The organism is Asticcacaulis benevestitus DSM 16100 = ATCC BAA-896 (genome assembly GCF_000376105.1).
Classification (GTDB): domain Bacteria; phylum Pseudomonadota; class Alphaproteobacteria; order Caulobacterales; family Caulobacteraceae; genus Asticcacaulis; species Asticcacaulis benevestitus.
The window spans coordinates 1-56,609 of sequence record NZ_AQWM01000019.1 but is presented as its reverse complement, the minus strand read 5'-3'; the positions used below and the strand labels follow the sequence as shown (position 1 = coordinate 56,609).

The window sequence follows — 56,609 nt, the reverse complement described above, 5'->3', positions numbered from 1 at the left end:
ATGGTGCGTCAGATGGCCGGTAGTGTAGAGGCGATTTCTTTGGGCGACAAGTCTGTAGCGATCGAGGACGTCGTTGCCTCTATGGGCGGAGCCTTATCGGAGTTCGTTGAAAAAATTGTCTTCATGTCGTCGCGCAGTGTCAGCATGGTTTACACCCTGAATGACGTCTTGGTCGAAATTTCCAAAGTTGAGCAAAGCATTAAGTCGATTGACAACATTAATGCGCAAACAAATTACTTGGCCATCAACGCTAAAATTGAAGCGGCCCATGCTGGCGAGGCTGGTGCGGGTTTCGGAGTTGTGGCCGACGAGGTGCGCGAACTGGCAAAGAACGTCAATACCCTTTCCCATGATCTCAAAACGCGCATTGGTTCGATTTCCCAAGGCCTGCACAAGGGCTATGCACTGGTGAGAGAAATCGCAGAAGTTGATACGTCCGGTCAGAACCTAAGCGTACACAACTCCATAAACCAGATGATGCGCGCGCTTGTTGATCAAAGCGTAAGTATCAGAACTATGCTTGAGGCCAATGCAGAGGCCACGCAAACCATTAGTCGGGATATATCCGATGCCGTCGTTCGGATGCAGTTTCAGGACCGGGCAACACAAAGACTGGATAGCTCGATCAAAGGCCTTGGGACAATCGTGGAGGCATTGCGAGAGGTGGATAGGACGACACACGACGCCCTCGACCTATGCCATGGCCAGACCTTCGCCACCAAACTACGCGATTCAGTTCTAACCCAGTGCACACTTGGCAGCGTCCAGCATAAGCTCAGAGTGTCCTTGGATCGCGGTGGATCCGATCAAGTTCTGGATTTTGTGGATATAAAAGCCAAGCTTACAGAAAGCGATGACGACATAGAAATGTTCTGAAATCGCTAGGCTCAGACGTGATTTAAGTTGATTTTACCAATAATTCTAAAAGTTATTTAGGTTAATCTGTCATGTGCAATTCGAATGCACATCCGGTTGACTTAAAATGAAACTTTTTAAGTAGAAAGCAGACCGAAATGCGCCTTGAATATAGGCATGACCACGGCGTCTTTAGCGCCAAAATTTCCGACAAGCTAACTTTTTCGGACAATGGCCTGTTTCGAAAATTGCTGGGAGATATCCAGGCGTCCAAGGCCAAAAGTTGCGTACTTGACCTTTTGGAGCTGGATGTGATCGATTCCTCGGGCTTAGGTATGCTTATGATCGCCCACGATGAATCAAAGAAAAACGCCTACTCGCTGACATTAATCAATGCCAAAGGGCCGGTGCGTCAACTGCTGCAAATCTCAAAACTTGATTGTTTGATGAATGTGGTGTGACAACGCCTCTCGCGACTGCGACCATCGAAACGGCCGGTCAGTTTGTGTCATTTCTAAAGATGGCCTTGTCTGTTGTCTTCAGGACATTGATCCCTATTCGGGTATCCTTCCTGACGATGCGCTCATAGCGGCAAGTCAAGCGCGTTATAAGCTTGACCTCAACACCAGATTTATATCACAGCCTCCGATGAGTGGCGATCTTTGGGGATTATTGCCGATAGACGACGCCCGTCTAGGAATTTTCTGCGCTGATGTTTGCGGGCATGGCAATGCTGTTGCACCTCACACGCGTCTTGTTCACACTTTACTGCATTTGCAGCCGCAAAATCTCTCACGCCCTGATCAAGTTTTAGGCCAGCTCAACAGGCATCTTTACGCTCTATTTCCCAGGGGGAGATTTGCAGCCATGTTTTATGGTGTCATTGATTTTGCTCACGACCAGCTTGACTATGCTTGCTCAACTTTCATGCCACCACTTTACCGAAGTGACCTCACAGCCGATTTCAGTTGCCTTAACGGGGAAGGTTTTCCGCTTGGCTTTCTGCCAGAGGCCAAATATGAATTGCGAAGCTGTCGTTTTGCTGCCGGAGCCGGGCTAGTCATTTATTCGGACGCCTTAGTCGAAACGCCCTTGCCGCCACACGCGATATTTACGCCAAATACCCTTTGCAATTTAGCGAACGAAAGCTTGTCGGGTATGTCCGCTTATGACGTTAATTCAAACTTGATCGGACGCCTCAACTTAAATCAGAACGCTCTCCACGATGATCTGACACTGATCACCGTTTTTCGCAAAGGATAAAACGAAAGCGATAAGCCAATGGTTTGCCCATGGAGCAAAGCGCTCAGGCTGTTTCGCGAACGACCAATTCTGGATCCAAAACAATCGAAGCTGTCTGCTCACCTTCAATACGCCTTAGAAGTAAATCCACCATGATCTGTGCAGCATCCTTCAAGGGCTGACGGACCGTCGTCAGTGGTGGCGTCAAGTGTCTTGCCATAGCCACATCGTCAAAACCCACAAAAGCGCAGTCGTCGGGCACGGAGCCTCCGTGCTTGGTGAAAGCGATCTTGGCGCCGTGAGCGACAACATCGGATGCGGCGAATATGGCATCAAACTTTGCTGAAGATTCTAAAAGCGTCTGCATGCTGACAACGGCACTATCATGTGAAAAACCGCAATCAACATGTCGAGGTTTCAGCTTAGCCCTTTTCATGGCCCGACAATATCCTTCATACCGATTGTCAATCTCCGGCACCCCGAGCGACCCCATAAAAACGATATGTCTTCGGCCGGTCTCTATCAGGTGAGATGTGGCTAATTCTCCCCCCAAGACATTGTCGACGCCAACGGAACAGTAGCTTTGGCGGGGACGCTTTTGTCCCCATACGACAACAGGCAAGGAGCGCGCAGCCATCTCATCCATAAGGTCGTGCATGTCATTTTGCGCGAGCAATAATACGCCGTCGACACGGTTAGAGCGCACGAGATCATTGAGCCAACCTGGATGCGATGCATCGACTTTGGTCAGGAGGATATCGTAGCCTTGATCAAAAACAGCTTGGGAAACAACGTCAGTCATTTCCAATAGGAAAGGATCGGCAATCTTCTGACCGGTTTGTGCGCCTGCCGGCAAGACAATACTTATCGTACGTGTGGTTTGCAGCCTTAGCATACGGGCGGCCTGATTGACCACGTAACCGTTAGCCTTGGCAATCGCTTCGATCTTTTCACGCATTATTTGAGGAATGAGAGAGCTTCCTGCCAACGATCGCGAAACGGTTGAGACCGAGACACCGGCAAGCTCGGCGATGTCTGCCATTTTCAACCGGCGCACTTTGACGACACGCTTTCCGGCATTGGAATTGTCGGTATCGATCTGGCTACCCTTTCTAAGGCTTGGATGCAGGCTCGTGACACAATTGGCTACAGTTCTGGAATAGGCAGATTTACACCTCGTATCAAGAGGCTAAAGAAAAGGAGCTTTCTGAAGCTACACGGCCCGCCCTTGCTACAACACGCAACACCATTGCGCTGTGTGTCGTCAGAGAAATCGGGACAATTGCACTACTGGGCTTTGCAGATCGAACGCTCTGTCTTTGTCTGCTTATATTACAAAACGCGTGCTTGGTTATTGGCCATTGTAGATCGGCATATTGAGTGCGTGCGCATCCACTGCATCACGAACATCTTTGCCAAGTGGCAGGTTATTTTTCTCCGCGGTCCAGACCTGCTTGAACCTGTCGACAGTCTCGCGTGTTACATCCAGTACAAGCTTTTCCGGCAACCTTGCCTTAGCGGCCAGGTGGGCTAGCTCATCCATTGTGACGTCGGCCATCTTTTTAGTGCGGGAGTATTTCAACGCCGCACTATCGTCCTGGATATAAGGGATCGTTGAAAGGAAGTCGTAGGCCGGCGCAAGAATGGGCGTTCGGCCGTCTGGATAGATAATCGACCAATTTTTGAGGTGCATGTCGGCGTTGCCGATCAAGGTGTTGAAAACCAAACGACGGATGAACTCTGCGATGTCGGCTCTGCCGGTTTCGATGCTTATAACACTGCCAATATTCTTATAGCTCGCGCCCTCGTATTTTTCGTCCGGAAACTTCCCGAAGATCTGTGCAAAGTCTTCCGTGTGAATAGGGCCATCAGGTGTACGATCAAAACGCTTAACTGCCATGGCAGGGCCGTTGAGTTGTCCAATACCTTCTGGAAGGCCTACAATGCTGTCCAGGCTGATAAGGTCGAGTTCCGGCACATCCATTCCCATCAAACGTGCGACCGTCATCATGGAGAACTCGTTTTCTGGAACGCCCGCAAACTGCTGGGATGGCAGCTTAACTATCCACGACCCACCCGTGCCCTCGAGAGGAATAGTCAGCCCCCCGGCCTTACCTCCGTTTTGAAAAGCGGAAAATTTTAGCTGCACGCCGGCGAGTGAGAAGCGCAATGCATTCCGTCGAGCATGATCGGGTAAGTCGTCATGCCCCGGCGGCAGTGCTTCGCCCTCACCGGGATGAACGGAGAGTGCCCCCGGCAGGTCGCGGCCCAGCATCCACAAGAGAAAGAACTCTTGCTTTTCGTTGACGCCGGCACGTGTTGCTAAATGTCGCCTAAGAGGCCCCTCGGGCAGTAGGTTAGAAAAGAATGCAGGGAGCTTCGTTTGAACAGGTCGAAAACGCGTGAGCAATTGGCCGTGATCATCTTTGAACGAGAGGCTTAACGTCGGGCGGTCTACCTCATCGATGTAGTCTTGGCTGAACGCAAAAAGCGTTCGATCGCCAGGAACATTGGTGAGAGTACCAATTGACCGGTCATGAAGGCGGACGTCTAAGATCGAGACGTCAGGCATCGTCGTCCTCATCTAAGCTGTAAGCCGAGCGGGGTTCTGCGGCTTCGCCGCGCGCCACCCGATTTCTAAGCTGCTGCAGCCTCCGAACGGCGTCCTTGACGATCTCGTTTGATTGGGGACTCGCTTGATGGGTATTCAGAGTATCTATGACGTCAACGATCGTATCGATTTCGTCGGGACGCAGCGAGACACGTTTCAGGAACTGGAGATATTCGGCCATTCGATCAAGTTCGACCGATGGCCCATATAGGTGCTTCTGCTTGATCACGAGGCGCTCTCCGCGTGATATTTTCTGCAGTGCTGCGCCGCCTGTCTCGGGCGATAGTCCACGACGCGTTGGCCCAGTGTCAATCAGGCTGTTGACCGCTGGCATAAGGCGCTTGGGGATCAATACCAGCTCCATGTCGAGGGCCCTACCGATGTCTACCACAGTCGCCAGACCGGGGTTCAGCTTGCCGCTTTCTATTTGGGAGATGTGCGCCTGGGTTATGCCAGACTGCGCACTTAGGTCACGCTGACTTAGGCCCGCACGATCTCGTGCTTGCTTAATTTTTGACGCCAGGTCTTCGGTCTTATAGGTCATGATATATGATCGCATATCGCTTAGTGATAAGATATCTAATCATATATCACTTAACGCCAACATAACCAAGAGGCGATACCATATCCTTATCAATCAACTCATTCGATAAGAATTATGCATCAGGCGACTTCAGAGTATCGCTCCGGTCATGCCAGCGCCTGCACCACTCGAAATAGCTAAGGTCACGCAATTAGTGCAGCTTAGAGGCCTACGTTAAATAGGGGACGTCGCCAAAGCGATGCCGAAAAGTATGGCAAAATAATGCAAGGCGGCACCGATCAGAACATGCGCATGCCAGATAGCGCGTCGATATATGAGACGTTTATTGGCATAGAAGATTGTCCCCACCGAATAGGCGACCCCGCCGCAAACCAGCAGGACTAGCGCTTTCATTGGTACGCTCCGCATTAACGGCTGCACGGCGATGACAACAAGCCACCCCAGCAACAGGTAAAAGCCGATCCAATACATTTTGCCGAGATCGGGCATAAAGAGCTTTCCGAGCACGCCAAACGTGGCAAGCGCCCAGACGGCGACGGTCATTCCGGTTGCCCAATTGCCCGTGAGGGCTTGGGTCGTGAAAGGCGTATAGCTTGCGGCTATCATCACGAAGACACCAGCGTGGTCCAGCCGTCTCAAAAATGGCTGATGTTTCGACGGCGCAAAATTGTAAGCTGTTGAAAATGAGAACATCGCGATGAGGCCAAGGCTGTAAACAGCAATCGCTATCAATTTGCCTCCATCGGCTCTCTGCATTATCGCAGTCGTCAACCCTACGGCTGCCCCCACTGCAGCAAAGACGAGCCCAATCATATGCACGATGAAATCACAGCTGCGAGAAGCCGAGGTTGGATAATGGAGAGTTTCGTTCTTCACCATGATGTCGTCCCAAAACTAGGCTGACGCCTTTGCAAAGACAAATACGAAGTGGCCTGGGAAATTAACCGGTTTACGTAAACGTAAACCGGCCAAACTGTAAAGAGTTGCGTTATGGAAATTTGAATTCATGAGATTTTGTTGGTCAGACGTAGGCCAGACTCCGATTAACTGTAGCACACAACTGTACATCTCTTGGCGTTGGCCTCAGCCCTGTGTGGCGGGGCTTGATAGCAGAATCGTCCGGAGTACAGTTTTTTTGAACGCGCAAATCAGCGCCAGTCTGCACTTCGTAAATCCAGGCAAGGTGACCTCCACCTGGAAACGACTATAGACCTTCTTGACCAGGTTAATGGCCGCGACATCGCGCTTTTCCATGATACTGGCGCGCCCGGATCTGCTGTTTTTTGATCCGTCGGTCGATGATAGTGTGATGGCATTTCTGTGCGGAGCCGCTTGTGCACCGCCCGAAAAGCAAGCGTGCAAGTAGAACAGCCGGCTTATAATATGACAGCCTCTATAAATATACGCACTAAGTCTATAAAATTCATATCCAAAGCGAATATTTAGAAAAAATCATTTGATGTGTAGATATGGCGGTATGTTTTATTTTTTTAGTCAAATGAAATTAATTATGTACTGTATAAGGATTCGATATAGGTTCTTATTTATACCATTACGACGATTGAATACATACGGCGCGAAATTTATGTAGCTCGATTATGATGCCCCATTGTACCTTTACATATTTTTCAGTCATACAAGACGTGAAACCGCGCAAAAGCCGCGCCCCACGCCAGAGTACTTTTCATGAAAACACCGTCTGTAGCTGCGAATCCCGGAAGCAGCGTTCTGGTTGTTGATGACGAAACGGCCCTACGCTTCCCCATTTCAGAACTTCTTAGAGACGCCGGCGTCATTGTTGTCGAGGCGGGTAACGCGGATGAAGCCTTGGCGTATTTATGGGCAGATCGTACAATCGGCGTCGTGTTCTCCGATGTTCGTATGCCTGGGAGCATGGATGGAATAGGGCTCGCCGAGGTCATAGAGACGAATTTTACGGATGTAAGGGTCATTCTGACGTCCGGAAATGTGCCCTCTCAGATCGATCCCTTCAGGCAAATTATCGCCAAGCCTTATGATCTGGATGAGGTGTTAGCTCAAATATTGGATACACTCGGCTTAAGGACAAGTTTTGAACACAGGCCGTCAGCCATATGACGAACCTGTGAGGCAGAGTTCCATGATAAGGGCAACTCGTCACAAGACTATGACGCGAAAGGTATTTGACGTGGGCGTGAGACTTTCAGACTTCATTCGGTCCAACCTTGACGGCATCATTGCTGAATGGGAAAATTTTGCCCGCAGCCTGAACCCCGGATCAAGTATGACGACCCTGCAGCTCAAGGATCATATCGAGCAGATATTGTCATTTATTGCCAGGGATCTCGAAGCGCCGCAGTCTGCATCAGAACAATTTGATAAATCGCGTGGACTGGCTGATTCTTTGCCAGCGGCTGATACGGCAGCAGAAACGCACGGGATTTTACGCCATGACGACGGTTACGATATCATGGAAATGGTGTCGGAGTACCGCGCCCTGCGCGCCAGCATCATCAAGCTATGGACTGAGAAAAACAAAAATCTTTCGGATGAGGATGTGATCGATCTGACCCGATTTAACGAGTCGATCGACCAGGCGCTAGCCGAGTCGGTTGTTAAATTCGCTCAAAAAGTCGATCAGTCCAAGGACTTGATTCTAGGCGTGCTCGGCCACGATATCCGCAGTCCATTGGCGACCATCCATATGTCGGCGGAAATTTTGAAACGGACCAGCAATCCAGACGAACGCCACATGACGCTCCTTACCCAGATAGAGAGCAGCACGGCGCGTGTTCGCAGCATCGTGACGGATCTGCTCGATCTCGCCAAGGCGCGCCTGGGCACAGGTATTCCCCTTATTCGCGCGCCTATGTCCTTGTCCGACCTGTGCGTCAGCATTGTCGAGGAAATGCGTGTTCAGCATCCGGACCGGCCCATCGTTCTCCAGGTTGAGGACGATGTCAGAGGTGACTGGGACGCCACGCGGCTTGGACAGGTCCTTTCCAATCTTCTAAGCAATGCCATGCAGTATGGACTTGCCGGCTCCACCGTCAAGTTCACGCTCGCGCAGTCGGCCAAGACTGTCCTGGTGTCAGTGCACAATAATGGCGATGCCATCCCTCCCACGCATCTCGAAAGCATCTTTGAATCCTTCACCCGTGCGCCTGGTCGGGGCGATCCCCTTACAGGCGAGTCTCAAAATCTGGGTTTAGGGCTTTTCATATCGCGTGAAATCGTCAATGCGCATGGCGGCAGCATCAATGCCACCTCCACCCAGGCTGACGGCACGACCTTTTCAATTCGTTTGCCGAAGACAAAAGTTTCCAGTGGTTTCCCATTAAATGCGCAACGATTTTCTATTGGCGAATAATTCGAAGGAACCTGAATTGATAGAGGTGAATTTCAGTCAGAAGCTGCACTGAGGAACGTCAGGGTATTACAAGTACCGAACCCTCTATTAAATATCGAGGCGGTCTCGGATTAGCCGCCTTCGGCAATTTCGCTCAGGATGTCCCGAAGCCTATCGAAGGGCGTAGGTTTGACGAGGTTGCGCTTCCAACACAGTGGCGATGTTTCTTGAGCCTGACGAGCAAGTTTTACGTTCACCGTGCGCTACTTCCTCATTTCAGTATCTCTCGGTCCCACTGATTGTTATCCCCTTGGCTCCCTTGCCATGAGCCTTTGTAAATCTCGTCAGATTAAATATTTCCCGATCGGTAAAATATTGCTTGCAACTGAACGAAGGCTACATATATTTACCGATCGGTAAATATATGCTCATATATGTCTAATTTGGATCGAAAATTCCTGAGCGGGAAAGTTTTATGGCCGAAGTTCTGACAATTGCTGACTTGGGTCGGCTCATTCGCGACGCCCGTAAACGCCAAGGCCTTCGTCAAGACGAACTCGCGGGCGCGGCGAACGTAGGTTTGCGGTTCGTTGTCGAACTCGAAAACGGAAAGCCTACTGCACAAATTGGCAAGGCATTGACCGTGCTCAAAACGCTTGGCTTGGTCCTGCGTCTCGATGATCCGACCGACACGACGGATATCGTACAATGAAAGCGGCGCTTACCGTTTGGTGGGGGGATAGGATTGCCGGCGATTTTCTCCTCGACGACAATGGTGACATCGGTTTTGCTTACAGTGCAGACTGGGTAAATGATCAGACCTGTTTACCGATATCCGCCTGGTTGCCAAAACAGGTCGAGCCGTTCGGCAGGGCCAAGACGCGCCCATTTTTTGCCGGGCTTCTGCCTGAAGCTGACATGCTTGATCGGGTGGCAAAAAACCTGGGAATCAGCAAGACCAATGATTTCAAACTTTTACAAGAACTTGGCGGCGACGTCGCTGGGGCACTGACGCTCTGGGCAAAAGGGCAGACGCCGCCTATTTATGACGGCGACATTGCCACGACACCGCTTACCGACGACGAACTGGCAAACCTTCTTGACGATCTGCCGAAGAGACCTCTTATGGCAGGCAAGACGAAAGTCAGGCTCTCACTGGCTGGCGCTCAAACAAAGGTGCCAGTTGTACTGGTTGACGGTCGCATTGCCTTACCGGCCCAAGGTCAGCCGACGACACATATCTTGAAACCGCCGATGGCGAACTACCCTGCATCGACGGAAAACGAGGCGTTCGCAATGACCTTGGCTGGAGCTGTAGGCCTGGACGTCGCACCAGCCGTTCCCGGCCTCGTAAACGGCCGACCCTATCTCCTTGTCACACGCTATGACCGGCGCCGCGAAGCCGACGGAAGCTATACACGGCTGCACCAGGAAGATTTTTGCCAGGCCTTAGGAAAAAACCCGGAACGCAAATACGCAGCCGAAGGCGGGCCGACTTTTAAAATGAGCTTTGACCTCCTCCGCCAAGCAACTACCCGCCCCGCGATCGAAACACTAAAATTCCTGGACGCGGCCCTGTTTAACCTCATCATCGGCAACGCGGATGCGCACGGCAAGAACTTCAGTCTCCTGTACGAAGGCGGGCGGACGCGCTTAGCGCCGCTATATGATCTGCTCTGCACGGTCGCCTATCCTGACGTTCAGAGCCGACTCGCTATGCAATTTGTCGACGCCTCTAATCTCGATCGTTTCACGTCCAAGCGGTGGGAACGTTTTGCCATCTGGGTTCAGGTTGGTGCGCCTCACCTGCGTCGGCGTCTTCTTCAGCTTGGGCAACTGGTGCTGCGGCATTCAGACGCCGTGGCGGAAGCACTGGCCGCCGACGGTTTCGACGCCGGCGCTTCACGCGGCTATGCTGCGATTGTAAAAAGACGCAGTGAGGTCCTGCTTAACCAGGTCTGACCATACCCCGTGCGGCGAGCCCGGAGGCTAGGTTATCCCTTTTCCCCCGTCGCGCGACTCATGCTATCCGGAGCTCAGTGATGAGTTGGAGGCTGGGAAATGACAGAGTCTGTTTCTAGGATTGTCGAGGGTCTGCGCGACGCCGGATTTAATATCAACCCCGTGCGCGCTTCGGCGCTTTGGCAAGTCGACGGCCGAGGACCGATGAGCACGGCGCAGCTGATCGACTTGGCGTCAAAGCTCCAAATATCCCAGAGCCGCACCCACTAATTTTAGTTAGGCTGGCGACTGGGTTGAATCGATGAAATCGATTAAAGCGGCGACTGTCTCCTCGGTCATTGCCGCTCCGGATTCGAACCTTAAAAGCAGCACGTCGAAATAGACGTTGAGGGCCTCAAGCTTTTCTTCCAGGTCAGGCAGACGCATGAGATCAAAGAGCTCTGCCCTTACCCCCTCCATGTCGATTTCCTCATGCATCCAGCACCATAGGGCGGCACTGATCCATTGATCCAAATCGAGCTCTGGCACTCTCATACGTCACTCTCCGTATGGAGAACCTAGATAGGTTCGCGCCAAGCTCAATCGGAATCGTCCGCCGCCTAAGCTTATTTCCTGGGACGGCCGGCGAAGCGCTTGTCACTCTGTAAGAACGCGTCGAGCATATAGGGGATCAGGTCTACGATCTGCTCTGTTGTTCCATAGGTCACCTGATAGAGCTCAGCATAGTCCTTTAGTGCCTGCTGTAACTCGGAGCCGACGGTGATCGTCAGTTTGACCGGCGTGCGATCTGGTAATCGAGGCAACTTCAGTTCGGCCATGACGACATCATGGGTTCATAGGGTTTGAGGATGATGTCTTTATGGACGATGATGCGAAATGGCCAGCCGGGTCGCACCTTGATCGTCGGCTGCACAGACAATTGCTTTTGTACAATCTGTTGCCCCGCCTGATTTCCGTTCTGTCGGGTAGCCTCCCGCAGGGCTTTGACCAGATCGCTATCGTCGCTGTCGCCGACCTGGCCCATCACACCTAACAGAGTGGATAGGCCGATTCCTTTCACCAGAGACCAGGTGTGGAAGTCGACACTATCGGCCAAACCGGCATAGCCTTCCAAGTCAGTTGCCGGCAGATTGTCGATTTCCAGGGACGTGCCGTTAGGCAGGATCATGCGCTTCCAGACGACGAGCGCGCGGGATTGTCCGAACGCTACTTCGCTGTCGTATTCACCAATCAGACGTGTGCCCTGGGGCGCCAACAAGATTCTTCCCGAAACGGTATCGAACGCCGGCTCGGACAACTGGGCAATCACCATTCCCGGCACATCAGAATTCAGGCCGGTGACGAGACTGGCGGATAAGACCGTGCCGGCCATGATCTGATATGGCGATGCCGGTGTCTGCAATGTATGCGGATTGTAGATGCTTCCCGTCGATGCTGTCTTCAGAAAGCCGACCTTGCCCCCTTCCGCGTGAAGGTCACTCTGATCGCGGTGTTGCGCGTCACGCAATGCCGCCGCGACGGCAAGGCCGGTATCCCCCACAGATGCAAAGGCCGCCGGCGCGGCACCCGTCGTCTTTTGGCTCACCTGGAAGAACACACCCTTGTCGGTCGTCTGGCCGTCACCATAGGTCGGCTTGACGCCCCGACTTTGCTGGGCTTCCAGCATAGGCTTGCCAAGAGTGTCATACTGATCGAATTCCATCCGATCCAGGGTCTTCACCCCATACTGTTGTCGTTCGACAAATTCCCGATGCCGCAACTGGAACTGGCTAAAAAAGAGGTCGGCGTTTCTGGAAATGTCTCTGTAAGATATCACCTTAAGCATCGCATAAACTCCTTGTACGGAGCATTCAGGACACCAGAACGAATTAAGGTTGTATATCACCCAAAAGGGTGAACTAGAGATCGATTAAGCCATATTTTAGGGCTTGCGCGATGGCGGCGCCGCGGTTCGTCACGCCGAGCTTGATGAAGATTCGCCTGAAATGCGATTTGATCGTGTCCCGGGCGATGCCCAGTACAATCGCCGTTTCTGCGTCTGTGCGGCCAATCGCGGCACGGATTAGGACCTCGCACTCGCGTTCCGACAGCTTGGCCCCATAGTAAACATTCTCCAGGCTGCCGCAGATTCGATAGTAGACGGTGTAAAAATGGTCGCACAAGGCCGACAAGACTTCGAGACTGACGGTTGGTCCGATGTGCCGGACTGAGGAGGCCAGCGCTATGCCAGCGATTTGCATGCGCGGACCACGTAACGGGATGCCCACGCCGTTATAAAGACCGGCTGCCTCACCCTCGCGCATGAAGTGAATCTGGAACTGGGTTAGATCCTCTTCGCGCTCGATGTCCCGCCAGCGGAAGGGTGGTGCCATGCCGACCGCCCGTCGGTACACGGGATCAATCTTAACAAACCCTCGCTCCACATAATAGGCCCGCCAGATCACCGGGTAGGTATTGATCAAGCCAAAGCCCAGATCGTCTTCGGAGAGCGCACTGTCGCGTCTGACCGAGAAGTTGACGCGATCGTAGCCGTAGGCGGCAACCACCTCGACAAAGAAGGCGAAGAGATGCGCCTTCGTCCGAATGATTTTTGTCGCCTCTACAAATTCTTCAAATGTCAGCCGTCCGGGCATCCCTTCGCTCTCGCATTTCGCCTGTCACCAGACCCCAACGAAAGGACACATGCTCACTCAACTCAACCCATCCGGCAACCATAAAAATAATGTCGGGAAAATAGCAGGTCGTGTAAAGTTAAAAGCGCTTAGAAAGGGCATTGGAATTCGGGAGCTGAGGGGTTGCTGATCATCGTCTTTGCAAGTGTCGGTGACATCAACACCGTTTGTCGCCGACTCGCTTCTGGCCAAAAAGCCAATTGGCGGTCGATGCGTATGGGATACACCTCAACCCTTATTTCGAACACGGCGTCGCAACCCTTGGGCTGCCTCGTGTAGGAGAATGATCCGATCGAAACCTTGCCGATCATCCCCATCAATCCGGCTTCTTCATAGGCTTCACGCGCGGCGGCGTCAGGATCCGCCAGGCCATCCATCGGTCAACCCTTGGGTATGATCCATTGGCGTGTGCCGCGAGATGTCACTAGAAGAATCTCAAGCTCGCCGGGTCGGCGTTTTGCGGTAAGGCATTGCGCCTACCTGTCGGTATGGTTTCCAAGGCCAAGCGCGGCAATATGCAGCAGGTCCGGGCTACGTGTTCGCCAGAAGTCGATCGCTCGCTGGATGGCCGACGCCCCATCTGGCTGTTGCAGGCTTGCGAGCTCAGAATGCAGCACTACATTTGCGCCACTTGTTGTTTTGATACGCGTTACCCGTCTTTCAATTCAGATTATAGCACCCTCGTGACGCTGACGTGGTCGTTCAAAAACGTTTAGAATGAGCGCAAGTTGGTCAGGCCCACCTAAAGCTGTCACCCAGTAGAACGTAGAAGTGTTCTACGGTCTCCCGCGCCTCGGCAATCGCCTTGATCAGATCTGGCGGCGTCGGATGGAGGGTCCCTGCAAGTTCTTCCATTCTGTCGATATCCTTAAGGACAGGTTCTAAAAGCGCCATTATGGTGGCTATGGTCGTAAGGCGATTTTGTTGAAGCTGATCGGGCGTAACGATATGCGCCAGTCTTTGTATGGCGTTTTGATCGACGGGAAACAGGGTCAGGTCAGCGGATCCCGAAAGACCCGCTAACTCTTTAGCTGCACGGCGAGACATTATGCGGCTCTGACAGTCGTCAGGAATTTGTCCATTTCCTGATGCAGTCGTTCGGCTTGACCGGCCAACTCACTTGATGCGTTCAGAACCTGCGAGGCCGCATCACCCGTTTGTTCGGCCGCATGGGCCACGCCGGTGATATTGGATGTCACCTCGGCAGTGCCTATCGACGCCTGAGAGACAGCCTGTACAATTTCCCGCGTCGCCGCACCCTGTTGGTCCACCGCAGACGCAATGATGGTGCTGGTGTTGTTGATGTCCGAGATGGTGTCGCTGATACCTTGAATCGCGCTGACGGCCCGTGTTGTCGCCTCCTGGATAAGGGCAATTTTCTCGGAGATATCCGTGGTTGCGCGGCTGGTTTGTCCGGCCAGTTGTTTGACTTCGGACGCCACAACCGCGAACCCCTTGCCCGCCTCTCCGGCCCGAGCCGATTCAATCGTCGCGTTGAGCGCCAGAAGATTGGTCTGACTAGCGATGGTGTTGATCATGTCGACAAAACTGCCGATGCTGGACGCCACCGTATTCAGTTCGCTGACAACTATGGCCGCGCGACTGGCTTCCTGAACGGCCTCATTCGAAATCTGTGACGAGCGCTCGACCTGCCTTCCGATTTCTGCGACCGAGGCCCCCAGTTCTTCAGCCGCGCCCGCCACGGATGTGACGTTGGTGCCGGCCTCTTCGGCAGCGGCCGAGACGGCAACCGACTGAGCGGATGTTTCCTGGGCCGTGGCGCTGAGTTGCGAGGCTGAGGCCTGCATCTCGGTCGCGGCCGAAGACACAAGGGTGACAATACTACCGACCGACTTTTCGAAATCATCTGCCAGTTGCATCATCATTTTCTTGCGATTGACCTCAACCAGTTGCTTCTGGTTGGCAGCTTCGGCTTCAAGATCACGCGCTCTCACGGCATTTTCACGGAAGACCGCCAGGCCCTTGGCGATATCACCACATTCATCACCGCGATCTGCCCCTGTCACGACGGTATCAAGGCGACCCTCGGCCAGCTTACCAAGCTCGTCCACCGAACGGTTCAAGGGAATAGATATGCCAAAGTTGGCCATCAACATGCCGATAACGATACCGAAAATCACGCCACCGACCGCGACGGCTATCATAATCATGATGGCCAAGTTACCTTGCGCCTTAGCGTCGTCCGCCGTCTTGGTGCCACGGGCGTCGACATGGTCCACGTAGGTCTTGACGGCGGCTTGCAATGTGTCGGCGCGTTCCCGGCTCGTTTTGACTTGATCGACAAGGGTGCGTTGAGCGTCCGACAACGATATCTGGCCACCCAATTGCTCGGCCAACGCATATGTCTTATTTAGTCCAGCGACATATTGGGTATACTCAGTGTTAATGGCGTCAAGCTGGACTTTTTCATCAGCATCTGCGGTCTCAAGAGACTTTGCCATGCGCTCTTTGAATTGGCCAATGTTCTTGTCGGCTACGGCCCGGGCCGCTTTGATCGTTTCAGGAGATGGGTCCATAGCCACACGATACTCAGACCGGTTCATGATGATAGTATTCTGGTTCATGCGGGCACCCAGCGTTGCCGCACTGTCCACTAGGTCCACGGTTTTAAGACTCTGATTGAGAAAAGTGATCTTGCTGACACCGAAGGCTGCAATCCCCGCCGTGACCAAACTCATGACAACGATCAACATTAGTAGTTTTGTTCTTATACGCAGGTCTTGAAATTTCATCGTGTACTCCCCGGTCATGCATACAGTTGCATTTCAATACCGAGGCTGCGCCCTGTGGATAAATTATTCGTTAAATAACCATGGAAACCATGTGTGAAACGGCAGCTTCCCTTAAATGCCTCGGCCCGCGCAGTGACGTGTCACCGGCTATGATGTTCGCTCTCTTTTTTGCGGATCGGGTGATGTTGTGCTGATTTCGACCTTGGTGCCCTCCTTGCCCTATCCACAACCACGTCGATCTTCTGGCAGGCTGTAATTGACCCATTGGGCGAACGGGTACAGGTTGAACCAACACGCCAAAGGATTTCAATATGAATACGACCGACCTGACCGAGACGCTCGCCGCAGCACACGGCCTGACCAAAACCGTCGCCAAGGCTATTGTTGACGACGTGTTGAAGGCCATTACAGACGCCGCCGTTGCCGGCGATGAAGTCAATTTTCCAGGCTTTGGCAAGTTCAAGACCAAGGAAACGCCAGCCCGTGAAGCCCGCAATCCGTCGACAGGCGCGACGATTCAGGTCGCTGCCGGCAAGAAGGTAACCTTCCAGCCGGCCAAGGCTTTGAAGGATAAGCTCAACGGCTAGTGGTCAGGGATTGTTGTCGCGCCCCCCGGTTTTTACGCCTGCTCTTCAGCAGCTCAGCGATGCCTTTCCCACAATCTGGCGTAGGCGGCCGGGTCCTGCGTGAGTACCTCGTGCCGTCCCGCGCGCAACAAGGTCCATTCTTCATGAACAGGACGTAGTCGGCGCTTTCCATGACCGACTTCCGATGGGTGATCATGATCAGGATCGTATCCGCCCCAAAGCCGTCTCTTAGCGTTTGTATAACATCCGCTTCGCTTACTCATAGCCAGCGAGCTTTCTTGAAACGAAAATATAGGCCTAGGCAAATAATCGAGATAGCCCCCAGGACGATAAAGTAGCCATAGTGTGACTTCAATTCCGGCATATATTCGAAATTCATCCCGTAAATACCTGCTATGGCGGTAGGCACCGCCAAGATGGCAGCCCAGGCTGCCAGTTGCCGCGTGATGACGCCAGTGCGTTGCTGTTCCAGAAGGCTGCTGAATTCAAACACTGAATTCAACACCTCACGCAGATCGTCGACCATGGTCTGAACACGGCGGACGTGGTCGAGCACATCGCTGAAATACGGCTTGGCATCGCGATCGATGCACGGCAATTCGATCCGGATCATCTTGTTGGCAACTTCGCTCATAGGCCCTAGCACACGCTGGAAGCGGATCAGTTCGCGGCGGAGCGAGAAGATGCGCGTCACTTCGTTTCGGCCGAGGAAATTATCGATTGTGTGCTGCTCCATCTCGACGACTTCTCTTTCAATGGCCTCAACGATGGGGATATAACCGTCAACGATGAAATCGAGAATGGCGTGCAAGATGTAGTCGACGCCGTGGACCAAGAGTGTCGGGACGGCTTCCAGATCGTGGCGCAACGCGCTATGCGCCCTGGCCGACCCATGCCGAACGCTGATGATATGGCTGTGTCCGACAAATATCGCCGTTTCGCCGTAGGCGATGTGCCGTCCGTCGAAGTGAGCGGTTCGGGCGATAACAAATAGCTGGTCGCCATAAACGTCGACCTTTGGTAGCTGATCCGCCTTCAGGGCATCTTCCACCGCCAGTGGATGGAGATTGTAGGTTTCCTTCAGGCTGCGCATCTCGTCCTCGGTGGGATCGCACAAGCCGATCCAGACGAATTCAGACTTTTCCCCGGCGCAATCCACCTTCTCTTCGATCGACAGCGGACGAACACGTACCCCGTTACGGTATAGATAGGCGGCGACAACGGTCATGGGCACTTACTCTAAGAAATGTGTTCGTCCGGAAAGTCGCCGGCTTTCGTCTACGACACCACTTTCATGCCGGTTCGCAATAGGGAAAGCATGTCGGCCAGGACTAGAAGATCAATAGGCCTCTTAAGGTGCAAGTCGAACTGAGAAGCCACGCCGCCTCCGCTCAAATCGACCGTACCGGTAACACCCTGTGCAATGACCTTGGCGTTGGAAATATCCTTGATCGCATGAAGATCCGCGCAGAATTTTCCGGCATCGGGGCCCAGAAGGGCGATATCGGCAATAATGACGTCCGGTCCGAAATCCCGAGCCATGACGAGCGCGGCCTCCGCGTCACATCGCTCGACCGTATCACCGAGGCTTTCAATCGCCCATTTCAGGGTGGGCGCACCGGTTGTTTGCGCATCGATCAGAAGTACGCGCAAAGGCCGGCAGTCTTGTGCCTGCGCAATTCTGATTGCATTGCCTTCTGTCATTGAGGTTTGTTGAGTTTGAATCATAGAATGATAATCCATGGAATGGTCAGATCAGATTAAAAGGGATCGGCCTCAACCCTTGGCGAAAGGTTGAGGCCGTACCGTGCGGGGTCCAGGGTTTTACCTATTTCGAGGACTTGTCGGCACAGATCAGATCTTCGTGGTGCAGCGCATGCATGTTATCGAGGAGCACTTTGAGGTCATCCCGGTAAGCCCGCGTGACCGGCGTCATTGGCAAACGCAGTTCTTCGATACACCAGTCCTGCATGGCCAGGGCCGCCTTGACTGGCGCTGGGTTTGGCTCCTCGAACATAAGCTCCATTAAGGGGAGCAGGATGTTGAAACGTTTCCACGCCCCGTCGGCACTATATTTTTCCAACATGTGATAGGCCTCAACGAAGCGACGGGGCGCCACCTGGGCGGAGGCGCTGATCGCGCCATGGGCGCCCATTTCAAACGCCCGGAACATCCAGGTGTCGTCGCCGCACATAACCTTCAGATCTTGAATGGCGAGCAGGGCTTTCAGTCGTTCGGTGGTTAGGCCGCACGCCTTGATGGCCGGAAAGTCGCCATTCTGGGTCAGCCTCACGACGGTATCGGTATGAAGAACCGAGCCCGTTCGGATCGGGATGTCGTAAAGAATGATCGGCAGCTTAGCCACCTCCGCGATAGCCATGAAGTGACGGTAGATACCGTCCTGGCTGGGCCGGACGTAGCTTGGTGCGGACATCAGATATCCCTGCACACCACAGTCGCCGAGTTCACCGAGCTCGTTCAGTATTTTCTGCGTGTTCGCGCCTTCAAGACCCATGAAGACGGGGATATGACCAGCGACGGATGCTGTGATGGTTTGAGCAAGACGGGCCTTTTCATAAGACGTGAGAGCCGGGCCCTCACCCGTCGTCCCGCCGACAACCAAACCGTGAATGCCAGAGCCCACAAGATGAGAAGCGAAGAGATCAGCAGCGTCATAATCGACAGCTCCATTTTTGAAAGGGGTGATCATGGGCGTCCAGATGCCACTATAAGCGGACCTGGCCATGTAGGTGTTGGGATCAAGCATGGCGTCAAGCAGCCTTGGCAAGGGAAACGACATCGGCTCTCACCGTTTTGACCGCGCCAAACTGGGCGGCAGGCAGACCGAGAATGAGGGCATGTAGCGCCAAGCCGTAGGCGGCAGCCGCGAGCGTCACCCATAGACGCGCCTCATGTTTGTCTGGGATGGCTTCCAGTCGAATAGACTGGATCTGCGCTCCGCACTCACGACGCAGTAGGGTCTGCGCCGTGAGGCTGAGGTCAGTGTCGACGGTCAGGGGGAACAAAACCGTCGCCTGATGGGGAATCTGGAGGGGGTCCGGGGAAGGCATAGTGTGTTGGCTCGATACTGTTGAGACAAACGTTTTCTAGCCCTTTGCGCGTATGACAGGCGTATAGATTTGACCTGTCCGCGTAGTGTTTTTGTATAGCTCAGTTCAAGGCTTCAGGCGGTATCCGATCCCAGGCTCCGTGACAATAAAGCGTGGATTGAGCGCGTCATCCTTGAGCTTCTCGCGCAGGTGCTGGGTGTGGATGCGCAAATAGGTCTGATTTTCCGAGTTGTGCTTTCCCCACACCTCGCTGAGGAGCGCACCGTGTGTCAGGACCTTGCCTGAGTTTCGCGCCAGGACCGTAAGAAGCTTATATTCGATCGGCGTCAGGTGAATATCTTCGCCGTCCAGACGGATGCGCCGCGCCGCCGTATCGATGATCAGGCTATCATGGTTGTAGACGAACGGCGCGTCCCCTTGTGGCTGATTGCGGTTGCGGAGCGCCACCTTGATGCGGGCGATCAGCTCAGCGGCAGAGAAAGGCTTGGTGAGATAATCGTCAGCGCCAAGTTCAAGCGCCTCGACCTTGTCCGCTTCCTGACCGCGTGCCGACAGCACGATGATCGGGGTCCTTCCCCACTCCCGGACCTGGCGGATGATGTCCATGCCGTCCATATCTGGAAGCCCAAGGTCGAGCAGGATCACGTCCGGCGTTTGTAACACCGCTTTCTGCAACCCTTCTTTACCCGTCTCAGCTTCGACCACCGTCATGTTGTGAGTGGCCAGGGTCGTGCGAAGGAACTTTCGGATATCGGCCTCATCTTCGATAGAGAGGATGCGGGGAGAGTCGGTCATTTATATCTCTTCGGAAGCGGCGGTAGCGGTCGCGATGGGGAGCGTGAAGATAAAGCTTGCCCCGGCACTGGAGCGCGCATCGCTCTGACCGGGCAAACTGCGATTGTTTTTAGCATAGATCATACCGCCGTGCGCCTGTACGATCCCTCGACAAATGGCCAGGCCCAGCCCTGTTCCGCCGGAACGATCGGATCTGAGTGTCTGGCCCTTTTGGAACTGTTCGAAGATGCGGGCCTCTTCGCCCTCTTTAAGGCCTGTGCCATTATCCGAGACACGCACGCGCAGACGGTCGGCATCCTTCTCGACATAAATAACGATCTCGCCGTTATCATCCGTATGCTGGAAGGCATTTTCAATCAGGTTGATAAACACCTGCTCGATCAAACCACCATCGATCCTGACCATGGGCAATTCGCCAGATATCTGCGTCCGCAAGGTACGTGCGCCCTTGGTTGCTTGCGCACGACCAATAGCAGCGCCGATGATTTCCTGGATCATATAGGGCTGGAAATTGAGCTTCATGTGGCCTGAGGTGATCGCCGCCATATCGAGCAGATTGCCGACAAATTTTTGCAAGCGTCCGAGTTGGCTCCACAAGCCTGTCAATTCATCAACCGCCTTGCGCGGCAACTCTTTACGCATACGCAGAAGCAGGCTGACCGAACCATTCATCACCGTCAGCGGAGTCCGCAAGTCATGTGACAAGGACGACAGGAGCACATTGCGTAGCTTTTCGTTCTCGGACTCGACCTTGGCTTCTGCCGCCTGCTCGGAGCGGCGCGCCCGTTGCAGAGCCCCGGCGATCAGGCTGGCAAAGGCCTCGAATTGCAGAATTTCCGCGCCTGAGAAGGGCTGCGTCGCATTGCGAGCCGTCAGGCCAAGAACGCCCAGGTTTTCACTCTCGGCCTGCAAAGGCAAGTAAAGCCCCCTGGCCGAAGGCATGGTGTCGGTATCACGTCCCGCCATCAGGCCATTAGCCGCGACCCAGTTGACCGCTCCCATTTCACGCATGTCCTGGCTTGCCGCTCCGACGGGATAGGTTTGAAGCCCATTTAGCGTTTGTACAAAAACCGTCACGTCGAGACTGAACGGGCCACTCAAGTGCTTAATCGCGACAGCGCAGATCATCTCGACGCTCCGCTCATTCGATAGTCCTCGGGTCAGACCGTACAGAATCTGGGTTTCGCGTTCGCGGTTGCTGACCAGCCGGGCGTGGCGCGATAGCCGCGCGGTCAGGGAACCGACCACCAGGGACGTCACCAGCATGAAGGCGAAGGTAACGTAATAGTAGGTGTCGTAGAAATTGAAGGTGTAATAGGGATCGGTGAAGAAGAAATTGAACGCCGGGATGCTGAGCATCGAGGCAAGAATGGATGGTCCCAGGCCCAGCCTGGCGGCGACAACCACCACGCCCGTCAGGTAGATCATGGCCAGATTGTTCGACGGTGTATGATCGCGGAACGGGAACGCGATCAAGGTACACAAGGCGACCGCTGCGGTCGCCAGGCCATAATCCAGAGGACGGGCTAAAAAGGGTCGCAAGGCATCTACGGGTTGGAGGGGGGCACGCGCCTGTCCAGTGGCGCCATGCACCACAGTAATCTCCATGCCATCACTGGCCTCGATCAGGGCTTGCGCAAGCGTGCTTTGAAAGGGTCGTAGCCACCATTTGGGTCGGCGATAACCGACCACAATGCGCGTAAAACCGTTCTGCTGTGCGTAGGCCAGAATATCCTGCGCCGGACGCGCCCCGGACAAACGCACAATTTGAGCGCCTAAGTTCTCCGCCAGCCGCAGGTACTGCTCGACACGCGTCCGCCCCTTTTCGTCGAGTTGTTCGTGGCGGTCACTTTGCAGATAGACCGCGTACCACGGTGCCCTGCCCCGCGTCGCCATCCGCTTGGCATGACGAATCAGGCGGGTGGAGAGCGGGTCCGGTCCGATCAAAAGCATGATCTTCTGGCCGACCTGGGCTTCGTTTTGGCCCATGGCGGCGTTCAGTTCGTCGCTCTGCGCGTCGACCCGTTCGGCGGTGCGGCGCAGGGCCAGTTCGCGCAGAGCCAGCAAATTGGTTTTCTTGAAGAAGTTCTCGGCAGCCCGCTTGTTGGCGCCCTCGGCGACATAGACCTTACCGTCGGCCAGGCGCTTCAGCAATTCGTCGGACGGGATATCGACCAGGGCAATTTCATCCGCCGATTCGAAAATGGTGTCTGGCACTGTTTCCTTGACCCAGATCCCTGTCAGTTTTGCGACCTGATCATTGACGCTCTCCAGATGCTGCACGTTCAGCGTGGTGTAGACATCAATGCCGTTGTCGAGCAGTTCCTCGACATCCTGCCAGCGTTTGGGGTGGCGCGAGCCTGGCGCGTTGGTGTGTGCAAACTCATCCATCAGGATCAAAGGTGGCTTGCGAGCCAGGGCACCATCGAGGTCGAATTCCCGGACCTTCACACCGCGATGGTCGATCTCTTGTAACGGCAAAACCGGCAGCCCTTCCACAAGGGCTGCCGTTTCAGACCGGCCGTGATGTTCGACAACCCCGATCAGGACGTCTTTACCTTCTGACTGGCGCCGGCGCGCTTCTGTCAGCATGGCAAAGGTCTTGCCAACCCCCGCCGACGATCCGAAGAAGATCTTCAGATGGCCGCGCGGGAACTCACTCGATTCGTTTCGGACCAGCTCAAGGAGCCGGTCCGGATTGGGGCGTTTGTCTGGTGTCACTTCAGCTTTCCATCGAGCCTTAGATTGACCTCAAGCACATTCACTCGGGCTTCACCAAGCACCCCAAGGTCGCGGCCGCGGGTCGATTTGGCAATGGCCGATTTGACGCTTTCGACACCAATACCACGGGCCTGAGCGATTCGGTTGACCTGATAGGCGGCGGCGGCGGGGCTAACCTCGGGGTCGAGACCGGAGCCGGACGCCGTGACGAGATCGACCGGGATCGGCTTGGCATTGAGCGGATCGGCGGCTTTCAGGGCGGCGACACGGCCTTTGACCGCATCGAGCAGAGCCGGATTGTTGGACCCGAGGTTGGAGCCCGAAGATGCGCCGGCATTATAGGGCGCGGTGCCGGTGGCAGACAGGCGCCCCCATAGATACTTGGGCTGGTCGAAGTTCTGACCGATCAGGCTAGAGCCGATGACCTTGCCGTCCGCGTCCTTGATCAGGCTGCCCTGCGCCTGAGCCTTGAAGCCCAGTTGCAGGATGCCGGTGGTCACGAGCGGATAGACGCCACCCAGGAGCACCGTCAGCAAGACCGTAGTGCCTATGGCCGGGCGGAGTGTTGAGAGAAGAGATTTCATTTCCGTATTCCTTATGCCAGACCGACAGCCGCCAGCGCCATATCGATCAGCTTGATGCCGATAAACGGAGCGATGATACCGCCGAGGCCATAGACGAACATATTGCGCGAGAGCATTTTGGCGGCCGGTTCGGCGCGATATTTGACGCCTTTCAGGGCCAGAGGCACGAGCGCGATGATGATCAGGGCGTTGAAGATGACCGCCGCCAGGATGGCGCTTTGCGGCGAGGCCAGATGCATCACATTGAGCGCGCCAAGCACCGGATAGGTGGTGGCAAACGCCGCCGGAATGATGGCGAAATACTTGGCCAGATCGTTGGCGATTGAGAAGGTCGTCAGCGAACCGCGCGTCATCAGGAGTTGCTTGCCGATCTCGACAATCTCGATCAGCTTGGTCGGATCTGAGTCAAGATCGACCATGTTGCCGGCTTCCTTCGCGGCCTGGGTGCCGGAGTTCATGGCCACCGCCACGTCGGATTGGGCCAGAGCGGGGGCATCGTTGGTGCCATCTCCCACCATGGCGACCAGTTCACCGCCCTCCTGCATCTGACGGATGTATTTGAGCTTCATCTCAGGGGTAGCCTGGGCGAGGAAGTCGTCGACGCCGGCTTCGGAGGCGATGGCGGCGGCGGTCAGGGGATTGTCGCCGGTGATCATTACCGACTTGATGCCCATCTTGCGCAGGTCAGCCAGTCGCGCCTTGATACCCGGCTTGACGATGTCCTTCAGATAGACGACGCCCAAGACTTGGCTATTTTCGGCCACAGTCAACGGAGTCCCACCCTTGCGGGCGATATCTTCGATCTGAACCGTCACCTCGTGCGGCACGGAGCCGCCTTTCAGGCCCACCAGTTTGGCGATGGCATCGCCGGCGCCCTTCATGATATGGCGCTCATTGATGACGATGCCGGATACGCGCTGATCGGCGCTGAAGGGGATGAATTCCGCCTTGAGGGCGCTGACATCTTTTTCCGGCAGGCCGAACAGCTTTCGCGCAAGCACCACGATCGAGCGGCCTTCAGGCGTTTCATCGGCAAGCGATGACAGTTCGGCGGCTTCGGCCAGTTGTTGCTGCGTAATACCCGGCGCCGGGAAGAATTCGACCGCCTGACGGTTGCCGAAGGTGATGGTGCCAGTCTTGTCGAGCAGCAGGACATTGACGTCGCCGGCAGCTTCGACGGCGCGGCCGGAGGTCGCGATGACATTGGCCTTGATCAGGCGTTGCATCCCCGAGATACCGATGGCCGACAGAAGCCCGCCGATGGTGGTCGGGATTAGGCAAACCAAAAGCGCGATCAGGACGGTAATCGTGATGACCGTGCCGGAGCCTGCACGAGTGACACCGAACAGCGAGTACGGCAGCAGGGTCGCGCAGACGAGCAGGAAGATGATGGTCAGTGCCGCCAGCAGGATCGACAAGGCGATTTCGTTCGGCGTCTTCTGGCGCTTGGCCGATTCGACCAGGCTGATCATGCGATCGAGGAAGCTTTCGCCGGGATCGGAGGTGACGCGCACCACCAGCCAGTCGCTGAGCACCCGCGTGCCGCCAGTCACCGCGTCACGGTCACCGCCGGATTCGCGGATGACAGGCGCCGATTCACCGGTGACGGCACTTTCATCGACAGAGGCGATGCCTTCGATGACCTGACCGTCGGACGGCACGAAGTCACCGGCCTCGACAACGATGATGTCGCCTTTGCGCAAGCTGTTGGCCGGCACGGTGAGGTGCTTGGCGCGATCTGAGACCTTGTTCAGCTTCTTGGCCGACACATCGCGGCGCGATTTCTTGAGGCTGTCGGCCTGCGCCTTGCCCTTGCCTTCGGCGATGGCCTCGGCAAAGTTGGCGAACAGGAGCGTGAACCACAGCCAGAAGGTGATCAGACCGACGAACCACAGGGGCTGGCCGCCACCGATCACGCTGTCGGGCTTAACGAGCATGACGGCGAAGATGCCGGTCGTGATGATCGAGCCCACGAACACCAGGAACATGACCGGGTTACGCGCCTGATAGACGGGATTTAGGCGGAGGATCGAGTTCTTGAAGACGGAGCCGAGGTCGGCCCCCTCAAACAATCCACTCTTTTTGGGGTTTGATGTAGCGGACATGGACTTAGCCCTTGATCATGTTGAAGTGTTCGACGACCGGGCCAAGCGCGAGCGTGGGCGCATAGGTCAGGACACCGACAATAAGGATGACGCCCACCAGAACCGCGACGAAGAGCGTGGTATGGGTGGGAAGCGTGCCGGCAGAGACAGGAACGGTCTTCTTGGCGGCCAGCGAGCCGGCGATAGCCAGAACTGGGATGATGATGAAGAAGCGGCCAAACAACATGCAGAGACCGAGCGCCGTATTGTAGAAGGGCGTGTTGGCACTGAGGCCGGCAAAGGCCGAGCCATTATTGTTGGTGGCCGAGGTGAAGGCGTAAAGCACTTCGGTAAAGCCTTGCGCACCGGGATTATAGATGCCCGCCTGCCCGTCCTTCATCATGACCGCGATGGCGGTGCCGATGAGGACAAAAACGCACGGAGCCAGCATGGCGACCGAAGCCATCTTGATCTCGAACGCCTGGATCTTTTTGCCGAGATATTCCGGCGTGCGGCCGACCATCAAGCCAGCGATAAAGACGGCGATGATCACGAAGATCAGCATGCCGTAGAGGCCTGAACCGGCGCCGCCGTAGATGACTTCGCCGAACTTCATCAGGATCAACGGCACGAAACCACCCATCGGGGTGAAGCTGTCGTGCATGGAATTGACCGAGCCATTAGAGGCTGCCGTGGTGGCGGAGGCCCAAAGCGCCGAGTTGGTGATGCCGAAGCGCGTTTCCTTGCCTTCCATGTTGCCGCCGGATTGAACAGCACTGGCAACCTGATCGACACCGAGGTGGTTAAGGTGCGGGTTACCAGCTTGCTCGGCCGAGACGCAGAGCAGCAGGAGCGGAATGAAAATTACGGTCATGGCGGCCAGAACGGCGAAGCCCTGACGTTTATCCTTCACCATCACACCGAAGGTATGGCAGCACGCCGCCGGAATCAGCAGGATGGCCAGAACTTCAAGGAAATTGGTGAACGGCGTCGGGTTCTCGAACGGATGAGCCGAGTTGGTGTTGAAGAAACCGCCGCCATTGGTGCCGAGCATCTTGATGGCTTCTTGGCTGGCCACCGGCCCCATGGCGAGGGTCTGGTCGGCGCCTTGCAGGCCGTGCGCGGTGACATAGGTGCCGAAATTCTGGATGACGCCTTGTGAGCCCAGAATGACAGCGAGAACCAGCGCCAGAGGCAGGAGCACATAGAGATTGGCGCGGACCATATCGACCCAGAAGTTGCCGATACCTGCGGCCGATTTGCGGGAAAGTCCACGGATCAGCGCGATCATCACCGCCAGGCCGACGGCCGGGGTGACGAAGTTCTGCACGGTCAGACCGACCATCTGGCTGAAATAGCTCATGACGGCTTCGCCGACATAGGATTGCCAGTTGGTGTTGGTGACGAAGCTAACGGCCGTGTTGAACGACAGGTCCGGCGTCAGGCCGGGCAGTTTCTGCGGATTAAGCGGCAGCAGGTTCTGGAAGACGAGGATCAGGTAGAGAACAACAAAACTAAGCGCCGAAAAGACAAGCGTAGCGATGGCGTAGTCCTGCCAGCTCATATCCTTCTCGCGATCAATGCCGCAGATGGCATAGATACCTTTTTCAAGCCAGCCAAGCGCCGGCGACATAAAGGTCTTTTCGCCTTGGAAAACCTTGGCCATATAGCCACCCAGCGGCACAACGCACGCCAGCAGCACGACCATATAGAGAGCAAGCTGCAACCAGCCATTGCCCGTGATAAATTGGGACATAGTACCCTCTGTGATTTACGGAAAAATTTCGGGTTTGATAAGGGCAACCAGCAGGTAGCCCAACAAGGCGATAACAATCACGCCTGCACCTATATAGAGTTCGGTCATTGGCCGTTCTCCCGCAGCCGCTCGCACAGCCCAACGAAAAGAGCGGAGACGACAAAGAACGCCACCCCGCCGGCAAGATAGATAAAAGTCATGGCTAAAGCCTCCTGGAGGTCTGATTGACTCCAGGTGCTTTAGACGAGATCGTATATAGGTAGTGTATAAACTGGGGCCTACGCCATATAGATTTTGTATAGGAGCTGAGCTGTCAATCCGATGGAAAAGTGTATAGACAGCATATATGTCAGGCTTAGCCGAGCATAAGCTGTATTGGCTAAAGTGATTTTCTCGAAGACTGATCAAGCGGTTCAGCTTCGCCGCTCTTCCCATTTCAATCACTTCGACTTACATATGAATACACATGAAAATCAGGCTTGGCGCGCCATAAATTATACACAATATATACGGCCATACCTCAAAATTATACACTTTCTATACGCCAAAACCCCTATCAGATCGTCTGGCGAGGGCGCCACGCGCCAACGACGCAATCCCGTTGTCGTAAGGCTGGCTGCATGGTTCCGAATTCCCCTCAATATCTGCATTTCGTGATTAACCTGGCAGTGCTTGCGCTGTGTATCGCGCCCATGGGCGGCTATCTCAGCCGTGTCTACCGAGGCAAGCCGACTTTCCTCTCTCCCCTGCTCTCCTGGTTAGAAGCGCAACTCTACTGGGCCGCAGGCGTGGATGCAGAGAAGGGCATGTCCTGGAAATCATATGCCCTGTCGGTACTCGTCTTCTCAGGTTTCAGTTTTGTCGTTCTTTACTCGGTCCTGATGCTGCAGGACCTGCAAGGGGTGTCACCGGCTCTTGCCTTCAAAGTCGCAGCCGGCTTTATCACCAATTCGGGCGTGTCTATGCCTGCCCCCGGCAGTGCGCTGACCCCAGCAAGTCGCATGCTGGGACTGACCGTTCAGAACTTCCTGTCGGCCGCCGTCAGCATCTCCGTCTTTGTGGCCGTGACACGGGGCATTACGCGCACCGCATCGGGTAACATTGGAAATTTCTGGGTCGATCTCGTCCGGTCCGTCTTATACGTCCTGCTGCCTCTGTCTTTGGCCTATGCGCTGCTCATCGCCACCGCAGGCGTCGGCGACGCGATCGAAGCCTACGCCGTCTCAAACCTGGGACACCCTTCAACCGCTTCCAATGGTCTGGAGGCTGTTGCAGCGACCGAGACACTCAAATTAACGGTCACGCAAGCGGGGAGCTTCGTGAACGCCAATAGCGCGCACTTGGCGGCCGTCTCAACGCCATTGACGAGCTTGATCGACTTTCTGTCTCGCTGGCTGATACCGGCGGCTTTGTGCTGGACGTTCGGGAACATGATCAGGGACAAGCGCCAGGCCTACCTCCTCTTGGGGGGCGTGGTCGCTTTGTTTGGCGTATCTGCGCTGACGTCCACTGAGTTCGCTCAGAATCCGGTTGGCACTTTGGGCGGGCTGGCCGACCGAAACGGAACGGTTTTGTACCTCTTGGTCGCCCTGATGACACTGACGGCCTGCATACGTAGATGGGTCCTGGGCCGGGGGCTTGTCTATAAGGATCACAAAGTAGGGCGCTTTGATCTTACAATGGCATTGACAGCCTTACTGGTTCCGGCGATCGCCCTCGGCGCCTTTCACCTTCTCAGTTTGAGCCTGCCCGCATTCGCTTCGCCCCTTTCCGCGCTTGATGCTCTATGGGGTGGCGCCATCTTGTTGAGCCGTTTCTGGATCATGATACCTGCGCTCGCCATCGCCGGTTCATTCGCGACGACTCCGCGGTCTTCTGACGGTCAAACCAAATGGTCTTAAAATCCGTTCAAGTAAGACCAGCCTTGGTCCTTCTCCTAACCTTCACGGTTCTGCTGGGCGGCGCCTACCCCCTCCTTGTCAAAGCCCTCGTCGAGAATGCGTGGAACGCTCAGGTGAGCGATACGGCCATTCGCGACCGGACGGGCCAAATCCTGGCGTCTACCCTAGATGGCGCACCTGTAGATGCGCCTCAATATTTCTGGGGCAAAATTGTCAACGCAAAGGGTGCAGACTGCTACGAAAGCCACCGCGCGTACACTCTGGAGTGTCGCCGGTTGGCGGATGAGCGTCTCCAGGCACTGAAAGCACTTCCCAATGCGCAGGTTCCGGACGATCTGACCCAATTCGGCATACCCGGAGACATGCCGCGGATTAGTCCAGAGGCCGCAGCCTTCCAGGTTCATCGCATTGCACAGGCTCGAGGACTGAGTGACACCACGGTCTCATCGCTCGTCGAGACCTCCCTGCATAATCCGACCTATGAACTGGGCGGCGGGCTTTACGTTAACGTTCTTGAGCTTAACCTGCGCTTGGACGGTAAACTGAAATGAGCGGCCCCATCTGCAGCCTGCGCGCCCTTCTCTTTATTCACATTTGTCCCTTGCGGGACCTCTTCATCTAGTCAACAACCAATGGTGTTGAACGGAGATCGATTATGACGGGCTTACCCCCATCACCGAAGACTGAACGACCTGCCGGGCACCCGCAGACGGATGCTGGGTCACCAGCCGTCGAAGGGACATCTGACTTCCCAAGCGCCCAGCCAGATGCCAAGACCGCCATTGAAGCCGAAGCCATTGAAAGTCACGGCCATGGCCACACGGGGTTCTGGGGCTTGGCGGTGGGCGCGATTGGCGTGGTATTCGGCGACATAGGCACGAGCCCCCTCTACGCCATGAAGGAAGCCCTACACCACACCCGCGCCGGCACCAATCCTCAACTCGCCACTTTCGGCGTTATCTCGCTTGTGTTCTGGGCGCTCCTTCTGCTGGTGACGGTCAAGTATGTCATCTTCCTGATGCGGGCGGACAACAAGGGCGAAGGCGGTACGCTCGCCTTGATGGCTTTGGCACAAAAGGCGCTGGGCAGATATTCCCCGACCGTGTTCTTCCTGGGCATGTGTGGGGCGGCGCTCTTCTACGGCGATAGTCTGATCACCCCCGCCCTATCGGTCATGAGTGCGATCGAAGGCTTGAAAGATGCGCCCGGCGTTGGGCACAGCGTCGATCGCTATATCGTGCCGATTTCGATCGTTATTCTGGTTGCCCTGTTCATGGTACAATCCAAAGGTACAGCGAAGATGGCCAGGTTCTTCGGGCCGATCATGCTGGTCTGGTTCATCGTTATCGCTGCCATGGGGGCATACTACATTGTTCAAAAGCCCATGATCCTCCAGTCGCTGAATCCGGTTTACGGTCTCCAGTTCCTGATTGCGAACGGCTTTACCGGCTTTGTAATCCTGGGAAGTGTCTTCCTCGTTGTGACCGGCGCTGAGGCGCTTTATGCCGACATGGGTCACTTCGGTAAGCGGCCCATCAATATGGCGTGGCTCTGGCTGGTATTCCCCTGCCTCACCATGAACTATCTCGGCCAAGGGGCGTTGACCCTGATCGATCCGACCGCGCACGAAAATCCCTTCTGGCGCATGGTACCGGACGTGTTCTACTGGCCCGTCATGCTGCTGGCCACGATGGCGACAATTATCGCCTCACAGGCGGTTATCACCGGCGCCTTTTCCATGACCCAACAAGCGGTGCAACTGGGCCTGATGCCACGCATCGAGATCAAGCGTACCTCTGAGACGCAGGCTGGTCAGATCTTCGTGCCGCAGATCAACACGATGTTGATGGTCGGCGTACTTTTCCTGATCGTCATGTTCCAAAGCTCTGACAAGTTGACGTCGGCCTATGGCATCGCCGTGACCGGCACGATGTTCATTAGTACCATCCTGGCCTATATCGTTATCCGCAAGGTCTGGCTCTGGTCAAAACTTCGCACCCTTTCCCTCCTTATCCCGCTTGGAGTCATAGAGGCTATATTTATGGCCTCCAACCTAACCAAGTTTTTCTCTGGCGCCTGGATGCCCCTCGCCTTCGCCCTAATACTGATCCTGGTCATGTTCACCTGGACCAAGGGGTCGCAAACACTGGCCGAAAAAGCCAAACGAGACAGCGTCTCTATCCTTGACCTTGCGGAAATGCTGAACCGCCGCCCGCCCCACCGCATAGCCGGCACGGCAATCTTCCTCACATCGGATGCCGATTCAGCGCCCGTCGCGCTCATGCACAACCTGAAGCACAACAAGGTGTTGCATGAAAAAAATATCATCCTGACAGTTAAGACCACCAATACGCCGCGGGTCAATGAAGCCAATCGCATCACCATTGACACGCTAAATGAAGACTTCAAGCGGATCACGATCGCCTATGGATTCATGGAGAGCCCCAACCTGCCTCGGGCGCTCGGGATGTGCCGGAAACTCGGCTTGAAGTTCGACATCATGTCCACGAGCTTCTTCCTGGGCAAACGCAATGTTGTGCCGTCGGCGAATTCAGGCATGCCTCTTTGGCAAGACAAACTTTTCATCTTCCTGATCAAGAACGCCGCCAATCCGACCGAGTTCTTCCACATCCCTCCTGGCCGGGTTGTGGAACTTGGTACGCAAGTCACAGTTTAGGTCAAACGTGTCATGGAAGGCACTAAGACCCGACAAAAGCGATCTGCGATGGCGTTCCGATGATCTCCGCTTCCGTGTCGCGACAAAGCTTTCGGGCGACATGTCACGACGGCAGAGGGCGGCGTATTTTCTGGTGAGCGCGTCTTCGGCCGTCCGTTAAGGGCCGAAAGGCTGAGACTGCCGGGGGCCGTCCAAGAGCGCGTGGCAGCAAGAGCAGCTTATGCCGCGCGGACAGTTTCAAGGAACCTGTTGACCTCTGAATTGAGGTTCTCCGCCAAGTTGCCGAGCTCCTTGGCAGCACCGAGAGATTGTTCCGCAGCCGCCCCAACTTCGGTTGAACCCGCCAGAACACCCGACATCCGCTGCGAAACTTCACCTGATGCGTTAGCGACATCCGATGTGGAACGCCCGATTTCCTGAACCGTCGCCATCTGCTCTTCAACTGCAGCCGAGATGGCAGTGGAAATATGAGAAATCTCACCTATGGTTCTTGTGATCTCAGCGATGGCTTCAACAGTATTGCTCGTGGAGTTTTGAACTCCTGCGATCTGCGCCACGATGTCACTGGTGGCTTTGGCTGTTTGCGATGCCAAACCCTTGACCTCAGTAGCAACCACAGCAAAGCCCTTGCCCGCCTCACCAGCCCGCGCTGCTTCAATCGTCGCATTCAACGCCAGCAGGTTAGTTTGCGATGCTATGGTCCGGATCAAGCCCACAACGCCACTTATGTTGGATGCAGCATCAGAAAGTTCCCTGACAACTACTCCTGTCTTTTCCGCAAGCTCTTCAGCACACTTAGCTATTCTCGCAGATTGTGCCGCCTGATTGGCGATCTCAGAGATAGAGGCACTCATTTCTTCCGTCGCTGACGCCACTGTATGGACATTCAAGGCGCTTTCTTCGGCGGTTTGTGTCACAGCACGGGACTGTTCAGTCGTCTGCTGCGCGGTGTAAGTCAGAGTTTGGGCTGAGGCTTCCAGTTCCGTTGATGCCGCCGCGACAGCAGTAACCATCTTGGAAATACTGGCTTCAAATCCATCTGCCAGATCAAGCATAGCCTGCCGCTGTTCGGCTTCTGCTTGCTTTTTTGCGGCTTCGCTATCTTCCCTCTGTTTTTCAGCCTCAGCAAGACCTTCCTTGAATATACCCAAGGTTTTCGCCATCAGTCCGATTTCGTCGCCACGATCCTGACCGTCAATATGCTGTTTGAGATTGCCGTTTGCGATAGAGTTCATCTGGTTCGTGAGACGACCAATCATCTTGGAGATATCGGCAAAGGCGATGAAACCTGCCAGAGCGGTTATACCGACCGTCATCAGTATAGATATAATCAGTCCGTTACGCTGTTTATCGTCCAGAGCTTTATTTAACCCAATGATTTTGTCAGCATTCTCTTTTGCTTTTTGATCCGTCAGGCTCTTTAACTCGGTCCAAAACGCTTCAACCTTCTCAGTCTCGGTCGCCAAAATTGGCCCAAGGGTCGTATCGTTTTTCAGAGCGCGTGGAACAAGATTATTCTTGGCATTTTCATAGAGGGAATTGAAGCGGGTCTTGAATGGCGCTAATGCCGCTTCATACTCAGGCGCAACCGATACAACCTCAGAGTATCTCTGATTAAAAAGCTCATTTGATTTATTTATGTTTCTATTCATAAGTTCACAAACCGAACTTGGACATGTTTGATAAGCAATTCCATTCTCGGAAGAGAGTAAAATATACGCAAATTGATTCATCTGCGTAATTTTTACGATAGCAGGATCAAGCTTGTCTGTAATTCTCTGGTATTCTGCTTGCGCCGAGTCCATACTATTATTTTGCCACATAGTCGTGGCAATGCTAGAAATTCCGAATACAAGTATTATGCCAAGAATCTTGTAGCCAATCTTGATATCAGATAGCTTCATAACGCAGCTCCCCGGTTATTGTAACAACCAGAGAACGCCGTTTTAATTAAAAACTCTTTAAGCCCCTCCTACACGCATGGATTTAGTACCATCGGCGTCAAAATGGGGAACGACAAAAAATATCTGGCCGCTTCGGCAATATTCCCACCGGTGAGTTAATGACTTTTTTTTGTGCTCTTCAATTCCTCCGGCCAGCGGCCCTACCTCTTACGGTTCAAGGCGCCGGGTGGAGGTGTCTAAACTTCTTGATGCGATATCGAAGACCAGACGCAACATGTTACCGCCCTGGGAAAAGGCCTATCAAATAGGCCTGATGACCATTCTCGTGGCAGGACATTACTCTCCAAAGCTTACGACTAAGGCTATGCAAGCTCATCCCGTTTACCGCTCCGGCTGAGTGCCGAATTTACGCCTCGATACAAAACCTCCACCTAAATACGTATTAGTTGCAGGTTTTATATCCTGCATCGACCTGTACGCCAGTGCACGACGTCAAGCGCCTTCCTACTCAGGATTGGACGGATTCATATGGCGCCAATTTGCGACTGGACAGACTAGCTCGTTATTCGGTTTGATCCTCCCTTCCCTATGCGCGGCAGTTCAATGACTGGTTTTGTTGGCCCAAACCGGTCGTTTTGGCAATTGGCGCGACCCAGGAAGAGGACACTCTCGCCGGGTCCTAAGCAAACTTGAATTTTGAGAAATCGTGATATCTACTCTTCTTTAAATCGACTCCATTTCATTCTCCGTTCTTCTTTTAAGGCCAGAGACTGCCCTGTGGCAGAGGCAAGTTAAGCTGCGTACGGGTCTTATGCGGATTCCTTCGGTAGCAGTCAAAGTTTGAAAACTGGCGTATTTTGTGAATTGGATGGCGTGTTTGGTGGATGAAACTGGAGATCGATAGAGCGATATTGTGGGCCTCAAAAAGGAACACCACATGTCAAAAAATTCAAAGCTAACCAAAACCGCGGTCGTGACCGGAGCCTCTTCCGGTATGGGCCATGCCATCGCGCAACAACTGATCAAAGATGGCTACCGCGTGTACGTCGCGGCCCGAAGCATTGATAAGATGAGCGATCTGGTTGCCAAAGGCGCCATTGCCATCAAGATGGATATCTCCAAACCCGCAGACATCGACGCGGCCGCACAAACCATTTTAAGCCAAGCCGGAACCGTCGACGTGCTGGTCAACAATGCGGGTTACGGCCTGTTCGGGGCAATGGAAGATATCGGCATCGACGAAGCGCGCTATCAGTTCGAGGTCAATGTCTTCGGCCCCGCACGACTTACCCAGCTTCTGCTGCCCGCCATGCGCGAGAAAAGATCGGGCACGATCGTGAACATCACCTCAATGGGTGGCAAGATATATACCCTTTTGGGGAGTTGGTATCATGCCACCAAGCATGCCCTTGAGGGCTGGTCAGATTGCCTGAGGCTGGAACTTGAACCTTTGGGTATCCGGGTGGTCGTGATTGAACCTGGGATAATAGACACTGGTTTCGGAGATGTGGTTGTGGACGGTATCCTCAAGCGATCAGGGGATGGCGCCTATGCCGAGGTGACGCAGCGCGTCGCCAAGGTGACACGCCAAAGCTACAAGCCGGGCACCGGCACGAAGCCAGAGGTGATCGCTCGCGTCATATCCAGAGCCGTGAAGGCCCGCAGGCCTAAAACGCGTTACGCCGCCGGCCGGTATGCCAAGATGATGATCAGCGTTAGAAAATGGTTTGGTGACCGCGCCTTTGACAGCCTTATACTTAGCCAGATGAAGTAATTCTGCATTTTAGAGATAGAAAGGGACGCAAGGCGCTATGACCAGCCACATTCCCGCAGACCGTTGCAAGCTGCCCCCCGCCTTCTGGCGGGCTCTGGAAAGGTGCGGACTTCCGCCGGTGGCGGTGTTGCGTCAAGCGCGGCTACCCGCCACTGTGTTGGGCGGGGCGCAGATCGTCAGTACCAGCCAGTATTTCGCCGTATGGCGTGCGCTGGAGACCTTAAGTAGCGAGGCGGCTTTCGGGATCAGGCTGGTGCAAATGTCTGACCCGGAAGGCTATCCCCCAGCCTTTCTGGCTGCCTATTTTGCGCGCGATTACCGTGATGCCTTGATGCGAACGGCGCGGTTTAAGCGCCTCTGCACGCCTGAGGAACTTTATATAACGGAAACCGAGCATGAGGTCACCCTGACCACAAAATGGCTTTTTGCCGTGGAGCCGGAACCAGCGGTCTCTACCGATGTGGCGTTCGCCTTGCTATTATCCATTGGCCGTCACGGCACAGGGCAAAACCTGACGCCTTTGCGGGTTGAGTTGATGCGGCCAAATTCACAAGGCCGCGCGCACCAGACCTTTTTTGGCTGCCCGGTCCATTTTAGTGCCGCTCGAAATGCCTTGATCCTGAAGCCGGGTGACCTTGAGCGTCCGTTCCCTGGTCATAATCCCGAGCTGCTTGAGATGTTGACGCCAGCCCTTTCTGCCGCACTGGGGGAATTGGACGCTAGTGACGCCACCGGAGATCAGGTGAAGGCTGTTCTCAAGGGCAAGCTTGCCAGCGGGCGTCCTGAATTATCGGAGGTTGCCAGAGACTTGGGTTTGAGTGAGCGGACACTGCAACGTCGGATTACAGAGGAAGGTACGAGTTTTCGAATCCTACTTAATGACGCCCGCCGCGAATGGGGCTGCCAGCTTCTGCGCGACGGGACTTCCGGGATTGACGAAATCGCCTACCTGTTGGGCTATCAGGACACCCGCTCATTTTGTCGCGCCTTCCGCGATTGGGAAGGCATGCCGCCAAGCCGCTGGAGAAAGACGATGGGAGATCAACCGTTACTACCTGATGGGACAAAGGAGGCATTGCGCCGAGCTGGCGCGAACAAGAGTATGTCAGATTAGACATTTTGGCGTAGCGGTTTAATGTCCACAAAAGGGTGCCAAGCCGTCAAGTTCCTCGTGGAGCCGCCGTCCAGACGATATATCTTCCCTCTGACAATCTGGAGCGAAAGTCATCGTGAGGAAATTAACTTGCCGTCAATAGCCAATGCTTTGCCGTCGGCGGACGGCGTGAAGATTACTTCGGTGGTCTGGCTGGCCTGGCAATAATAAGTGTCCCATTGTTCTCGCCATTGACCAGTGGAATCCGGCGGAGACACGACTCGGATATCATAGACGAGAGGCACCATGCCGCATTTGATATCTGGGCGGTTGCGCCGGTCTTCCTGCACCTGATTGACGACGTCGGCTTCGGTACGAGCCTGTATACCTGGCGTGGTCAGAGAGTGGCCGGCTTCCATCATATTCACTTTAGGCATCAGAGCCGGCGCGACATACTTGCTCATCAGGTTCAGCCGATAGGTTTTACCGCAGCCTGCGACGCGGATATGCTCGATTGCCGCCGAGCCGTCGGGTGCCGCTGCTGTGGCCAGAGTTATAAGTTCCGGAAACCGCGGCGCGGAAGCTATTCTAGCCTCACTGGACTGCGTCGGAATCTGATCCAGAGTGGGTAGATAGGCGGTGCGGTCGTCGGTCACTGCCTCAAAGCCTTCACTTTCAAGCGACATCACTTTGCAAACACCGAAATAGCGTTCAATGCGGACATCGATACCATCCAAAGCCAGTTCGGAATTGACCGCAGCCTCATAGGCCGGCTGGCCCAAAGGGCCGGTCAGGCTTACCGGACGGGGGCTCAAGCCCGACAAAACGGCAAAGGCAACGAATAGACCGGACATAAAATCTCCCCCTCGGTTCACAACAGATGGTAGCCTGCAACTGCGCACCGGTTCAAGCCTGACAAGGCAATTCCCGCGAACCAGCATTCGACTATATGGCCTGACGCGCTATGCTTCACGCAGAGTGAATAAGCGGCGCCGTAAGCCTCGTCTTTTTGCATTAGTCTATTTGTCCATTGACGCTACAAAATGAGGTCGGGTAACTGGGCTTTGCCCCAATGTCCGCAACCGATAAATTTGCAAGCGGTCCAGAATGACAGCCTTGGGCGCACAGGAGCCGATCCCGACCGGTGGGACTGGCCCAATGAGCCGACATTGCATAACGCGGGCTTGGGCATGAAGCGGTCCCTATTCCAGATCGGCAATGATATTGACGACTAAACCGGCAGGATTGATCTCTACATCCAGCACCCCGATTTCATGACCGAAGTCGCCGGTGAAATCGACGCGGACGCGCGCCTTGTTATCGCCTGACATCTCCACAGATAACAGCCGAGTCGCAGTTTTGTAGCCGATAAAAAACCGGTCCAAGTAGTCTTGAATGCCATGATGCCCGACGAACCTTTCGCCCACTGAAGGGTCGTCGATTACGGCATCTGGCGTAAAAAGGGCGAGTGCCGCCGCTATGTCGGATGCGTTTGTAGTGCTGATGAATGCCTCAACGGCAGCGGTCAGGGTTTGATTTCCGGTCATTTGATCAGCTCCCGTGTTGCCAAGGCTTGTAAACGAATTCCAGACTGTAGCCGTCCGGATCACGAACCTGCGCGGCATAATATCGCGGGTCGTAATGAAGCTGGGGACCCGGCGCATGGATCGCCGTGGCGCCGGCCCCGAGGGCGGCAGAATAACCGGATGTCACCATATCCTCGGAATCGGCGACGAAACCGACATGAACCGCCCCTGGTGCTGGCGTACCCTGCCGCAGCCAGAAGAACACTCGGCCATTTGCGCCGAAGCCTTTGAGGTCAGGGTGGCCCGGAGGCCCATCCTTTCCGTCGTAGTCGAGCCGGCGGGTTATACCGAGCACCGGGAGAACCTTTTCATAAAAGGCGACCGAGCGATCCGTATCGCTTACCGTCAGAAAAATATGGTCGAGCATTTCACTCTCCTTTGTCAGATGATGTAGCCGCCGGCGACTTCTATATTCTGGGCGTTGATCCAGCGGTTGTCGTCGGAAAGAAGGCTGGCAACCATGCAGCCGATGTCGTCAGGTTCGCCAACACGTCCCAGCGCGGTCTGCCCCGCGAGAAGAGCTTCGAACTCATCATTTAGCCCCCCGCCAAGATCGGTGCGGATAGCACCCGGCGCTATAGAATTGGCACGAATTCGGCGGTCACCAAATTCCTTGGCCATATAGCGTGTCAGAACCTCAAGGCCGCCCTTGAAGGACGCATAAGGGGCAACGCCAGGAAAAGCGACCCGGCACGTTGCGCTGGTGATGTTGACTATGTGCCCGCCATCGGCAATCAGAGGCAACAAGGCCTGGGTCAGGAAAAACGGTCCTTTCAGGTGGACTTTAAACAAGCCATCGAATTCATCCTCGGTGACATTCGCGATGGGGGTAAAGGCCCCGTAACCTGCATTATTGACGAGATAATCGAAGTCAGTCCGGTCCCAAGTCTTGTCTAGAGTATCATGGATGGCCTGTGCGAAGGCTGGGAAAGATGCGCTGGCCCCGACATCGAGCGCCAAGGCGATCGCCTTTCCACCTTCGTCTTCTATAGATGCAACGACCCTTGCGGCAGCTTCCGGATTGCTGTTGTAAGTGAGAATGACGCCTATTCCTCGCTTGGCGCATTGGAGGGCGATGCTGGCGCCGAGGCCCCGGCTGCCGCCTGTTATGATGGCGATTTTCATTGTGATCATCTTTGATTGTCGATGACAGAGGAATATGCCATCTCGAACGCTCCCGCTCATACGATCCTATTTGATTTTTGCCTATTTCTGCTTTCTTGTTGTTGGCGGCAAACGGACGTGCCACAGATCGATCATGTTACAAAAACTGGAAGAACTGAGGGCACTGGTCAGCCACGCGGAAAACCGACGCACCGAAACGGGGATACCCCGCGTCGCCATGGTGCAAGGCGAAATTCCTGAGCACAACCTGGCAGCCGTATATGAACCCATGATCAACCTGATACTGACGGGTTCAAAGACCATGACCGTCGGCGACCGCACCTTGTGTTACGATCCTGCGACCTACTTCGTTATGTCCGTAGATTTGCCGGCCGTCGGTTCCGTTCACCCGGCGGCAGATGGCAGCCCTTATCTTGCCATCAGCCTGACACTCGACGCGTCCATAATTGCGAACCTGTTAGCCGAACTGCCTAAACCTGTCGGAGGCGGTCTCTACAGTTCGGCCTTTTCGGTTGCGTCTGTTACACCGGACTTGCTCGATGCGTGGCTCCGGATGTTGCGCCTGATGGCCAAACCAGACGAAATTGCGGCCCTTGCGCCTGCATATGAGCGTGAAATCCTGTTCCGCGTCCTGCAAGGTCCTTTGGGGTGGATGCTTCGCGACATATCAACACCAGATACGGCGGTCGCGCGCATTGCCACTGTCATTCAATGGATTCGCAAAAATTTCGCATCGACGCTTCGGGTCGAAGCATTGGCCGATATGGCCTCACTGAGCGTTTCAGCCTTCCATCGGCACTTTAAGGCCGTGACGGCCCTAAGCCCCCTTCAATATCAAAAACGCATCCGTCTGCTACACGCGCGGTCACTTTTGATAGCTGGAGAGGGCACCGCTACCTCGGTAGCACTCGATGTGGGCTATGAAAGCCATACGCAGTTCAGCCGCGAGTACGCACGACATTTTGGTCTGCCGCCTCTGAAAGATGTGGCGCGATTGCGAAAAGGCTAAGCGGTATACCGAGGTCACGGAGTGACGGAGACAGAGGTATACATCTCAAGGGCACGAGGGATTGCCGCATAGCGATTAGCACCATCTCCAAACCGGCATTATCGTGCATCGGCTTCCAGCGAATGGCGCATGCCGATCTCCCACTGCGCCGCCATGGCAGACGCCACATCCTTAAAACTCGGATCGTATTTGGCGTAAGCCTGCAATTCTATGCGCGCTTCAGACACTGCGGTTCCCACGCGACCCATAATCATCATGACTTCCTTCGGCGATAGTCCGCAGCGCAGCGTCCCGAGTTTAGTCAATTGCTTCAAATCCGGCCATTTCGGCGTACCGTCCAATGTTAAAGCCATGACGTCCTTCGGCATATAGACCGTAGTCGTCACGATGTCATAGACGTCCGCCAACCGCGCCTTCCCATCGACCTCGTCATAGATCAAGGCGAAGTTCTTCAGATGTGCATCACCATTGCGTACTACAGCATTGAGAACGAACAGGATGAACAACTTTTCAAGTTCGGCGCGCTGTGCTTCCGCGGGAATGAACTCCTTGATTCGCTTGAAGATCGCCGTTTCGTAGCCGCCTTCATATTTTTTCTCGGTTCCCTTACCGTTCAGGACGCAAAAGTCTTCTATGCCCATATAGGTACCATCCGTGCGCAGATCGAAGCGATCCACGACTAAGGCCGACGCATCTTCGGAGAGACGGCGGCGGGGCACCGTCAAACCTGCTTTTTCAGCCGCAAGCAGACAGAAATATTCGTTTGCCGCCAGGTGCGGGTATTCATTTGGATCCCAGAATTTCACGATATGAGTCGCGCCTTGGACGCTCTGCGACCTGTATCCGTCCAGAACTGCCGCTGCCTTCTCATCGCGGATCATGACCTTGGGCTGAACGCCGGCGATTCCTGAATAGGCTGCGAACCGGTCCATCATGTAGTCGAATAATTCACCATCGCGCCGACGCTTCAGCACCTCATCGACGGATTGGAAAGGAACTTGACTGTCGAGGGCCTCATCCGGCGCTGTGTATCTCAACCGACCGATCTGAGAGCGGCCGACGATGGCCAGGAGATCCAGGCTGTCGAATGTGCCTGTAGCCTTGGCAAAAGCGAGGCGTAGCTTTTCCCTTAGATACCCTTCGGGCAGGTTCATCTCGAAAATCGGGTGAATGCCGAATCTTTGATCCCAACTGGCCAGCCGGACCGGCATGGTCAAAGGCGGCGCCGTCGGCGCCATGCCGATCCAACAATCCTGCATTCAGCGCATCGCTCCAGACACGGATCATTGCCCGCCCTCCCGCTGCAGGTCTTCCAAGGTTGGCCGCCCAGCGTTCTCTTCGGTAAGATGGAGGTCGAGTTTCAGCACCGCCAAAATGCACATAATTTTGTTGAACCCCAGTTCTCTCTGTACCCCCGTCTCGAGTGCAGTGATGGTAGCGCGGCTGACACGGGCACGATTGGCCAATTGCGTCTGCGTCAGGTCGTCCTGCCGCCGCCGCTCGGCTATTTTCTTGCCGATCGTTTCGAGGTCCATGATAGTGTCCAATATATTAGGCATGAAAGAGGTATATTCACGCTGCGCCTAACACATAAGGCATTTCGGAAATGTCAAATTTATTAGGCAATGCGTGCAAAAGCCATTAAAATGACTAATATATTACACATTTCGCTTTACACCCGCCGAACTGGATGCATGCTGACGACCTCTATCCTGCGGGATTGAATGCCGAAATCTCACCTGGCCGATCATTGACGATTTCGGCGGTCATGGCACTATCGCACAGGATGCGATGCACCCGCAGGTGAAAGCCCCCCTAGGGAATGGGTTCGCAATTTTGATTTGTGGATCACCAATATAACGCAAGAGCCGTTGTGGATCGTCAAATGGATTTAATGATCCCCAATGTTTGTTCCGGTGATTTCATGATCCTCAAAACGCGTCACGCCCCTCAGCAAGATTGCCCTGAAGCGAACACCAATGAATTGCTGCGCCCCCCCTCACGATGGATCAAAGAACCGGTCAATGTCGTTTGCCCCGCTGTGCGCCGACAACTCACGCGTTGACCGCGCCCATGTCCGGGATCGGCGGGTATGGCGAGGTCTTGCTCAGCTGTCAAACCAGCGTCGGTTCCCACCTACCTCGCGGCGTACAAAGTCGACAAAGGCACGAACTACCGGGCTTCGCGCCCGACCAGGTGGCATAATCAGGCTCACGTCAACTGACGGCACAGACCACTCCGGCAGCAGACGTACAAGCTTGCCCCGCTCAATCTCTGGCAGCGCCACATAATTTGCTGTTGTCGCAATTCCAGCTCCATTGAGAGCCATTCGATGAAGCGCGTGAGGGTCGTTCGCCCCCAACCGGATCGAAGCCTCGAATTCCCTTGATCGCCCTTCGCTATCGCGCAAACACAATCGCCGAGGCAGGTTGTCACTGCGCGGGATCGCAAGCAGATTGTGCCCCCTCAGATCCTCTGGCGTTTTTGGCCAGCCGCGTCGTTCAAGGTAAGACGGCGCTGCGCAGAGTTGACAACCAATGGCTCCAAGCCGTACGGCGATCAGGCTGGAATCAGCCAAGGGGCCCATCCTGAAGGCGATGTCGACTTGCTCCGCAACCAAGTCAACCGTACGGCTGGTTAGGTCCAAATTGATTTCGATGTCTGGATAGGCGAGCGAGAAAGCTGGCAGAAATTCTGTGAGCACCTCGATGCCGAAACCAATGCCGGCAGTGACCTTGAGCCGGCCCGCGGGACGTGAAGCTAGCCCCGCGGCAACCTCCACTGTCTCATCGATACGTGCGACGATCTCGTCAAAACGAACGAGTAAAACCTTGCCAGCTTCGGTCAATGCGACCTCGCGGGTCGTGCGCTCAAACAGTCTGACTTTCAACATCTCTTCAAGGCGCAGGACTGAACGGCTGACGGCCGATTTACGCACCGACAATGCTCGTCCAGCCGCGGAAAAACTCAGCAAGAGCGCAACTTGCTGAAATGCACGCATGTCATCGACGTCGATCATCGTTCGCTATTGTCCCCGATTTGCGACAGTCTATTCTAAAGTTGACGCCTGTCCACGGTGATTTTTCGCCGGTAGGCTCGTTCAATGGCCATACCGCGTAATGTAAATCCCGCCGTTGCGTTGCTATCCAATATAGGCGGCGAGTTCCTCGGGCGCGCCTTTCGGAAAGGCATCCTTGAGATACTCAAGGAATGCCGACACCCGAGCGCTAAGCAGCCGACGTGTCGGATAGAGCGCCCAGATCGCGGTGTCCGGCCCCTCTACGTCTCCCCAATGCACAAGCTTTCCAGAGGCCAGATCAGAAATAGCCAGCGACAGGGGCAGGCGGGCCGCCCCGATGCCCGTCCTCACGGCATCACGAACCATGACAAGCGACGACAGGCCCAGCACGGGATTGACAGGCAATTTCGATGCGCCCGACGATGTCGTCACCTCCCATGTTTCGCTCCGGCCGATCATTCCGCGGACCACGACGGGCACAAGGGTATCATCTGGCGGCCGGACCATGACAGGACTCGCGACGACTATCAGCCGGTCGTGAAGGAAGGCGCGACCGACAAGGTTCACATCCGGCTCGGGATTGACGCGGATCACCAGATCGTAGGCCTCTTCGATCATGTCGACGGCCCGGTCTTCAACGGTGACCTCGAGCCGGACGTCCGGATATTTAAGGGCAAAGCCCGCCGCGAGCTTCCCCATCGCGATCTGAGAAAAAAGCAATGGCGCGCTGATCCTCAAGCGGCCACGAGGATTGTGTCCGCCCGAAGCGATCGCGGTCGCAGTCTCGTCAAGCTCTGTCAGCAATTGACTGGTCCGCTCAAACAGCGCTCGCCCTTCTTCGGTGAGTTTCAAAATTCGCGCGCCCCGCTCGAACAGGCGCACATCGAGGCTTGCTTCCAACTCCGCAACGCGGCGAGACAGAGTGGCTTTCGGCCGTCCAGCTGCGCGCGCAGCCTTTCCGAACCCGCCGTGGCGGGCAACCAGGTTGAAATCGGTAAGCGCGAGAAGATCCATGTGTTCCACCTGTGAGACGATGCGTCCATATATAGCGGCTATCGATATTTTTGTGGATCGTTATTTTGGACGACGTCAACCAACCCCCTATCTGGAGTAATCTTCATGACTATCCTCGTTACTGGTTCCACAGGCCGCGTCGGCCGCCATGTCGTCAACCAACTCGTCCAGCGCGGCGCCCAGGTCCGCGTGCTCACCCGCGATCCTTTGAAAGTACAATTTCCAGCCGGCGTCGAAGTTGCGCAAGGCGATATGCTTGATATCGACGCCCTGCGCGCTGCATTCAAGGGCGTCACGACGCTCTTCCTGCTCAACGCGGTCACCGGTGATGAATTCGCCCAGGCGATAATCACACTGAACATCGCCCGCGAGGCGGGTGTCGAGCGCGTCGTCTATCTCTCGGTGTTTGAGGCCGATCGCGCGGTGAACGTGCCGCATTTCGCGGTGAAGTTCGGCGCCGAACGCATGCTGGAACAGATGGGCTTCAGCGCCACCATCCTGCGTCCGACCTATTTTATCGACAACGAACTGATGATCAAGGATGTGATCGTCAATTACGGCGTCTATCCGATGCCAATCGGCAGCAAAGGCGTCGCCATGGTCGACGCACGCGACATCGCAGAAATCGCCGCCATCGAACTTATTCGCCGCGAGAAGGCCCCCGGCAAGCTGCCGATCGAGACCATCAACGTGGTTGGCCCCGATACCCTGACTGGTCTGCAGGTCGCCACGATCTGGTCGGACATTCTCGGTCGCCCGATTGTCTATGGCGGCGACGATCCCAGTGGCTTCGAGCAGAACATGGCCAGCTTCATGCCGAAATGGACGGCCTACGAGATGCGCCTGATGGCAGAGCGCTATGTCAGCGACGGCATGATCCCCGAGCGTGGCGACGTCGAGCGACTGACCCGGATCCTGGGCCGCCCCTTGCACACCTACCGCGACTTCGCGACTGAAATCACCGCTGTGGCTTGAGACCGCTTCATTCACCCCAATCATAAGGACTTCCACCATGATCTATTCAACAGCCACTGTGCCGGTAAACCCTGCTGGTGAAACCAGGCTTACTCGCGAGCAGGTCTGGAAAGGCCTGGAATTGAAGGCGCGCGATGCGCGCCTCTTTCTCCCGGCTGGCCTTTGTACCCGTTGCGACGTCGTCGAGGAGAGCGCCACCCACTTCGTGCGTGAAGCCACCATCGCCCGCGCGGATCTGCGCGAAATCATCACCCTCGAACCTCAACGCAAGGTCACCTTTTTTCAGGCAACCGGTCCGCGCGAGGGCGCTATCATCAATGAACTGTTCGAGGACGCAGCCGGAGAGCTTCAGCTCAAGTTCTACTGCTATCTGGGCCTCCGCGACAAGGCGCCGAACGGACCGGAAGAGCAGGCCGAACAGACGCAGTTCGATAGTGGCAACGGCTACAAGGCGGCTCTGTTGTCTACGTTGAAACGTACCCGCGAGTTGCTGGCCGATGGCACGCTCTGAACGTGCAGTCTTTCCCTCAAATCTATTTCCAAGGAGACACGCAATGACCGATGTCTGGTCCCCAATCAAAGTCGGCGGCATGCAACTGCCGCATCGCCTGGCCATGGCCCCTATGACCCGCAGCCGTGCGAAGCCCGACGGTACGCCCGGCGACCTCGCGCCGACATACTACGCCCAGCGCGCCACGATGGCCCTTCTGATCACTGAGGGCACCCAGCCGTCCGACGACGGCCAGGGGTATCTGGCCACGCCCGGTGTCTATACCGACGCGCACGTCGAGGGTTGGCGCAAGGTTATCGACGCCACGCACACTGCGGGTGGGCGCCTGTTCATCCAACTCATGCATGTCGGGCGCAGGTCGCATCCGGATAACACGCCGCATCATCGCCAGCCGGTTGCTCCCTCTGCCATCTCCCCCGGCGAGGACATGTTCACGATGAACGGCATGCAGCCCGTCCCTGAACCGCGTGCTCTGACGACGGCCGAAGTCAAGCAGACCGTCGCCGATTTCGCCAATGCGGCCAGACGCGCGATCGAAGCAGGCGCGGATGGCGTCGAGGTCCATGGGGCGAACGGATATCTGGTCCACCAGTTTCTCGCGCCGAACGCCAACCATCGCGACGACGAATATGGCGGCTCGATGGAGAACCGTGCGCGCTTCGCAATTGACGTGGTGCGCGCCATAGCTGAGGCCATCGGCCCCGAAAAGACCGCGATCCGCCTCTCACCAGGCATTCCGACCGGCGGCATCGCCGAAGGCCAGAACAACGACGACCTGTACCGCTACCTTACCGCAGAGTTCAGCAAGATGGGCCTCGCCTATCTCCACATTCTTTATGTCCGCAACGACTCGCTTCTTGACCAAATCCGTAAGGCATTCAGCGGCGTACTGGTCGTCAATCGTCCCGGCCGCCAGCGCGAGCAGATCGGCTCCGACATTACCGCCGGGCTCGCCGACATCGAAGCGCTCGGGAGCATGTCGCTTGCAAATCCAGACCTCATCCAGCGTTTGAAGACCGGAGCTCCCTTTAATGCCGTGCGCCCAGCGCTGTTTTACGCCGGCGGCGGTGCGGAAGGCTATACCGACTATCCCACGCTCCCTGAAGCCTGAGCATCTGCGATTGGGGGCGGTACACCCGCTTCCAATCTCAGCTCAGACCCAATCACCCGCCCCTAATGTATAAGGCAATCCATCATGGCAAATGAGACACTTATTGCGCTTGTCACCGGCGCCAATAAAGGCATCGGCCTTGAGATCGCGCGTCAACTCGCCCGAGCCGGCGTCCTGGTCCTCATCGGGTCTCGGGATGTCGAGCGCGGAAGCGCCGCAGCCGCCCTACTTTCTTCGGAAGGCGGCCGTGCGAAGTTCATCCGGCTCGATCTCAACGACCATTCGAGCATCGAGGCGGCGGCCGAGACCATTCGTACGGAACACAACAGACTCGACATCCTCGTCAACAACGCAGGTATTGTCGATGCGGAGGATGGGCCGCCGAGTTCCGGGTCACCTGAGGCTGCGCGACGGATCATCGACACCAATTTCATCGGTACCCTGGCGGTCACGCAAGCGATGCTGCCGCTGCTACGGCAGGCGCCCACCGCCCGCATCGTCAACCTGTCCAGTTCACTCGGCTCCTTAACGGTCAATGGCGATCCGAACTCACCCTATTATTCCGCCAGGCTGATCGGCTACAACGCATCGAAAGCCGCGGTGAATATGCTGACGGTGCAATTGGCAGCGGAACTGCGCGGCACATCTATCGCCGTGAACTCGGTGAGCCCCGGCTATGTCAAAACCGATTTGACGGGGCACACCGGTTTCATGACCGCCGAAGAGGGCGCGAGGCTCCCCGTCAAGTACGCCTTGCTTGGCGAGGATGCGGTTTCCGGACAGTTCGTGGAGCCGGGCGGGACAACGCCCTGGTAGGCTCGGCATAGTCAGAGCAGGAAGTCGCTGAAGCACCGAATTCTAGCCACTCTTAAATCCAGTATTGCACGCGCTCATTGTCCCTAGAGCGCAACAAACTGTCCCAAAAATGCGCCTTAAGAAACAGGTGTGAACTGATAGGCTGACTTCAGTTCTATAGCTTCGTCATCCTCCAAAGATCTCCGCATAGTGCAAAACACTTTCTTCCTAAATGAGTTGTTCAGATGCCCATAATAAAACACGAACTGACAGCCGCTGACGCGGAAACCATGCAGGGCATGCGCGCCATGCTCGCCGGTATGCCCAGTCTCACGTTTGGTCCGGAGAGTCGCCCGACGTTCGATGCTATCATGGGACAGACGCCAGCCCCTGAGAGCGTGAGCTTCGAACAGGGCCAGGTCGGCGGCGTTCCGGGCTGGTGGGCTCGACCCGCCAAGGCCGACCCAAAGGCCGTTATACTTTACTTGCACGGGGGTGGCTACGTTATCGGTTCGGCAGGCGCATATCGCAATTTCGTGGGGCATATTGCCGCGAAATCAGGCGCAGCGGCATTTGTCGCTGACTATGCGCTTGCGCCTGAGCGACCCTTCCCGGCGGCGCTCGCTGATCTGCGCGCGCTTCACTCAGGGCTGACCGAACTTGGCTTTGGTAGGATTGCGATCTGCGGCGACTCTGCCGGCGGCGGGCTCGCCCTCTCGTTCCTGGCCGCAGGTATAGACCCCGGACAGGTTACCGGTATTGTCGCGATGTCGCCCTGGATCGACCTGTCGCTCGGAAGCGACTCCATGGTGACGCGGGCAGGCTCTGACCCCTTGCTTTCCAAAGACACGCTTGCTTCCGCCGCGACTTCCTATGTTGGCGAGGCCAATGTAAGCGACGCGCGACTTGCGACGTTAGACGCCGACCTCTCGGCTTTACCGCCCGTCCGGATTCATGTCGGAGATGCGGAAGTCCTGTTGGATGATGCGTTGCGGTTTGCGAAGAAGGCCGATGATGCTGGTGTACCCTGCGAGGTCCATGTCTGGGACGGGATGATCCACGTCTTCCCCTCGAACTTCGCAATGTTGCAGGCCGCCGCCGCAGCGGTCGACGATATAGCCCGCTTTTTGGCGGATCGTCTTGCGCCTCCAGTGCGCCAGGCTTCGCACAAGAAAGTCCTGGTGTTGGGCGCAACCGGCGGGACTGGCCGTGAGATTGTGAGACAACTGAACAAAACGGGTCATACGGCTGTGGCGCTGGTCCGGTCTCGCGCGAAAGCGGCGGACATTGACGCTATTCTGATCGAAGGCGACGCCCGCGATCCGAAGGCGCTCGACCGTGCACTGACGGGATGCGATGCCGTGATTTCTGCTTTGGGTACGCCGCCCAGCCCATTCAAGGCCGTGAGCTTGCTGTCTTCGGCTACCCAACTGCTGGTGACGGCGATGCAGCGCAACGGCGCAAAAAGGCTCGTGTGCATCACCGGCATCGGCGCCGGGGATAGCAGAGGCCATGGCGGCTTCGCCTTCGACAACATTATCATGCCTTTGCTATTGCGGAAGGTCTACGCCGACAAGAACAGACAGGAAGCCATCATCGGCGCGAGCAGTCTCGATTGGGTTGTCGTTCGTCCCGCGGTTTTGAACGACAAACCGCGCAGCGGCAAAATCCGAGCGCTAACCGACCTTCGCAAATTTCACGGCGGAACGATTTCTCGAAGCGATGTCGCGGACTTCGTAACGGCACAGGTCGATAGCAACCAATATTTGGGAAAGAAGCCATTGATCACATGGTAAAATCTAACAGGTGAAACGGCGCTCCTAATGCCGGGTCGTCCGATCATATCGGTGAGCACGGCCAAAAGGTCGAGCGCGTCAGTTAGGCTCCGAGCACGCATCCCAAGCATTCCACATGCGAGAGTCGCACGTCCCGTCAATGATGACGACGTTTGGATTACTCGAGGCAGCAGGCATTTATGTGCCGACTGAAAAAGGCCTCGTAGCCGGTCTCGCGTCTACGATGAGAGAAAACACACAACAAAAACAAAGGGCTTAAAGCAGCCCTTTCATCATTTTCAACTATAGGAACCAAATCATGACTATCGCCGACATCGCCAAAATATATCTCGATGGACTGGAAGCGCAGAGTGTCGAGACAATTTCGGCTCTACTGACCGAAGATGCAACGATTGAAATACCGTTTTCGAACACTGGCACCCTGAGCCCTTGGTTCGTTTTCGAGGGCCGGGATGGAGTGCTGGGATATATTGGAACTATCTTCGAGAATTTCAGCCAGGTTAAGCTCTTGAATCGTGCGGTCTACATCGCCGAGGATGGCCGCACTGTGTTCGTCGAGACGACGGGTGACCTGATTCAGCGTGGTACAAACGCAAGCTACCGGAATAGGTACGTCTTCAAGTTCACATTCCGTGACGGCGGCATCTCGCATCTTAGCGAATATGCCAATCCTGTCTCGTTCGCAAAGCTGATGGGAATCGATCTCGGCTAGAGCCAAGCTTGAAGGGTATCAATGCCTCGGGCTCTTTCCATCAAGGCAATTTAGATTTCGTTTAGACGCGATCATACCCGTCTCAAAACAGGACGTGCCCATGGTGCCACTGTGAATAGCTTCAGGTTAGCCAAAGTGGGCAACTCAGTCCGCTTTCATGCTTAGGCTACTATTGCCTCGACTCATAGAATGACGGGTGTGGGCGCACTGGCGAGGTCGGGTCAACGCTCTTTGCAAATCTGAAACCTCCGCCGGAAATGGAACAGCCTCGTAGGCTGATTTGCTGCTGAATTTTGGCGTCATGTCTGAAACGGTCGGGTAAATGTCGTAAGAGACATGTGAAATCCGGCATAGGTTCAGACAATGCGAACAACTCCGCGGCAAATTGGCGTGATAGGTTACGATGGCGTCGCTGCCATCGACCTGACCGGCGTTATGGAAGCTTTTGCCATTGCAGATGGTGGGGGCTGGCGCGGGGTGCGCACATGTTATGCGACCCTGATCGTGGGACTGTCGCAAGCCCCCTTTACCGCTGAATCCGGTGTTCGGATGCTGCCCGATGTGACGCTTGAAACCGCGCCTCCTTTCGACACGATTATTATACCTGGTGGCGAAGGTTTGCGCGAAGACGATACCAATGCGGCGATTGCGGGTTGGCTGCGAACGCGCGCCCCGGACACGCGCCGCATCGTGTCCGTCTGCACGGGCGTGTACGGATTGGCGGCGAGCGGATTGCTGGACGGACGCCGTGCAACAACACACTGGCGTCATGCCGTAGCGGTGGCGCGCCGCTTTCCAAATGTCACCATTGAACCGGATGCCATATTCATCAAGGATGGTCCCTTCTATTCGTCGGCAGGTATGACGGCCAGTATCGACCTGGCGCTGGCGCTAATCGAAGAAGATCATGGGCCGACACTTGCCCTTTCCACTGCCCGGCAACTCGTCGTCTATATGAAGCGATCCGGCGGGCAACTGCAATATTCTGAACTGCTCAGGTTCCAGACACGCGCCGGGGATCAGTTTGCTGAACTGGTGGCGTCAGTGGCCAGCGATCTTGCCAGCGATTGGTCGGTCGAGACGATGGCCCGGCAGGTAGGGCTCAGCAGCCGGCAATTTGCGCGACGATTCAAGGCGACCTTTGACACGACGCCGGCCGATTATGTCGAACTGCTCCGCCTGGACGAAGCGCGGCTTCTCTTGTCAACCGGCCAGCGCAGCATAGCCCGGATTGCGCATATGACGGGCTTCCAAAGCGACGATGGTTTCCGCAGGGCTTTCGAACGGCGGTTTCGTGTGCCCCCAAGTGCCTACCGCGACCGTTTTACTCCCCACTTAACAAATGAGAATTTCGATGAAATCACAACATCTGCTTAGTGTTGTCGCGGCTGCCGTTCTGGCAGCGATCATATTGGGCGCGATGGCGGAACCCACGCCTCCGGAGTCAGTTGAACCGCAATATGATGCCCGGATGCGCCTGAAGCTTCCAGCCGATTACCGCGACTGGGTTTTTCTTAGCTCCGGCCTGGACATGAGTTATAGCCAGGCGGCGACCATGCCAGGCGCGCACATGTTCAATAATGTCTTTGTGCCGCGCGCGGCCTATCTGGCGTTCAAAGCGACGGGGATATGGCCGGACAAGACCATGATCATTCTCGAAAATCGCAGCGGGGCAAAGGACGTATCCATAAACAAGCGCGGCGTGGTGCAGACAGGCGAGGTCATGGGACTGGAAGCGCATGTCAAGGATGCACGTCTGGAAGGCGGTTGGGGCTTTTACAGTTTTGACGACGGCAAGCCCGCCGCACAGATTGCGCATACGGCAGCATGTTACGCCTGCCATCAGGATCATGCTGCGGCGGATACGACCTTCGTACAATTTTATCCGACTCTTCTGCCCTTTGCGACCCAGCATGGCACGCTGAACCCGAAATACCTGTCTGAAATCGCCGCAGCCAAGGAAAAATAGGTGCGGCACCTTGCTAGAATGTACGCTCATGCGAGCTTTTCAGACCATGGCATCTGACGGAAACTAAGCGGACGGATTGCCCGGTCGTTGGGAAAGCCTCAGCTCATTTTTTGCCCAACGCAGTTTTGGCTTCCGTCAGCGCGGTCCGTCCTGGTTTATCCGCATGCGCGGCAATTGTCAGAAGTTGTTGGAAATAGACCTGGGCTGCGCGGGTATCACCCGACTGCTTTGCCGCGGTCGCCGCCCCATAAACCGACCAGAACCTGTCCGGTTCTTTTACAAGGGTCGCTTTGAATTGCTCAAGGGCCTTTGCCGGTTGCTTCATGTCCAGCAACAGGTTTCCCAGCATTTCTCTGGCCGGGACGAACGGTCCGGGCGTGATAGATGCCAATTCTGTAACATCTTCCATATCCGCCGCCTTAGTGAGCATGGCCAGTGCGTTGGCGGTATCGCCATGCGCTGCGGACAATTGCGCGGCAACTTCCTGACGCTGTATTTCAACCTGATCAGCCCAATAGCTATCATCCTTACTTTTCAGTTTGTCACGAATGAGGGCAAGGGTGTCGATCGATTGCTGAGCCACCGCATCGTTCTTTAAATGCGCAGCGCCAATCCCCCGGGTGAAAACCGTAATCGCGTTGACAAAGCCGAAGGGTGTCTCCACGGGCGTCAACGCCAAAGCGCCTGACCAGTCGTGCCGCTCAAGCGCGTATCGCGCCGGAATGGCGGCATTGGCGAAATAGCCTGCCGTCACCGGTGCTGCCCCCGTCACATGATCTGGGTCGAACTGTTTGAAAGTCTGCGCGGACGCCAGGACGAGTTGTTTTGCGGCTTCGTCCTGCGCGGTCTGCAAATAGGCATAGATCATATAGTCGCTGGCATGGAGTTCGTCCGCTGGTTGCCCGGCCTTTTGGGCGGCGGCGGCTGAGGCCATATTGGTGTCTATGGATGCCTGCCATTCGCCAATGCGTGTGAAGGTGTGTGACGGCATGTGCAGGGCATGCGGTGTCGAGGGCGCAATCTCGCCGTACCGCTTCGCCGCCTCAGCCGCGCGCGAGGCCAGTTCAGGTTCGTCATAGGCATGAATGATGTAATGCGCCAGTCCGGGATGGTCCGGATATTTGACAAATAGCGCGTCCAGCATTTCGCCAGCCTTGATTTGGTTCGCATAGGTCTTGTCCGCCGGGTCGGCGGCCGCAGCCAGCGCGAGCGCATAAAAGATGCGCGCTTCGATATCGTCAGAATAGTCGGCGCTGACCCTGGCCATAGCCGCTTCATAGGCTTCGAGGCGCGTTGCCTGATCGATATGGTCGCTGTCTTCGTAAAGGTGGGCGACAGCATCGATATAAGCCTTTTCTCGCGCTGTCTGCGGTGTTGCAGCTCTGCCAGCCTGAATAGCCTTCAACCCTTGCGCAAGTTGGCCAGGAGATTTGAAACCCGCGAACGGATTGCCCCAGTTGCTGAGGGCGATACCCCAATAGGCTATCCCGCAGCCGGGGTCACGGGCCAGAATGCCGTGAAAGCCATCGATCGCTGGGCCGAACTGAAACGAGTGCATCAGGGCAACGGCGCGATTGAAATCGGGCTGGACGGCGGGGCTGCATGAGGTGGTGAAGCTGACCTTACCGAGACTTTCCATCATCATGTGCGCGTGATCACTGTCTTCGGGCATGGCCATGGACATGGACATAGCATCGTTGTGATGGTCGTGCGTCTGAGCCCTTGCGCCGAAAGGCGCATGTAGCATGATCAGACATCCGGCAGTGGCGACGAATATACGCATGAATACACCCCTTGTTGCCTCGGCCGACATTGGCACTTGGCAAGGCTAGCACAGCTGGGTGAACGTCGCTATTCGAGTTCTGACTAAAAGCATCTCTGCCAGAGACACGTTCGGATAGCCACGCCTGCTCTATTTCTGCAATCGGCGCCCTGCGGTCCAGGCATTGTCCAGACTTGGCGCCGGCAGCGTCCGATTTGTCCCGACAGACACAGTGTTGTGGTAGTGCCGACGCGACGCAAATTGGTATTGTTGATGCCTTAAGCCGCTCTAGGAGCCATAAAAAAAGCGCCGCGTTGACCACGTGGCGCCTCCTTTTCTAATTATCCTGACCTCTTACGGCTTAGGGTCGAAGAAAAAGTAGTGCTCGACGATCAGGCCATCCTTGACGCGGATTACATCGGCACCCGTCAGTGTCACATTGCCAGGCGTTCCACCCTGCCAGCGCGTGGTGCTGACGCCGTGGTGGCCAACGATCGGTCCGACCGTTTCGAAACGGAAGCCCGATGGCATGTCGCCTAGTAGACCGGCAACCACCTTGGACATGGCTTCGTGCCCGGAGATAGGACGGCCAGGCTCGTAAACCACGCAATCCGGCGCGTAGAGTGCCTTAATCGCCTCCAAGCGGCGATCATCATTCCGCTCGTTCCACACCCGTTCAATGCTGGCGGGCAGCAATTCAATTTCTGGCAATTCAGACATTTCGACATCCATTTGTTTAAGTGGCCAGCAGTACCGATACTGAAACGCTACGCCACCATCAAAGACTAAACTGTATGGTCAATTTTCCGACGACGATTTCCAAGAACTGGAGTTTTTCAACAGCATCGGCGCAGAGGCGACCTTAAGGGCTACACAGCCCACGCGGCGTCCAGCTATGGTCCAAAGTGGTTGGTGGTTCGGTTCCGTCATGCAGTATCAGCGCAAATCCACGCCGTAGGTCGTGACCCGTGGCCATCAGTAACATCGGTGGTCCTTGTCGAATTATGAGGCTGCTTCCGGCCCCCTTAGCCGTTTGCACCCCGTCGGGGCTTTCAAGGCATGTGTCGCCTGATACGGCATAAAAGGCTTCGGGACCCGAATGTACGTGAAGCGGTGCTGACATGCCTGGGGAAAAGGCTGATTGTAGAATTTCAGCATGAAAGTCACCGTCTCGGCTATCCAAGGGCAGTGGACCGACCTCGGCCGTATCACTCCCTACCAGTTTCTTGGGTCCGACAGAGAACACCCAGTACTTGCCGAACGCTTCCGCAACCAGGCCTTCGGCATAGCCATTCGCCTTTGCCTCGGCTACAGTGTGGAATTCGTTGATATGCCAGTAAAGATCGCCGGATTGCAGACGTCCCAGATTGATATGTCCTGCCAGGCAGGCAGGACCAGGGTGGTCTGACTTGGTCGCCACATCGCAAGGGCGGGAGGTGGCTTGCGCGTAAGCGGGTGCGCAACTGAGCAAGTACCCAATAAGTAACAGGAGCAGTCTCATGGTCTGCCTCACGGTGAAAATGGATAATACATATGGCTTTCAGCTCAAAACATAGTCGCGAAAAGGGCGCTGATCCAGCACCCATACCTATTGATATCACCCCAGGCGTCGAGATCAACCAAAGCTTGGGCTGCAGGTCACGTACCGACCGCGGTTGGACCACGACGGTCACCGAACTAGTTAAGAGTCTTCTCGGTGCAGACTAGGGATGTAAATCTCAAAAATTGGCGCGTTTGGTGAATTAGATGACGTCTTCGGCGGATGTGTCGTCTCGTCTGTTGCGCGATATTGACGGCGTCACACAGGAGAACCGCCCCAAGTTCGTTGACATACCGGCGCCTTTCTTCCTCCCATTCGGACTTCGGGATCATCCGGTCGGCGGAAGACTTATGAGACAGGCTATCGTCTATAGAGTACGTCGAGCAAATTGGGATGTAGTCAGTTGAGATCGTTCAATTCGGCGACGATGTCGTAGGCATCACCCCGATAATAGGATCGGGTAAATTCGCAAGCGCGACCATCTTGAAGAAATCCCAGACGCTCTATAAAAAATCCCGCATCTCCCAGCTGAGCGCCCAACCGATCGGCCTGCTCACAGGTAAAGTTAACAGCACGCATACGTTGAAGGGCTCGCACCGGGCGCTGNCCTATCTTNCCGAGTGCTTCATACACCGANTTCGTGACGCATTCCAGCGATGGCAAACAGCAGCGCAGTAGTGTTGTATATTCGAGCGCCACGGCCTTTTCGTCAGCAAAGCGAACGCGTCTAAAGCGATAGACCATCGTATCAGGCGACAAACCGAGATAGAT

At 55.6% G+C, this 56,609-nt stretch carries 56 protein-coding genes (1 of these 56 running past the window's edge); 23 read left to right on the top strand and 33 right to left on the bottom strand.

The window, feature by feature from the left end; translation table 11 throughout:
• From B060_RS24910 to B060_RS26215, 3 genes are all read left to right on the top strand, one after another.
• Positions 1–876: the 3' portion of a methyl-accepting chemotaxis protein gene (locus B060_RS24910; protein ID WP_018082856.1), read on the top strand. The gene continues 324 nt to the left of window position 1, outside the view; 876 of the gene's 1,200 nt are visible here — the last part of the coding sequence; its start codon lies beyond the left edge, outside the window; its stop codon occupies positions 874–876.
• Positions 877–1,013: 137 nt separating this feature from the next.
• Positions 1,014–1,316 (top strand): STAS domain-containing protein, encoded by a 303-nt coding sequence (locus B060_RS0116210; protein WP_018082855.1) that lies wholly within the window; start codon positions 1,014–1,016, stop codon positions 1,314–1,316.
• 187 nt (positions 1,317–1,503) lie between these two features.
• Positions 1,504–2,118: a PP2C family protein-serine/threonine phosphatase gene (locus B060_RS26215; protein WP_157405661.1), complete on the top strand. Its 615-nt coding sequence runs from the start codon at positions 1,504–1,506 to the stop codon at positions 2,116–2,118.
• Between the two features lie 43 nt (positions 2,119–2,161).
• Here the strand turns inward: B060_RS26215 and B060_RS0116200 are convergent, their stop codons facing one another.
• From B060_RS0116200 to trhA, 4 genes are all read right to left on the bottom strand, one after another.
• Positions 2,162–3,139, bottom strand: a complete 978-nt coding sequence (locus B060_RS0116200; protein WP_018082853.1) for a LacI family DNA-binding transcriptional regulator — start codon at positions 3,137–3,139, stop codon at positions 2,162–2,164.
• A gap of 309 nt (positions 3,140–3,448) precedes the next feature.
• A complete protein-coding gene (locus B060_RS0116195) occupies positions 3,449–4,669 on the bottom strand; it encodes a type II toxin-antitoxin system HipA family toxin (protein ID WP_018082852.1) in 1,221 nt (406 codons plus the stop codon).
• The gene (locus tag B060_RS0116190) at positions 4,662–5,252 is read right to left on the bottom strand and encodes a helix-turn-helix domain-containing protein (protein ID WP_018082851.1); all 591 of its coding nucleotides are present in this window, start codon (positions 5,250–5,252) and stop codon (positions 4,662–4,664) included. Before B060_RS0116190 ends, B060_RS0116195 begins: the two co-directional genes overlap by 8 nt.
• Before the next feature lie 213 nt (positions 5,253–5,465).
• Complete coding sequence (gene trhA / locus B060_RS0116185; protein WP_018082850.1) at positions 5,466–6,131, bottom strand: PAQR family membrane homeostasis protein TrhA; 666 nt, start codon at positions 6,129–6,131, stop codon at positions 5,466–5,468.
• A gap of 807 nt (positions 6,132–6,938) precedes the next feature.
• Between trhA and B060_RS0116175 the strand changes: the two genes are divergently transcribed.
• The 4 genes from B060_RS0116175 to B060_RS0116160 all read left to right on the top strand — a co-directional run bounded on the left by B060_RS0116175 (position 6,939) and on the right by B060_RS0116160 (position 10,542).
• The gene (locus tag B060_RS0116175) at positions 6,939–7,349 is read left to right on the top strand and encodes a response regulator (RefSeq protein WP_018082848.1); all 411 of its coding nucleotides are present in this window, start codon (positions 6,939–6,941) and stop codon (positions 7,347–7,349) included.
• Positions 7,350–7,419: 70 nt separating this feature from the next.
• On the top strand, positions 7,420–8,601 hold the full coding sequence (locus tag B060_RS24900) for a sensor histidine kinase (protein WP_236621569.1): 1,182 nt from the start codon (positions 7,420–7,422) through the stop codon (positions 8,599–8,601).
• A gap of 454 nt (positions 8,602–9,055) precedes the next feature.
• Complete coding sequence (locus B060_RS0116165; RefSeq protein WP_018082846.1) at positions 9,056–9,292, top strand: type II toxin-antitoxin system Y4mF family antitoxin; 237 nt, start codon at positions 9,056–9,058, stop codon at positions 9,290–9,292.
• A complete protein-coding gene (locus B060_RS0116160) occupies positions 9,289–10,542 on the top strand; it encodes a type II toxin-antitoxin system HipA family toxin (RefSeq protein ID WP_018082845.1) in 1,254 nt (417 codons plus the stop codon). Before B060_RS0116165 ends, B060_RS0116160 begins: the two co-directional genes overlap by 4 nt.
• Positions 10,543–10,818: 276 nt before the next feature.
• Here B060_RS0116160 and B060_RS0116150 read toward each other — a convergent pair whose 3' ends face one another.
• The 7 genes from B060_RS0116150 to B060_RS0116120 all read right to left on the bottom strand — a co-directional run bounded on the left by B060_RS0116150 (position 10,819) and on the right by B060_RS0116120 (position 15,967).
• Positions 10,819–11,076, bottom strand: a complete 258-nt coding sequence (locus B060_RS0116150; RefSeq protein WP_018082843.1) for a hypothetical protein — start codon at positions 11,074–11,076, stop codon at positions 10,819–10,821.
• A gap of 71 nt (positions 11,077–11,147) precedes the next feature.
• On the bottom strand, positions 11,148–11,360 hold the full coding sequence (locus B060_RS0116145) for a DUF2274 domain-containing protein (protein WP_018082842.1): 213 nt from the start codon (positions 11,358–11,360) through the stop codon (positions 11,148–11,150).
• On the bottom strand, positions 11,348–12,367 hold the full coding sequence (locus B060_RS24895; protein ID WP_081606894.1) for a TraB/TrbI/VirB10 family type IV secretion system protein: 1,020 nt from the start codon (positions 12,365–12,367) through the stop codon (positions 11,348–11,350). Before B060_RS24895 ends, B060_RS0116145 begins: the two co-directional genes overlap by 13 nt.
• Positions 12,368–12,440: 73 nt before the next feature.
• Complete coding sequence (locus tag B060_RS0116135; RefSeq protein WP_018082840.1) at positions 12,441–13,175, bottom strand: helix-turn-helix transcriptional regulator; 735 nt, start codon at positions 13,173–13,175, stop codon at positions 12,441–12,443.
• 128 nt (positions 13,176–13,303) lie between these two features.
• Positions 13,304–13,591, bottom strand: coding sequence for an NUDIX hydrolase (locus tag B060_RS24890; protein ID WP_018082839.1), 288 nt, complete (start codon positions 13,589–13,591; stop codon positions 13,304–13,306).
• Positions 13,592–13,946: 355 nt separating this feature from the next.
• Positions 13,947–14,261 (bottom strand): hypothetical protein, encoded by a 315-nt coding sequence (locus B060_RS0116125; protein WP_018082838.1) that lies wholly within the window; start codon positions 14,259–14,261, stop codon positions 13,947–13,949.
• Positions 14,261–15,967 (bottom strand): methyl-accepting chemotaxis protein, encoded by a 1,707-nt coding sequence (locus tag B060_RS0116120; RefSeq protein ID WP_026172906.1) that lies wholly within the window; start codon positions 15,965–15,967, stop codon positions 14,261–14,263. The genes B060_RS0116125 and B060_RS0116120 overlap by 1 nt, the downstream gene beginning before the upstream one ends.
• A gap of 311 nt (positions 15,968–16,278) precedes the next feature.
• Between B060_RS0116120 and B060_RS0116115 the strand changes: the two genes are divergently transcribed.
• Positions 16,279–16,554, top strand: coding sequence for an HU family DNA-binding protein (locus tag B060_RS0116115; protein ID WP_018082836.1), 276 nt, complete (start codon positions 16,279–16,281; stop codon positions 16,552–16,554).
• A gap of 259 nt (positions 16,555–16,813) precedes the next feature.
• On the opposite strand, the gene B060_RS0116110 is transcribed toward B060_RS0116115, so the two are convergent.
• From B060_RS0116110 to kdpF, 10 genes are all read right to left on the bottom strand, one after another.
• The gene (locus tag B060_RS0116110) at positions 16,814–17,782 is read right to left on the bottom strand and encodes a magnesium and cobalt transport protein CorA (RefSeq protein WP_018082835.1); all 969 of its coding nucleotides are present in this window, start codon (positions 17,780–17,782) and stop codon (positions 16,814–16,816) included.
• A 50-nt stretch (positions 17,783–17,832) separates the two neighbouring features.
• Positions 17,833–18,207 carry a response regulator gene (locus B060_RS0116105; RefSeq protein WP_157405660.1) on the bottom strand — a complete coding sequence of 125 codons (375 nt, stop codon included), beginning with the start codon at positions 18,205–18,207 and terminating at the stop codon, positions 17,833–17,835.
• A 175-nt stretch (positions 18,208–18,382) separates the two neighbouring features.
• Entirely contained in the window at positions 18,383–19,354 is a 972-nt protein-coding gene (gene dapA / locus B060_RS24885) for a 4-hydroxy-tetrahydrodipicolinate synthase (RefSeq protein ID WP_018082833.1), read from the bottom strand.
• On the bottom strand, positions 19,326–19,580 hold the full coding sequence (locus B060_RS0116095; protein ID WP_236621570.1) for a hypothetical protein: 255 nt from the start codon (positions 19,578–19,580) through the stop codon (positions 19,326–19,328). The genes dapA and B060_RS0116095 overlap by 29 nt, the downstream gene beginning before the upstream one ends.
• Before the next feature lie 150 nt (positions 19,581–19,730).
• Positions 19,731–20,420 (bottom strand): response regulator, encoded by a 690-nt coding sequence (locus B060_RS0116090; protein WP_018082831.1) that lies wholly within the window; start codon positions 20,418–20,420, stop codon positions 19,731–19,733.
• Positions 20,421–23,141 (bottom strand): sensor histidine kinase, encoded by a 2,721-nt coding sequence (locus B060_RS24880; RefSeq protein WP_018082830.1) that lies wholly within the window; start codon positions 23,139–23,141, stop codon positions 20,421–20,423.
• Positions 23,138–23,725, bottom strand: a complete 588-nt coding sequence (kdpC, locus tag B060_RS0116080; protein ID WP_018082829.1) for a potassium-transporting ATPase subunit KdpC — start codon at positions 23,723–23,725, stop codon at positions 23,138–23,140. Before kdpC ends, B060_RS24880 begins: the two co-directional genes overlap by 4 nt.
• Positions 23,726–23,736: 11 nt before the next feature.
• Positions 23,737–25,830 (bottom strand): potassium-transporting ATPase subunit KdpB, encoded by a 2,094-nt coding sequence (gene kdpB, locus B060_RS0116075; RefSeq protein WP_031220365.1) that lies wholly within the window; start codon positions 25,828–25,830, stop codon positions 23,737–23,739.
• 4 nt (positions 25,831–25,834) lie between these two features.
• A complete protein-coding gene (kdpA, locus tag B060_RS0116070; protein ID WP_018082827.1) occupies positions 25,835–27,565 on the bottom strand; it encodes a potassium-transporting ATPase subunit KdpA in 1,731 nt (576 codons plus the stop codon).
• Between the two features lie 15 nt (positions 27,566–27,580).
• Positions 27,581–27,673, bottom strand: a complete 93-nt coding sequence (gene kdpF, locus B060_RS0116065; protein ID WP_018082826.1) for a K(+)-transporting ATPase subunit F — start codon at positions 27,671–27,673, stop codon at positions 27,581–27,583.
• 512 nt (positions 27,674–28,185) lie between these two features.
• On the opposite strand from kdpF, the gene B060_RS24875 reads away from it, so the two are divergent.
• The 3 genes from B060_RS24875 (at position 28,186) to B060_RS0116040 (ending at position 32,143) form a co-directional block, all read left to right on the top strand.
• Positions 28,186–29,466: a potassium-transporting ATPase subunit KdpA gene (locus B060_RS24875; protein WP_018082824.1), complete on the top strand. Its 1,281-nt coding sequence runs from the start codon at positions 28,186–28,188 to the stop codon at positions 29,464–29,466.
• Between the two features lie 23 nt (positions 29,467–29,489).
• Entirely contained in the window at positions 29,490–30,017 is a 528-nt protein-coding gene (locus B060_RS0116050; protein ID WP_157405659.1) for a potassium-transporting ATPase subunit C, read from the top strand.
• A gap of 104 nt (positions 30,018–30,121) precedes the next feature.
• Positions 30,122–32,143, top strand: a complete 2,022-nt coding sequence (locus tag B060_RS0116040) for a potassium transporter Kup (RefSeq protein WP_081606893.1) — start codon at positions 30,122–30,124, stop codon at positions 32,141–32,143.
• Positions 32,144–32,361: 218 nt separating this feature from the next.
• On the opposite strand, the gene B060_RS0116035 is transcribed toward B060_RS0116040, so the two are convergent.
• Positions 32,362–34,047, bottom strand: a complete 1,686-nt coding sequence (locus B060_RS0116035; protein WP_018082820.1) for a methyl-accepting chemotaxis protein — start codon at positions 34,045–34,047, stop codon at positions 32,362–32,364.
• A 937-nt stretch (positions 34,048–34,984) separates the two neighbouring features.
• Between B060_RS0116035 and B060_RS0116030 the strand changes: the two genes are divergently transcribed.
• Positions 34,985–35,821 carry an oxidoreductase gene (locus tag B060_RS0116030; RefSeq protein ID WP_018082819.1) on the top strand — a complete coding sequence of 279 codons (837 nt, stop codon included), beginning with the start codon at positions 34,985–34,987 and terminating at the stop codon, positions 35,819–35,821.
• Positions 35,822–35,858: 37 nt separating this feature from the next.
• Positions 35,859–36,935: an AraC family transcriptional regulator gene (locus B060_RS0116025; RefSeq protein WP_018082818.1), complete on the top strand. Its 1,077-nt coding sequence runs from the start codon at positions 35,859–35,861 to the stop codon at positions 36,933–36,935.
• A gap of 110 nt (positions 36,936–37,045) precedes the next feature.
• Here the strand turns inward: B060_RS0116025 and B060_RS0116020 are convergent, their stop codons facing one another.
• The 4 genes from B060_RS0116020 to B060_RS0116005 form a co-directional block, all read right to left on the bottom strand.
• Entirely contained in the window at positions 37,046–37,768 is a 723-nt protein-coding gene (locus B060_RS0116020) for a hypothetical protein (RefSeq protein WP_018082817.1), read from the bottom strand.
• A 348-nt stretch (positions 37,769–38,116) separates the two neighbouring features.
• The gene (locus tag B060_RS0116015; RefSeq protein WP_018082816.1) at positions 38,117–38,461 is read right to left on the bottom strand and encodes a YybH family protein; all 345 of its coding nucleotides are present in this window, start codon (positions 38,459–38,461) and stop codon (positions 38,117–38,119) included.
• A 4-nt stretch (positions 38,462–38,465) separates the two neighbouring features.
• Positions 38,466–38,867, bottom strand: coding sequence for a VOC family protein (locus tag B060_RS0116010; protein ID WP_018082815.1), 402 nt, complete (start codon positions 38,865–38,867; stop codon positions 38,466–38,468).
• Between the two features lie 14 nt (positions 38,868–38,881).
• On the bottom strand, positions 38,882–39,625 hold the full coding sequence (locus B060_RS0116005) for an SDR family NAD(P)-dependent oxidoreductase (protein ID WP_018082814.1): 744 nt from the start codon (positions 39,623–39,625) through the stop codon (positions 38,882–38,884).
• A gap of 133 nt (positions 39,626–39,758) precedes the next feature.
• Between B060_RS0116005 and B060_RS0116000 the strand changes: the two genes are divergently transcribed.
• Positions 39,759–40,634, top strand: a complete 876-nt coding sequence (locus B060_RS0116000; protein WP_018082813.1) for an AraC family transcriptional regulator — start codon at positions 39,759–39,761, stop codon at positions 40,632–40,634.
• 98 nt (positions 40,635–40,732) lie between these two features.
• Here B060_RS0116000 and B060_RS24870 read toward each other — a convergent pair whose 3' ends face one another.
• The 4 genes from B060_RS24870 to B060_RS0115980 form a co-directional block, all read right to left on the bottom strand.
• Complete coding sequence (locus B060_RS24870; RefSeq protein ID WP_018082812.1) at positions 40,733–41,872, bottom strand: type II toxin-antitoxin system HipA family toxin; 1,140 nt, start codon at positions 41,870–41,872, stop codon at positions 40,733–40,735.
• Between the two features lie 45 nt (positions 41,873–41,917).
• Positions 41,918–42,169 carry a helix-turn-helix domain-containing protein gene (locus tag B060_RS24865; RefSeq protein WP_157405658.1) on the bottom strand — a complete coding sequence of 84 codons (252 nt, stop codon included), beginning with the start codon at positions 42,167–42,169 and terminating at the stop codon, positions 41,918–41,920.
• Between the two features lie 572 nt (positions 42,170–42,741).
• Positions 42,742–43,653 (bottom strand): LysR family transcriptional regulator, encoded by a 912-nt coding sequence (locus B060_RS24860; protein ID WP_018082810.1) that lies wholly within the window; start codon positions 43,651–43,653, stop codon positions 42,742–42,744.
• A 123-nt stretch (positions 43,654–43,776) separates the two neighbouring features.
• A complete protein-coding gene (locus B060_RS0115980) occupies positions 43,777–44,667 on the bottom strand; it encodes a LysR family transcriptional regulator (protein ID WP_026172902.1) in 891 nt (296 codons plus the stop codon).
• 105 nt (positions 44,668–44,772) lie between these two features.
• On the opposite strand from B060_RS0115980, the gene B060_RS0115975 reads away from it, so the two are divergent.
• The 8 genes from B060_RS0115975 to B060_RS0115940 all read left to right on the top strand — a co-directional run bounded on the left by B060_RS0115975 (position 44,773) and on the right by B060_RS0115940 (position 52,536).
• Positions 44,773–45,642, top strand: coding sequence for an SDR family oxidoreductase (locus tag B060_RS0115975; RefSeq protein WP_018082807.1), 870 nt, complete (start codon positions 44,773–44,775; stop codon positions 45,640–45,642).
• Between the two features lie 37 nt (positions 45,643–45,679).
• Complete coding sequence (locus tag B060_RS0115970) at positions 45,680–46,153, top strand: SRPBCC family protein (protein ID WP_018082806.1); 474 nt, start codon at positions 45,680–45,682, stop codon at positions 46,151–46,153.
• Between the two features lie 43 nt (positions 46,154–46,196).
• Positions 46,197–47,264: an alkene reductase gene (locus tag B060_RS0115965; RefSeq protein ID WP_018082805.1), complete on the top strand. Its 1,068-nt coding sequence runs from the start codon at positions 46,197–46,199 to the stop codon at positions 47,262–47,264.
• Positions 47,265–47,348: 84 nt separating this feature from the next.
• On the top strand, positions 47,349–48,080 hold the full coding sequence (locus tag B060_RS0115960; protein ID WP_018082804.1) for an SDR family oxidoreductase: 732 nt from the start codon (positions 47,349–47,351) through the stop codon (positions 48,078–48,080).
• A gap of 224 nt (positions 48,081–48,304) precedes the next feature.
• Positions 48,305–49,855 (top strand): NAD(P)H-binding protein, encoded by a 1,551-nt coding sequence (locus B060_RS26660; RefSeq protein ID WP_018082803.1) that lies wholly within the window; start codon positions 48,305–48,307, stop codon positions 49,853–49,855.
• A 298-nt stretch (positions 49,856–50,153) separates the two neighbouring features.
• Entirely contained in the window at positions 50,154–50,567 is a 414-nt protein-coding gene (locus B060_RS0115950; RefSeq protein WP_018082802.1) for a nuclear transport factor 2 family protein, read from the top strand.
• Between the two features lie 390 nt (positions 50,568–50,957).
• Entirely contained in the window at positions 50,958–51,944 is a 987-nt protein-coding gene (locus tag B060_RS0115945) for a GlxA family transcriptional regulator (RefSeq protein WP_018082801.1), read from the top strand.
• Positions 51,922–52,536 carry a cytochrome P460 family protein gene (locus tag B060_RS0115940; RefSeq protein ID WP_018082800.1) on the top strand — a complete coding sequence of 205 codons (615 nt, stop codon included), beginning with the start codon at positions 51,922–51,924 and terminating at the stop codon, positions 52,534–52,536. The genes B060_RS0115945 and B060_RS0115940 overlap by 23 nt, the downstream gene beginning before the upstream one ends.
• Before the next feature lie 103 nt (positions 52,537–52,639).
• On the opposite strand, the gene B060_RS24855 is transcribed toward B060_RS0115940, so the two are convergent.
• Together B060_RS24855 and B060_RS0115930 are read right to left on the bottom strand one after the other, a co-directional pair.
• Entirely contained in the window at positions 52,640–54,319 is a 1,680-nt protein-coding gene (locus B060_RS24855) for a tetratricopeptide repeat protein (RefSeq protein ID WP_018082799.1), read from the bottom strand.
• Positions 54,320–54,652: 333 nt separating this feature from the next.
• On the bottom strand, positions 54,653–55,018 hold the full coding sequence (locus B060_RS0115930) for a nuclear transport factor 2 family protein (protein ID WP_051081098.1): 366 nt from the start codon (positions 55,016–55,018) through the stop codon (positions 54,653–54,655).
• A gap of 436 nt (positions 55,019–55,454) precedes the next feature.
• Here B060_RS0115930 and B060_RS0115925 point away from each other — a divergent pair, with 436 nt between their 5' ends.
• Positions 55,455–55,706: a hypothetical protein gene (locus B060_RS0115925; protein ID WP_018082797.1), complete on the top strand. Its 252-nt coding sequence runs from the start codon at positions 55,455–55,457 to the stop codon at positions 55,704–55,706.
• Between the two features lie 531 nt (positions 55,707–56,237).
• Here B060_RS0115925 and B060_RS0115920 read toward each other — a convergent pair.
• On the bottom strand, positions 56,238–56,597 hold the full coding sequence (locus tag B060_RS0115920) for a GntR family transcriptional regulator (RefSeq protein ID WP_425303999.1): 360 nt from the start codon (positions 56,595–56,597) through the stop codon (positions 56,238–56,240).
• Positions 56,598–56,609: the final 12 nt, after the last annotated feature.

What these genes read in the sequence shown, in the direction of transcription:
- B060_RS0116210 (WP_018082855.1), top strand. Translation starts at nt 1,014, where the DNA reads ATGCGCCTTGAATATAGGCATGACCACGGCGTCTTTAGCGCCAAAATT.
- B060_RS26215 (WP_157405661.1), top strand. Translation starts at nt 1,504, where the DNA reads ATGAGTGGCGATCTTTGGGGATTATTGCCGATAGACGACGCCCGTCTA.
- B060_RS0116200 (WP_018082853.1), bottom strand. Translation starts at nt 3,139, where the DNA reads ATGGCAGACATCGCCGAGCTTGCCGGTGTCTCGGTCTCAACCGTTTCG.
- B060_RS0116195 (WP_018082852.1), bottom strand. Translation starts at nt 4,669, where the DNA reads ATGCCTGACGTCTCGATCTTAGACGTCCGCCTTCATGACCGGTCAATT.
- B060_RS0116190 (WP_018082851.1), bottom strand. Translation starts at nt 5,252, where the DNA reads ATGACCTATAAGACCGAAGACCTGGCGTCAAAAATTAAGCAAGCACGA.
- trhA (WP_018082850.1), bottom strand. Translation starts at nt 6,131, where the DNA reads ATGGTGAAGAACGAAACTCTCCATTATCCAACCTCGGCTTCTCGCAGC.
- B060_RS0116175 (WP_018082848.1), top strand. Translation starts at nt 6,939, where the DNA reads ATGAAAACACCGTCTGTAGCTGCGAATCCCGGAAGCAGCGTTCTGGTT.
- B060_RS0116165 (WP_018082846.1), top strand. Translation starts at nt 9,056, where the DNA reads ATGGCCGAAGTTCTGACAATTGCTGACTTGGGTCGGCTCATTCGCGAC.
- B060_RS0116160 (WP_018082845.1), top strand. Translation starts at nt 9,289, where the DNA reads ATGAAAGCGGCGCTTACCGTTTGGTGGGGGGATAGGATTGCCGGCGAT.
- B060_RS0116150 (WP_018082843.1), bottom strand. Translation starts at nt 11,076, where the DNA reads ATGAGAGTGCCAGAGCTCGATTTGGATCAATGGATCAGTGCCGCCCTA.
- B060_RS0116145 (WP_018082842.1), bottom strand. Translation starts at nt 11,360, where the DNA reads ATGGCCGAACTGAAGTTGCCTCGATTACCAGATCGCACGCCGGTCAAA.
- B060_RS24895 (WP_081606894.1), bottom strand. Translation starts at nt 12,367, where the DNA reads ATGCTTAAGGTGATATCTTACAGAGACATTTCCAGAAACGCCGACCTC.
- B060_RS0116135 (WP_018082840.1), bottom strand. Translation starts at nt 13,175, where the DNA reads ATGCCCGGACGGCTGACATTTGAAGAATTTGTAGAGGCGACAAAAATC.
- B060_RS24890 (WP_018082839.1), bottom strand. Translation starts at nt 13,591, where the DNA reads ATGGATGGCCTGGCGGATCCTGACGCCGCCGCGCGTGAAGCCTATGAA.
- B060_RS0116125 (WP_018082838.1), bottom strand. Translation starts at nt 14,261, where the DNA reads ATGTCTCGCCGTGCAGCTAAAGAGTTAGCGGGTCTTTCGGGATCCGCT.
- B060_RS0116120 (WP_026172906.1), bottom strand. Translation starts at nt 15,967, where the DNA reads ATGAAATTTCAAGACCTGCGTATAAGAACAAAACTACTAATGTTGATC.
- B060_RS0116115 (WP_018082836.1), top strand. Translation starts at nt 16,279, where the DNA reads ATGAATACGACCGACCTGACCGAGACGCTCGCCGCAGCACACGGCCTG.
- B060_RS0116110 (WP_018082835.1), bottom strand. Translation starts at nt 17,782, where the DNA reads ATGACCGTTGTCGCCGCCTATCTATACCGTAACGGGGTACGTGTTCGT.
- dapA (WP_018082833.1), bottom strand. Translation starts at nt 19,354, where the DNA reads ATGTCGTTTCCCTTGCCAAGGCTGCTTGACGCCATGCTTGATCCCAAC.
- B060_RS0116090 (WP_018082831.1), bottom strand. Translation starts at nt 20,420, where the DNA reads ATGACCGACTCTCCCCGCATCCTCTCTATCGAAGATGAGGCCGATATC.
- kdpC (WP_018082829.1), bottom strand. Translation starts at nt 23,725, where the DNA reads ATGAAATCTCTTCTCTCAACACTCCGCCCGGCCATAGGCACTACGGTC.
- kdpB (WP_031220365.1), bottom strand. Translation starts at nt 25,830, where the DNA reads ATGTCCGCTACATCAAACCCCAAAAAGAGTGGATTGTTTGAGGGGGCC.
- kdpA (WP_018082827.1), bottom strand. Translation starts at nt 27,565, where the DNA reads ATGTCCCAATTTATCACGGGCAATGGCTGGTTGCAGCTTGCTCTCTAT.
- kdpF (WP_018082826.1), bottom strand. Translation starts at nt 27,673, where the DNA reads ATGACCGAACTCTATATAGGTGCAGGCGTGATTGTTATCGCCTTGTTG.
- B060_RS24875 (WP_018082824.1), top strand. Translation starts at nt 28,186, where the DNA reads ATGGTTCCGAATTCCCCTCAATATCTGCATTTCGTGATTAACCTGGCA.
- B060_RS0116040 (WP_081606893.1), top strand. Translation starts at nt 30,122, where the DNA reads ATGACGGGCTTACCCCCATCACCGAAGACTGAACGACCTGCCGGGCAC.
- B060_RS0116035 (WP_018082820.1), bottom strand. Translation starts at nt 34,047, where the DNA reads ATGAAGCTATCTGATATCAAGATTGGCTACAAGATTCTTGGCATAATA.
- B060_RS0116030 (WP_018082819.1), top strand. Translation starts at nt 34,985, where the DNA reads ATGTCAAAAAATTCAAAGCTAACCAAAACCGCGGTCGTGACCGGAGCC.
- B060_RS0116025 (WP_018082818.1), top strand. Translation starts at nt 35,859, where the DNA reads ATGACCAGCCACATTCCCGCAGACCGTTGCAAGCTGCCCCCCGCCTTC.
- B060_RS0116020 (WP_018082817.1), bottom strand. Translation starts at nt 37,768, where the DNA reads ATGTCCGGTCTATTCGTTGCCTTTGCCGTTTTGTCGGGCTTGAGCCCC.
- B060_RS0116015 (WP_018082816.1), bottom strand. Translation starts at nt 38,461, where the DNA reads ATGACCGGAAATCAAACCCTGACCGCTGCCGTTGAGGCATTCATCAGC.
- B060_RS0116010 (WP_018082815.1), bottom strand. Translation starts at nt 38,867, where the DNA reads ATGCTCGACCATATTTTTCTGACGGTAAGCGATACGGATCGCTCGGTC.
- B060_RS0116005 (WP_018082814.1), bottom strand. Translation starts at nt 39,625, where the DNA reads ATGAAAATCGCCATCATAACAGGCGGCAGCCGGGGCCTCGGCGCCAGC.
- B060_RS0116000 (WP_018082813.1), top strand. Translation starts at nt 39,759, where the DNA reads ATGTTACAAAAACTGGAAGAACTGAGGGCACTGGTCAGCCACGCGGAA.
- B060_RS24870 (WP_018082812.1), bottom strand. Translation starts at nt 41,872, where the DNA reads ATGGCGCCGACGGCGCCGCCTTTGACCATGCCGGTCCGGCTGGCCAGT.
- B060_RS24865 (WP_157405658.1), bottom strand. Translation starts at nt 42,169, where the DNA reads ATGGACCTCGAAACGATCGGCAAGAAAATAGCCGAGCGGCGGCGGCAG.
- B060_RS24860 (WP_018082810.1), bottom strand. Translation starts at nt 43,653, where the DNA reads ATGATCGACGTCGATGACATGCGTGCATTTCAGCAAGTTGCGCTCTTG.
- B060_RS0115980 (WP_026172902.1), bottom strand. Translation starts at nt 44,667, where the DNA reads ATGGATCTTCTCGCGCTTACCGATTTCAACCTGGTTGCCCGCCACGGC.
- B060_RS0115975 (WP_018082807.1), top strand. Translation starts at nt 44,773, where the DNA reads ATGACTATCCTCGTTACTGGTTCCACAGGCCGCGTCGGCCGCCATGTC.
- B060_RS0115970 (WP_018082806.1), top strand. Translation starts at nt 45,680, where the DNA reads ATGATCTATTCAACAGCCACTGTGCCGGTAAACCCTGCTGGTGAAACC.
- B060_RS0115965 (WP_018082805.1), top strand. Translation starts at nt 46,197, where the DNA reads ATGACCGATGTCTGGTCCCCAATCAAAGTCGGCGGCATGCAACTGCCG.
- B060_RS0115960 (WP_018082804.1), top strand. Translation starts at nt 47,349, where the DNA reads ATGGCAAATGAGACACTTATTGCGCTTGTCACCGGCGCCAATAAAGGC.
- B060_RS26660 (WP_018082803.1), top strand. Translation starts at nt 48,305, where the DNA reads ATGCCCATAATAAAACACGAACTGACAGCCGCTGACGCGGAAACCATG.
- B060_RS0115950 (WP_018082802.1), top strand. Translation starts at nt 50,154, where the DNA reads ATGACTATCGCCGACATCGCCAAAATATATCTCGATGGACTGGAAGCG.
- B060_RS0115940 (WP_018082800.1), top strand. Translation starts at nt 51,922, where the DNA reads ATGAAATCACAACATCTGCTTAGTGTTGTCGCGGCTGCCGTTCTGGCA.
- B060_RS24855 (WP_018082799.1), bottom strand. Translation starts at nt 54,319, where the DNA reads ATGCGTATATTCGTCGCCACTGCCGGATGTCTGATCATGCTACATGCG.
- B060_RS0115930 (WP_051081098.1), bottom strand. Translation starts at nt 55,018, where the DNA reads ATGTCTGAATTGCCAGAAATTGAATTGCTGCCCGCCAGCATTGAACGG.
- B060_RS0115925 (WP_018082797.1), top strand. Translation starts at nt 55,455, where the DNA reads ATGAAAGTCACCGTCTCGGCTATCCAAGGGCAGTGGACCGACCTCGGC.